The sequence below is a fragment of the Belnapia moabensis DSM 16746 genome (assembly GCF_000745835.1).
Taxonomy (GTDB): Bacteria; Pseudomonadota; Alphaproteobacteria; order Acetobacterales; family Acetobacteraceae; genus Belnapia; species Belnapia moabensis.
In genome coordinates, this window is record NZ_JQKB01000007.1 from 1 (window position 1) to 53,268 (window position 53,268).

Annotated in this window: 62 protein-coding genes (1 of these 62 only partly in view); 37 read left to right on the forward strand and 25 right to left on the reverse strand. The window is 70.8% G+C overall.

Going from position 1 to position 53,268, the window contains the following annotated elements:
• The 4 genes from EP26_RS06015 to EP26_RS06030 all read left to right on the forward strand — a co-directional run.
• Positions 1–358: DUF4214 domain-containing protein (locus EP26_RS06015; protein ID WP_043336987.1), on the forward strand; the 358-nt coding region annotated here is incomplete at its 5' end.
• Between the two features lie 99 nt (positions 359–457).
• A complete protein-coding gene (locus EP26_RS06020; RefSeq protein ID WP_043336988.1) occupies positions 458–670 on the forward strand; it encodes a hypothetical protein in 213 nt (70 codons plus the stop codon).
• Positions 671–731: 61 nt separating this feature from the next.
• Positions 732–1,475 (forward strand): trehalose-phosphatase, encoded by a 744-nt coding sequence (otsB, locus tag EP26_RS06025; RefSeq protein ID WP_043336990.1) that lies wholly within the window; start codon positions 732–734, stop codon positions 1,473–1,475.
• On the forward strand, positions 1,472–2,809 hold the full coding sequence (locus tag EP26_RS06030) for an alpha,alpha-trehalose-phosphate synthase (UDP-forming) (RefSeq protein ID WP_043336993.1): 1,338 nt from the start codon (positions 1,472–1,474) through the stop codon (positions 2,807–2,809). The genes otsB and EP26_RS06030 overlap by 4 nt, the downstream gene beginning before the upstream one ends.
• Here EP26_RS06030 and EP26_RS06035 read toward each other — a convergent pair.
• Together EP26_RS06035 and EP26_RS06040 are read right to left on the reverse strand one after the other, a co-directional pair.
• On the reverse strand, positions 2,806–3,441 hold the full coding sequence (locus EP26_RS06035) for a glutathione S-transferase family protein (protein WP_043336996.1): 636 nt from the start codon (positions 3,439–3,441) through the stop codon (positions 2,806–2,808). The two genes, EP26_RS06030 and EP26_RS06035, sit on opposite strands and share 4 nt — an antisense overlap.
• 3 nt (positions 3,442–3,444) lie before the next feature.
• Entirely contained in the window at positions 3,445–4,071 is a 627-nt protein-coding gene (locus EP26_RS06040; protein WP_043336999.1) for a glutathione S-transferase family protein, read from the reverse strand.
• Between the two features lie 92 nt (positions 4,072–4,163).
• On the opposite strand from EP26_RS06040, the gene EP26_RS06045 reads away from it, so the two are divergent.
• From EP26_RS06045 to EP26_RS06075, 7 genes are read left to right on the forward strand one after another with little or no spacing between them, the layout of a single operon-like run.
• A complete protein-coding gene (locus EP26_RS06045) occupies positions 4,164–4,640 on the forward strand; it encodes a disulfide bond formation protein B (protein WP_043337000.1) in 477 nt (158 codons plus the stop codon).
• Positions 4,637–5,161 carry a demethoxyubiquinone hydroxylase family protein gene (locus EP26_RS06050; RefSeq protein WP_043337002.1) on the forward strand — a complete coding sequence of 175 codons (525 nt, stop codon included), beginning with the start codon at positions 4,637–4,639 and terminating at the stop codon, positions 5,159–5,161. The genes EP26_RS06045 and EP26_RS06050 overlap by 4 nt, the downstream gene beginning before the upstream one ends.
• Positions 5,161–5,628 (forward strand): YybH family protein, encoded by a 468-nt coding sequence (locus EP26_RS06055; RefSeq protein WP_043337005.1) that lies wholly within the window; start codon positions 5,161–5,163, stop codon positions 5,626–5,628. Before EP26_RS06050 ends, EP26_RS06055 begins: the two co-directional genes overlap by 1 nt.
• Before the next feature lie 6 nt (positions 5,629–5,634).
• The gene (locus tag EP26_RS06060) at positions 5,635–6,099 is read left to right on the forward strand and encodes a GNAT family N-acetyltransferase (protein WP_043337007.1); all 465 of its coding nucleotides are present in this window, start codon (positions 5,635–5,637) and stop codon (positions 6,097–6,099) included.
• A 42-nt stretch (positions 6,100–6,141) separates the two neighbouring features.
• Positions 6,142–6,726 (forward strand): chromate transporter, encoded by a 585-nt coding sequence (locus EP26_RS06065; RefSeq protein ID WP_052388858.1) that lies wholly within the window; start codon positions 6,142–6,144, stop codon positions 6,724–6,726.
• Positions 6,723–7,241, forward strand: coding sequence for a chromate transporter (locus tag EP26_RS36185; protein WP_043337010.1), 519 nt, complete (start codon positions 6,723–6,725; stop codon positions 7,239–7,241). The genes EP26_RS06065 and EP26_RS36185 overlap by 4 nt, the downstream gene beginning before the upstream one ends.
• Positions 7,242–7,273: 32 nt before the next feature.
• Positions 7,274–8,920, forward strand: coding sequence for a flavin-containing monooxygenase (locus tag EP26_RS06075; protein WP_043337012.1), 1,647 nt, complete (start codon positions 7,274–7,276; stop codon positions 8,918–8,920).
• 64 nt (positions 8,921–8,984) lie between these two features.
• On the opposite strand, the gene dnaN is transcribed toward EP26_RS06075, so the two are convergent.
• From dnaN to mutM, 5 genes are all read right to left on the reverse strand, one after another.
• Positions 8,985–10,112: a DNA polymerase III subunit beta gene (gene dnaN, locus EP26_RS06080; RefSeq protein WP_043337014.1), complete on the reverse strand. Its 1,128-nt coding sequence runs from the start codon at positions 10,110–10,112 to the stop codon at positions 8,985–8,987.
• Positions 10,113–10,197: 85 nt separating this feature from the next.
• Positions 10,198–11,610, reverse strand: a complete 1,413-nt coding sequence (dnaA, locus tag EP26_RS06085; protein ID WP_043337016.1) for a chromosomal replication initiator protein DnaA — start codon at positions 11,608–11,610, stop codon at positions 10,198–10,200.
• A 336-nt stretch (positions 11,611–11,946) separates the two neighbouring features.
• Positions 11,947–12,213 carry a 30S ribosomal protein S20 gene (gene rpsT / locus EP26_RS06090; protein WP_043337018.1) on the reverse strand — a complete coding sequence of 89 codons (267 nt, stop codon included), beginning with the start codon at positions 12,211–12,213 and terminating at the stop codon, positions 11,947–11,949.
• Positions 12,214–12,339: 126 nt separating this feature from the next.
• Entirely contained in the window at positions 12,340–13,119 is a 780-nt protein-coding gene (locus tag EP26_RS06095) for an enoyl-CoA hydratase (protein ID WP_043337020.1), read from the reverse strand.
• A 32-nt stretch (positions 13,120–13,151) separates the two neighbouring features.
• Complete coding sequence (gene mutM / locus EP26_RS06100) at positions 13,152–13,997, reverse strand: bifunctional DNA-formamidopyrimidine glycosylase/DNA-(apurinic or apyrimidinic site) lyase (RefSeq protein ID WP_043337022.1); 846 nt, start codon at positions 13,995–13,997, stop codon at positions 13,152–13,154.
• Between the two features lie 41 nt (positions 13,998–14,038).
• Here mutM and EP26_RS06105 point away from each other — a divergent pair, with 41 nt between their 5' ends.
• Both EP26_RS06105 and EP26_RS38055 read left to right on the forward strand, forming a co-directional pair.
• Entirely contained in the window at positions 14,039–14,812 is a 774-nt protein-coding gene (locus EP26_RS06105; protein WP_043337024.1) for a class I SAM-dependent methyltransferase, read from the forward strand.
• Between the two features lie 208 nt (positions 14,813–15,020).
• Positions 15,021–16,067 (forward strand): SH3 domain-containing protein, encoded by a 1,047-nt coding sequence (locus EP26_RS38055; RefSeq protein WP_052388859.1) that lies wholly within the window; start codon positions 15,021–15,023, stop codon positions 16,065–16,067.
• Here EP26_RS38055 and EP26_RS06120 read toward each other — a convergent pair whose 3' ends face one another.
• Complete coding sequence (locus EP26_RS06120) at positions 16,068–17,321, reverse strand: cation:proton antiporter (protein ID WP_043337030.1); 1,254 nt, start codon at positions 17,319–17,321, stop codon at positions 16,068–16,070.
• A gap of 83 nt (positions 17,322–17,404) precedes the next feature.
• On the opposite strand from EP26_RS06120, the gene EP26_RS06125 reads away from it, so the two are divergent.
• Positions 17,405–18,379, forward strand: coding sequence for a 2-dehydropantoate 2-reductase (locus EP26_RS06125; RefSeq protein ID WP_043337032.1), 975 nt, complete (start codon positions 17,405–17,407; stop codon positions 18,377–18,379).
• A 20-nt stretch (positions 18,380–18,399) separates the two neighbouring features.
• Here the strand turns inward: EP26_RS06125 and EP26_RS06130 are convergent, their stop codons facing one another.
• Positions 18,400–18,618 (reverse strand): hypothetical protein, encoded by a 219-nt coding sequence (locus EP26_RS06130; RefSeq protein WP_043337035.1) that lies wholly within the window; start codon positions 18,616–18,618, stop codon positions 18,400–18,402.
• A gap of 89 nt (positions 18,619–18,707) precedes the next feature.
• On the opposite strand from EP26_RS06130, the gene EP26_RS06135 reads away from it, so the two are divergent.
• From EP26_RS06135 to EP26_RS06145, 3 genes are read left to right on the forward strand one after another with little or no spacing between them, the layout of a single operon-like run.
• Positions 18,708–19,346, forward strand: a complete 639-nt coding sequence (locus tag EP26_RS06135) for a NeuD/PglB/VioB family sugar acetyltransferase (RefSeq protein WP_043337038.1) — start codon at positions 18,708–18,710, stop codon at positions 19,344–19,346.
• Entirely contained in the window at positions 19,343–20,068 is a 726-nt protein-coding gene (locus tag EP26_RS06140; protein ID WP_043337039.1) for an AzlC family ABC transporter permease, read from the forward strand. The genes EP26_RS06135 and EP26_RS06140 overlap by 4 nt, the downstream gene beginning before the upstream one ends.
• The gene (locus EP26_RS06145; protein ID WP_043337041.1) at positions 20,065–20,370 is read left to right on the forward strand and encodes an AzlD family protein; all 306 of its coding nucleotides are present in this window, start codon (positions 20,065–20,067) and stop codon (positions 20,368–20,370) included. Before EP26_RS06140 ends, EP26_RS06145 begins: the two co-directional genes overlap by 4 nt.
• Here the strand turns inward: EP26_RS06145 and EP26_RS06150 are convergent.
• From EP26_RS06150 to EP26_RS06165, 4 genes are all read right to left on the reverse strand, one after another.
• Positions 20,361–21,086 carry a DUF305 domain-containing protein gene (locus tag EP26_RS06150; protein WP_052388860.1) on the reverse strand — a complete coding sequence of 242 codons (726 nt, stop codon included), beginning with the start codon at positions 21,084–21,086 and terminating at the stop codon, positions 20,361–20,363. The genes EP26_RS06145 and EP26_RS06150 overlap by 10 nt on opposite strands.
• A 56-nt stretch (positions 21,087–21,142) precedes the next feature.
• Positions 21,143–21,508 (reverse strand): c-type cytochrome, encoded by a 366-nt coding sequence (locus tag EP26_RS06155; protein ID WP_043337050.1) that lies wholly within the window; start codon positions 21,506–21,508, stop codon positions 21,143–21,145.
• Positions 21,505–22,497 (reverse strand): Vgb family protein, encoded by a 993-nt coding sequence (locus tag EP26_RS06160; protein ID WP_043337051.1) that lies wholly within the window; start codon positions 22,495–22,497, stop codon positions 21,505–21,507. The genes EP26_RS06155 and EP26_RS06160 overlap by 4 nt, the downstream gene beginning before the upstream one ends.
• Before the next feature lie 62 nt (positions 22,498–22,559).
• The gene (locus EP26_RS06165; RefSeq protein ID WP_052388861.1) at positions 22,560–25,031 is read right to left on the reverse strand and encodes a mechanosensitive ion channel domain-containing protein; all 2,472 of its coding nucleotides are present in this window, start codon (positions 25,029–25,031) and stop codon (positions 22,560–22,562) included.
• 86 nt (positions 25,032–25,117) lie between these two features.
• Here EP26_RS06165 and EP26_RS06170 point away from each other — a divergent pair, with 86 nt between their 5' ends.
• The 4 genes from EP26_RS06170 to EP26_RS06185 all read left to right on the forward strand — a co-directional run bounded on the left by EP26_RS06170 (position 25,118) and on the right by EP26_RS06185 (position 28,063).
• On the forward strand, positions 25,118–25,312 hold the full coding sequence (locus EP26_RS06170) for a twin transmembrane helix small protein (protein WP_043337053.1): 195 nt from the start codon (positions 25,118–25,120) through the stop codon (positions 25,310–25,312).
• A 187-nt stretch (positions 25,313–25,499) separates the two neighbouring features.
• Positions 25,500–26,249: an electron transfer flavoprotein subunit beta/FixA family protein gene (locus EP26_RS06175; protein ID WP_043337055.1), complete on the forward strand. Its 750-nt coding sequence runs from the start codon at positions 25,500–25,502 to the stop codon at positions 26,247–26,249.
• A gap of 2 nt (positions 26,250–26,251) precedes the next feature.
• The gene (locus tag EP26_RS06180; RefSeq protein WP_043337057.1) at positions 26,252–27,181 is read left to right on the forward strand and encodes an electron transfer flavoprotein subunit alpha/FixB family protein; all 930 of its coding nucleotides are present in this window, start codon (positions 26,252–26,254) and stop codon (positions 27,179–27,181) included.
• A 3-nt stretch (positions 27,182–27,184) separates the two neighbouring features.
• Positions 27,185–28,063 (forward strand): 3-hydroxybutyryl-CoA dehydrogenase, encoded by an 879-nt coding sequence (locus EP26_RS06185; RefSeq protein WP_043337060.1) that lies wholly within the window; start codon positions 27,185–27,187, stop codon positions 28,061–28,063.
• A gap of 35 nt (positions 28,064–28,098) precedes the next feature.
• Here EP26_RS06185 and EP26_RS06190 read toward each other — a convergent pair whose 3' ends face one another.
• The gene (locus EP26_RS06190; protein ID WP_043337062.1) at positions 28,099–28,614 is read right to left on the reverse strand and encodes a pyridoxamine 5'-phosphate oxidase family protein; all 516 of its coding nucleotides are present in this window, start codon (positions 28,612–28,614) and stop codon (positions 28,099–28,101) included.
• A gap of 107 nt (positions 28,615–28,721) precedes the next feature.
• Here EP26_RS06190 and EP26_RS06195 point away from each other — a divergent pair, with 107 nt between their 5' ends.
• Complete coding sequence (locus EP26_RS06195) at positions 28,722–29,741, forward strand: enoyl-CoA hydratase/isomerase family protein (RefSeq protein WP_052388862.1); 1,020 nt, start codon at positions 28,722–28,724, stop codon at positions 29,739–29,741.
• On the opposite strand, the gene EP26_RS06200 is transcribed toward EP26_RS06195, so the two are convergent.
• The 5 genes from EP26_RS06200 to EP26_RS37285 form a co-directional block, all read right to left on the reverse strand.
• The gene (locus tag EP26_RS06200; RefSeq protein WP_043337064.1) at positions 29,738–30,652 is read right to left on the reverse strand and encodes an EamA family transporter; all 915 of its coding nucleotides are present in this window, start codon (positions 30,650–30,652) and stop codon (positions 29,738–29,740) included. The two genes, EP26_RS06195 and EP26_RS06200, sit on opposite strands and share 4 nt — an antisense overlap.
• Positions 30,653–30,675: 23 nt before the next feature.
• The gene (locus EP26_RS06205; RefSeq protein WP_043337067.1) at positions 30,676–31,653 is read right to left on the reverse strand and encodes a Bug family tripartite tricarboxylate transporter substrate binding protein; all 978 of its coding nucleotides are present in this window, start codon (positions 31,651–31,653) and stop codon (positions 30,676–30,678) included.
• A 55-nt stretch (positions 31,654–31,708) separates the two neighbouring features.
• Positions 31,709–32,428 carry a transposase gene (locus EP26_RS31715; protein ID WP_052388863.1) on the reverse strand — a complete coding sequence of 240 codons (720 nt, stop codon included), beginning with the start codon at positions 32,426–32,428 and terminating at the stop codon, positions 31,709–31,711.
• Between the two features lie 68 nt (positions 32,429–32,496).
• Complete coding sequence (locus tag EP26_RS06215) at positions 32,497–33,075, reverse strand: sugar O-acetyltransferase (RefSeq protein ID WP_043337069.1); 579 nt, start codon at positions 33,073–33,075, stop codon at positions 32,497–32,499.
• 26 nt (positions 33,076–33,101) lie between these two features.
• Positions 33,102–34,154 (reverse strand): DUF6817 domain-containing protein, encoded by a 1,053-nt coding sequence (locus tag EP26_RS37285; protein WP_043337072.1) that lies wholly within the window; start codon positions 34,152–34,154, stop codon positions 33,102–33,104.
• Positions 34,155–34,315: 161 nt separating this feature from the next.
• Here EP26_RS37285 and sppA point away from each other — a divergent pair, with 161 nt between their 5' ends.
• The 10 genes from sppA to EP26_RS06270 all read left to right on the forward strand — a co-directional run bounded on the left by sppA (position 34,316) and on the right by EP26_RS06270 (position 42,295).
• Entirely contained in the window at positions 34,316–35,230 is a 915-nt protein-coding gene (gene sppA, locus EP26_RS06225; protein WP_043337075.1) for a signal peptide peptidase SppA, read from the forward strand.
• Between the two features lie 19 nt (positions 35,231–35,249).
• Positions 35,250–35,576 carry an integration host factor subunit beta gene (ihfB, locus tag EP26_RS06230; protein WP_043337078.1) on the forward strand — a complete coding sequence of 109 codons (327 nt, stop codon included), beginning with the start codon at positions 35,250–35,252 and terminating at the stop codon, positions 35,574–35,576.
• Between the two features lie 13 nt (positions 35,577–35,589).
• Positions 35,590–35,934, forward strand: coding sequence for a lipopolysaccharide assembly protein LapA domain-containing protein (locus EP26_RS38060; protein ID WP_043337079.1), 345 nt, complete (start codon positions 35,590–35,592; stop codon positions 35,932–35,934).
• 5 nt (positions 35,935–35,939) lie between these two features.
• On the forward strand, positions 35,940–36,650 hold the full coding sequence (gene pyrF / locus EP26_RS06240) for an orotidine-5'-phosphate decarboxylase (RefSeq protein ID WP_043337082.1): 711 nt from the start codon (positions 35,940–35,942) through the stop codon (positions 36,648–36,650).
• Positions 36,647–37,288, forward strand: a complete 642-nt coding sequence (locus tag EP26_RS06245; RefSeq protein WP_043337084.1) for a phosphoribosylanthranilate isomerase — start codon at positions 36,647–36,649, stop codon at positions 37,286–37,288. Before pyrF ends, EP26_RS06245 begins: the two co-directional genes overlap by 4 nt.
• A gap of 152 nt (positions 37,289–37,440) precedes the next feature.
• Positions 37,441–37,929 (forward strand): response regulator, encoded by a 489-nt coding sequence (locus EP26_RS06250; protein WP_169747364.1) that lies wholly within the window; start codon positions 37,441–37,443, stop codon positions 37,927–37,929.
• 98 nt (positions 37,930–38,027) lie between these two features.
• On the forward strand, positions 38,028–39,269 hold the full coding sequence (gene trpB, locus EP26_RS06255; RefSeq protein ID WP_043337086.1) for a tryptophan synthase subunit beta: 1,242 nt from the start codon (positions 38,028–38,030) through the stop codon (positions 39,267–39,269).
• Positions 39,266–40,084, forward strand: a complete 819-nt coding sequence (trpA, locus tag EP26_RS06260) for a tryptophan synthase subunit alpha (RefSeq protein ID WP_043337088.1) — start codon at positions 39,266–39,268, stop codon at positions 40,082–40,084. The genes trpB and trpA overlap by 4 nt, the downstream gene beginning before the upstream one ends.
• Positions 40,081–41,007, forward strand: coding sequence for an acetyl-CoA carboxylase, carboxyltransferase subunit beta (gene accD, locus EP26_RS06265; RefSeq protein WP_043337090.1), 927 nt, complete (start codon positions 40,081–40,083; stop codon positions 41,005–41,007). The genes trpA and accD overlap by 4 nt, the downstream gene beginning before the upstream one ends.
• Positions 41,008–41,017: 10 nt before the next feature.
• The gene (locus tag EP26_RS06270) at positions 41,018–42,295 is read left to right on the forward strand and encodes a bifunctional folylpolyglutamate synthase/dihydrofolate synthase (RefSeq protein ID WP_043337092.1); all 1,278 of its coding nucleotides are present in this window, start codon (positions 41,018–41,020) and stop codon (positions 42,293–42,295) included.
• Positions 42,296–42,418: 123 nt separating this feature from the next.
• On the opposite strand, the gene hisA is transcribed toward EP26_RS06270, so the two are convergent.
• The 5 genes from hisA to hisB are packed head-to-tail and all read right to left on the reverse strand — an operon-like array spanning position 42,419 to position 45,365.
• Positions 42,419–43,168 (reverse strand): 1-(5-phosphoribosyl)-5-[(5-phosphoribosylamino)methylideneamino]imidazole-4-carboxamide isomerase, encoded by a 750-nt coding sequence (hisA, locus tag EP26_RS06275; RefSeq protein ID WP_043337095.1) that lies wholly within the window; start codon positions 43,166–43,168, stop codon positions 42,419–42,421.
• Positions 43,169–43,172: 4 nt separating this feature from the next.
• Positions 43,173–43,739, reverse strand: a complete 567-nt coding sequence (locus EP26_RS06280; protein WP_043337097.1) for a GNAT family N-acetyltransferase — start codon at positions 43,737–43,739, stop codon at positions 43,173–43,175.
• Entirely contained in the window at positions 43,736–44,389 is a 654-nt protein-coding gene (gene hisH / locus EP26_RS06285) for an imidazole glycerol phosphate synthase subunit HisH (protein WP_043337099.1), read from the reverse strand. Before hisH ends, EP26_RS06280 begins: the two co-directional genes overlap by 4 nt.
• On the reverse strand, positions 44,386–44,763 hold the full coding sequence (locus EP26_RS38065) for a DUF2628 domain-containing protein (protein WP_052388865.1): 378 nt from the start codon (positions 44,761–44,763) through the stop codon (positions 44,386–44,388). The genes hisH and EP26_RS38065 overlap by 4 nt, the downstream gene beginning before the upstream one ends.
• A complete protein-coding gene (gene hisB, locus EP26_RS06295; RefSeq protein ID WP_043337102.1) occupies positions 44,763–45,365 on the reverse strand; it encodes an imidazoleglycerol-phosphate dehydratase HisB in 603 nt (200 codons plus the stop codon). Before hisB ends, EP26_RS38065 begins: the two co-directional genes overlap by 1 nt.
• Positions 45,366–45,819: 454 nt before the next feature.
• Between hisB and EP26_RS31720 the strand changes: the two genes are divergently transcribed.
• The 5 genes from EP26_RS31720 (at position 45,820) to EP26_RS06325 (ending at position 52,148) form a co-directional block, all read left to right on the forward strand.
• Positions 45,820–46,575 carry a GGDEF domain-containing protein gene (locus tag EP26_RS31720; RefSeq protein WP_052388866.1) on the forward strand — a complete coding sequence of 252 codons (756 nt, stop codon included), beginning with the start codon at positions 45,820–45,822 and terminating at the stop codon, positions 46,573–46,575.
• A gap of 56 nt (positions 46,576–46,631) precedes the next feature.
• Complete coding sequence (hslV, locus tag EP26_RS06310) at positions 46,632–47,207, forward strand: ATP-dependent protease subunit HslV (RefSeq protein ID WP_043337105.1); 576 nt, start codon at positions 46,632–46,634, stop codon at positions 47,205–47,207.
• Positions 47,208–47,209: 2 nt separating this feature from the next.
• Positions 47,210–48,529 carry an ATP-dependent protease ATPase subunit HslU gene (hslU, locus tag EP26_RS06315; RefSeq protein ID WP_043337336.1) on the forward strand — a complete coding sequence of 440 codons (1,320 nt, stop codon included), beginning with the start codon at positions 47,210–47,212 and terminating at the stop codon, positions 48,527–48,529.
• A gap of 104 nt (positions 48,530–48,633) precedes the next feature.
• Complete coding sequence (locus EP26_RS06320) at positions 48,634–50,403, forward strand: ABC transporter transmembrane domain-containing protein (RefSeq protein WP_052388867.1); 1,770 nt, start codon at positions 48,634–48,636, stop codon at positions 50,401–50,403.
• 263 nt (positions 50,404–50,666) lie between these two features.
• Positions 50,667–52,148, forward strand: a complete 1,482-nt coding sequence (locus EP26_RS06325; protein WP_043337108.1) for a Dyp-type peroxidase — start codon at positions 50,667–50,669, stop codon at positions 52,146–52,148.
• Between the two features lie 5 nt (positions 52,149–52,153).
• Here the strand turns inward: EP26_RS06325 and EP26_RS06330 are convergent, their stop codons facing one another.
• On the reverse strand, positions 52,154–53,268 hold the 3' portion of the coding sequence (locus tag EP26_RS06330) for an NAD(P)-binding domain-containing protein (RefSeq protein WP_043337110.1). It continues 328 nt past the right edge of the window; 1,115 of the gene's 1,443 nt are visible here — the last part of the coding sequence; its start codon lies off the right edge, out of view — the gene reads right to left on this strand; its stop codon occupies positions 52,154–52,156.

Here is a 53,268-nt window from a genome sequence, read left to right on the forward strand (position 1 = left end):
CGGGGCGGGGGTGGCGCGCCTGTACTATGCCGCGCTCGGGCGGGCGCCGGATGCGGGTGGTTGGCAGGCCTGGACCAGCTACGTGAAGGCTGGCCACTCCGCCTCCGACCTGGCGGCGGCCTTCCCCGCCAGCGTCGAGTTCCAGGCCCGCTACCCGAGCGTCGACAATGCCGGCTATGTCAGGCTGCTCTACGAGAACACGCTCGGCCGCGAGCCGGACCAGGGCGGCTACGATGCCTGGCTCGGCTACATGAACGCGGGCCATAGCCGGGTCGAGTTGCTCCAGCTTTTCGCCGACAGCGGCGAGTTCATCAACAAAACCCTGCCCGTCATCGAAGGCGGCATCGCCTTCACCTGACGCGATCAATCACATTTTCAGGAGATTTCTGTCGCGATATCGTGTATCCCGTGGATAGGAGCCTCCCCGGGAGGCCGATCCTCTGGAAAGGCAGCACGCATGCGCGGCAGATCCCAAGGTGAATGGCGCGTCGAAACCTTCGCACTCGCCATCGCCGTCTTGTGGATGCTGGCTCTGCAACTGATTTGCGTGGTGCTCTGGGACAGCAATTGGCTGACGCGTCAGGGAGCACTGGTGCATTGGCTGATCATCGGCGTGATGCCGCCAGCGCTCGCTCTCTGGCAGCTGGAACGGCGCCAACCGGTGACTTGACAGGCTCAGCTCGCGCAGCCGTGACGCAACCGCCGTCGCGAACTCTGCTTGTTCCGGCGGCATGCCTGATCTTATCACCTTGCCGCCACCGCCCCGGGTTCCCGGTATCGGGCCCATCGCGGATGCGGCTCTTTTCCTCGATTTCGACGGGACCCTGGTGGAGATCGCCGCGCGTCCCGATGCGGTGGTGGTGCCGGAGCAGCTGCCGCCCCTGCTGCACCGCCTGACCGATGGGCTCGGCGGTGCGCTGGCCGTGGTGAGCGGCCGGGCCCTCGCCGCGCTCGACCATTTCCTGCCGGTGCCCATTCCGAAGGCGGGGGACCATGGCGCCTCGCTGCGCCCGGATCCCTTCGCCCCACCCCTCCTGCGGGATTTCGCCGATGTGCCGCCCGAGTGGCGGGCGGCCGCCGACGCCCTGGTCGCCCGCCATCCCGGCGCGCTGGTCGAAGACAAGGCGCATGGCTTCGTCATCCATTACCGACTGGCGCCTGAGCTGGAGGTGGCGGCGCGTGAGCTGCTCGCCGGCTTCGTCGCGCAGAACCTCGAGGCCTTCGACCTACTCGAGGCCCGCATGGCCTGGGAGCTGCGGCCCCGCGGCGCCTCCAAGGCAACGGCCGTGCATGCGCTGATGGCCCGCACCCCCTTCACCGGCCGCACGCCCATCTTCATCGGCGATGACGTGACCGACGAGCAGGGGATGGAGGCCGCCCGCAGCTATGGCGGCCATGGCTGGCGGCTCGACGACATGTTCGGCACCCCGCAGGTGCTGCGCGACTGGCTCGCCGAGGCTGCGTCCGGGCGATGAGCAGCCGCCTCGTCATCGTCGCCAACCGCGTTCCCAACCCCAAGGATCGCGGCGCCACGGCGGGCGGCCTGGCGGTCGCCCTGCAGGATGCCGTCGCCCAGCGCGAGGCGATGTGGTTCGGCTGGTCCGGCCAGACGGCCGATGCCACGGCGGAGCGGCCGGCCGAGGTCGTCCAGGGCAGGCTCACCTATGCGACGCTCGACCTGGGGCGGGAGGCCTATACCCGCTACTACCAGGGCTTCGCCAATGCCGTGCTCTGGCCGACGCTGCATTACCGGCTCGGCCTCGCCCGCTTCCAGCGCGAGGACTATATCGGCTACCGCGCGGTGAATGCCGCCTTCGCCGCCGCCCTCGCCCCGCTGCTGCGGCGGGACGACCTGGTCTGGACGCATGACTTCCACCTCTTCCCTTTCGGGCGGGAGCTGCGGCGGCTCGGCTGCACACAGCGGCAGGGCTTCTTCCTGCATGTCCCCTTTCCGCCCTACGGCCTGTTCTGCGCCTTGCCGCGGGCGGAGGAGCTGCTGGCCGACCTCGCCGCCTATGACGTGATCGGCGTGCAGACCGAGGACGACGCCGCCAACCTCCGCGCGGCGCTCGAGGCGGTGGGGCAGGGCGAGGCTGCCGGGCGCGTCGCCACCTTCCCCGTTGGCATCGATGCCGAGGCCTTCCGGCGCCTGGCAGAGCGCGCCCTGACCCGGGCCGAAACCCGCCGCTTCGAGCAGAGCCTGGTCGGCCGCGCGCTGGTGATGGGCGTCGACCGGCTGGACTACACCAAAGGCCTGCCGCAGCGCTTCGCCGGCTATGCCCAGCTGCTGGCCCGCTTCACCGCCAATCGCGGCCGGGCGACCTATCTGCAGGTGACACCGGTCTCGCGCGGCGACGTGGCGCAGTATCGCAACCTGCGGCGCGAGCTCGACGAATGGGCGGGCCGCATCAACGGGCAATACGCCGAGCCGGACTGGGTGCCGCTGCGCTACATGACGCGGCCGGTGCAGCGGCCGGTCCTCGCCGGCTTCATGCGCCTCGCCCGCGTCGGGCTGGTGACGCCGCTGCGGGACGGGATGAACCTCGTCGCCAAGGAATATGTCGCGGCCCAGGACCCGGCCGATCCCGGCGTGCTGGTGCTCTCCCGCTTCGCCGGCGCGGCACCCGCCATGCCGGGCGCGCTGATGGTCAATCCACTCGACCCTGACGAGATTGCCGAGAGCCTGGACGCGGCGCTCTCCATGTCGCGGGAAGAGCGGGTGGCGCGCTGGCAAGCCAACCGTCCCGCCGTCTGGGAGGCGAGCGCCAGGGCCTGGAGCCAATCCTTCCTGGCCGCCCTGGAAGGCTAGCTCAGCGGCACCGCCACATGGGTGCGGTAGGGCGTCCGCTCCCGCAGCCGGTCGTACCAGCCGCGCAGCCGCGGCAGCTCGGGTCGCTCGATCGGCAGCTGGAACCAGCGGTGCAGGAAGCCGCCGAGGGCGATGTCGCCCAAGCCGAAGCCGCCGGCGATGTAGTCCCGCCCTTCCAGCGCCGCATCGGCGATGCGCCAGAGCCGCTCCGCCGCTACCCGCGCCGCTTCCGCCGCGGCGAGGTCGCGCCGCTCCGCAGGCGTCCGCACCCAGGTCCAGAAGATCACCCGCATCGGCTCGTTCATCGAGGCGAGCGTCCAGTCCATCCAGCGCTCGGCATCGGCCCGCGCCTCCGGCGCCTCCGCATAGAAGGCATTGCCGCCCGGCTGGGTGCGGCAGAGGTAGCGGAGGATCGCGTGGCTCTCCCAGAGCGTGTAGCCATGCGGCATCACGAGGGTCGGCACCGTGGCGTTCGGGTTCATCGCCAGGTACCCGGCCTCGCGCGTGCGGCCGAACTCGCCCCCGGCATCGATGCGGTGGAAGGGGATGGCCAGCTCGTCGAGCAGCCAGAGCACCTTCATCACATTGACTGAAGTGGCCCGGCCCCAGACGGTAATCGATGAATGATCCATGGTTCAGCGCATCTCGACGGCGACATGGGTGGCGAAGCCGGGGTGCCGCTCGCGCAGCCGGGCATACCAGGCTTCAAGGCGGGGCATCGGCGCCCGCGCGATCGGCAGGGCGAACCAGCGGTGCAGATAGGGGCCGAGCGCGATATCGGCCAGCGAGAAGTCGCCCGCCACATAGTCTCGTCCGGCCAGCTGCCGGTCCACCATCGCCCAGAGCCGCTCGGCCGCGTCGCGTGCGCGGGCGGTGGCGGCGTGGTCGCGCTCGGCCTCAGGCGTGCGGACATAGGTGAAGAAGATCGTCACCATGGGCGCGTTCAGGCTGGCGAGTTGCCAGTCCATCCAGCGCTCGACATCGGCGCGGGCCCGCGGCTCGGCGGGGTGAAGCGAATTGCCGGGCGCATGGGTGGCGACCAGGTAGCGGAGGATCGAATTGCTCTCCCAGAGGGAGAAGCCGTCCGGCTCCTCGATGGTGGGCACCGTGCCGTTGGGGTTCATGGCGAGGTAGCCGGGCTCGGCGGTGCGGCCGTGTTCGCCGCCGGCCTCGATCCGCTCATAGGGCAGGCGAAGCTCCTCACAAAGCCAGAGCAGCTTCATCACATTGCTTGAGGTGGTGCGGCCCCAGAGCCTCAGCATCGCCGTGCCTCTCCCGATCCGGCGCGGACCCTATGCGCCCTTGGCCGCGCGGTCCAGTTGCGCCGGCGGCCGGGCGGCGCCACACAGGCGGCATGTTCGCCACGCTCGCCCTTGCCCTGGCCGCTGCCGCGGCGCCGCTCTTCGCCCGCGCCAGCGAGGACATCTGGAGCATCGCCCCCTGCGAGCTCTGCACCTGGCAGCGGGTGCCCTATTGGGTGGCGGCGGCGCTTGGCCTGGCTGCGGCGCTGCTGCCGCGGGCACGGCGGCCTCTCGTCCTGCTGGCGATCCTGGCGGTGCTCGCCTCGGGGGCCATCGCCGGCTTCCATGTCGGGGTGGAGCAGGGCTGGTGGCCCTCGCCGCTCGCCGGATGCCAGGCGCCGCGCTCCACCGGCGGGGCGAGCGTCGACGACCTCATGCGCTCGCTGGCCGCGGCTCCGTCCAAGCCCTGCGACGCGCCCACCTACCTGATCCCCGGCGTGCCGATCTCCATGGCCGGGATGAACCTGCTCTATGCGCTTGGCCTTTCGGCCCTGGCCGCCATCTGGATGCGGAGAGGAGTACGCCGATGACGAGAAAGACCGACCGACGGATGGTGGAGGAGACCATCCGCGTCGACCATGCCGGCGAGTACGGCGCCAAGCGCATCTACCAGGGCCAGCTCGCGGTGCTGCGCGGCACCAAGTGGGAAGGGCTGATCCGCCACATGCAGGAGCAGGAGCAGGTGCATCTCGATACCTTCTCCCGCCTGATCGGGGAGCGGCGGGTGCGCCCGACCGCGCTGCTGCCAGTCTGGCATGTCGCCGGCTTCGCCCTCGGCGCGGCGACCGCCCTGCTCGGCCACCGTGCCGCCATGGCCTGCACCGTTGCGGTGGAGGAGGCGATCGACGAACATTACCAAGCGCAGGAGGCGGCGCTCGGCGAGGACGAGGGGCCGCTCCGCGCCCATATCGCGCAATTCCGGGCCGAGGAGCTGGAGCATCGCGATATCGGCCTGGAGCACGAGGCGGAGCAGGCCCCCGCCTACAGGCTGCTGAGCGCCGCCATCAAGGCCGGCTGCAAGGTGGCGATCAAGGTGAGCGAGAAGATCTGATGGAGAACCTGCCCCTGCCGGAAGCCGATGCCGCCACCACCGAGGCGGTGAAGGACTGGCTGGGGCGCTTCGCCGCCTGCGTGCGGGAAGTCGACTACGCGGCTGCCTACCCCTTCTGGCACGACAACATCGTCATCTTCGGCACCTACCAGGAGTTGGTGCGCAGCCGCCAGGCCTGGACCGACACGCAATGGGACAATGTCTGGCCGCGGACCGAGGGCTTCGCCTTCGACCTCGGCAATACGCTGGTGCTGGCCTCGCCGGACGGGACGATGGCGGTGGCCATCACCCCCTGGGACAGCACCGGCTTCCACCCGGACGGCACGCCCTTCCCGCGGCCCGGCCGGGCGACCATCGTGCTGGCGCGGCAGCCGGACGGGCGCTGGGTCGGCGTCCACAGCCATATGTCGCTCCAGCGCGGGGTGCCGCAGGACAGCCATGGCAAGCGCCCGGTGAAGGCGCGCTGAGTGCCTATGAGCCCGCGCATCCTCGCCGTCTCCGACCGGCCGGACCTGGCGCCTCTTGTCGCGCGATGGCTGGTGGATGCCTTCCACCGGCCGCCCGCCGACATGACCACCGAGGCGATGACGGCGCTCATCCTGGCGCCGCCGCATGGCCCGGAAGAGAGCTTCGTTCTGTTCGAGGACGACAGGCCGGTCGGCACCGCGAGCCTTTCGCATGACGACCTGCCGTCCCGCCCGGACCTGACGCCCTGGCTCGCCGGGGTCTTCGTCCTGCCGGAGCATCGGGGGCGCGGCCATGCCTCGGCGCTGGTGCGTCATGTGGAGGGCTTCGCCCGCGCCGCCTCGGTCGCCGAGCTCTGGCTCTATACCCGTACGGCCGAGTCGCTCTATGCCCGCCTCGGCTGGCAGCGCGTCGGCCTCGAGCAGAGCAACGGCCACGAGGTCGCCCTGATGCGGCGGCGCCTGGACCCGTAGCCGGTTCGGCGCGAGCATGGCGCGGCCTCCCGGAGACTCGCCTTGCCCGAAGCCCCGCCGCCCGCCACCATTATCCCAGGCCCCGCCGAGCTCTTCGCCGGCTATCTGAAGATCGGCCTGTTCGGCTTCGGCGGCGTCGCCGCCTGGGCGCGTCGCGTCATCGTCGAGGAGCGGCACTGGCTGACCGAGCGCGACTATGCCGAGGTGCTGGGCCTCGGCCAGGTGCTGCCCGGCCCCAATGTCGGCAATGCGGCGGTGATGATCGGGCGGCGCTTCCACGGCCTCTCCGGCGCGCTGCTGGCGACGGCGGGTCTTTATTGCGCGCCCTTCGTCATCCTCGTGCTGCTCTGCCTCTTCTACGACCGCTACGGCCAGCTTCCGGCCGTCGCGCCGGTGATGGCGGGCATCGCGGCCGGGGCGGCGGGAATGGTGATCGGCACCGCCTTCAAGATGGCCGGCAAGCTGAAGCTGCGGGCGGAGGCCGTCACCATCCTGCTGCTGGCGACCCTCGGCGCCGCCTGGCTCGGCCTGCCGCTGCCGGTGATCGTGCTGGTGCTCGGGCCTGTCTCCATCGCCCTCTCGCTCTGGCGGGCAGGGCTGATCGGCGCGACGGGAGCGGCGCGGTGATTCTCCAGATCCTCCTTACCTTCTCCATCCTCTCCCTGGTGGCGATCGGCGGCGCCAATGCCGTGCTGCCGGAGATGCACCGCCAGCTCGTCGAGCTGCATGGCTGGCTGGACGATGCGACCTTCTCCCAGCTTTACGCCCTGGCCCAGGCCGCGCCGGGGCCGAACATCCTCGTCGCCAGCGTGATGGGCTGGCGCATCGCCGGCGCCGGCGGCATGGCGGCGGCGACCTTCGGCATGCTGGTCCCGGCCGCCATCCTCGCCTGGTACGTGGCTGGGCTGATGCACCGGCTGCGCGGCGCCCCCTGGCTGAAACCGGCCCAGGGCGGGCTGGTGCCGGTGGCGATCGGGCTGATCCTGGCCGCCGGCATCACCATGGCCGAGGCCTCGCACAGCCATGGGGTGATGCCGCTCGTCGTGGTGGCGGTCTCCACCCTCTTCGTCTGGCGGACCAATTACAGCCCGCTCTGGGTACTGGCAGGCGGCGGGGCGCTGGGGGCGATCTTCCTCGGCTGAAACCCTGCGGAACGCTTCATCAGGAGGAAACGATGTCCAACACGACGCTCGCCGAGACAGGCCATGCACTAGCGACCTCCGCCGGCTTCGACTATGATGCCCTCGTCATCGGCGCCGGCATGTCGGGCATGTACCAGCTGATCCGGCTCCGCCAGCTCGGGCTGCGGGCCAGGGTCTTCGAGGCCGGGACGGGTGTCGGCGGCACCTGGTACTGGAACCGCTATCCCGGCGCCCGCTTCGACTCCGAGAGCTATTCCTACGGCTATTCCTTTGACGAGGAATTGCTGCAAGAGTGGAACTGGTCGGAGCATTTCGCCCCGCAGCCGGAGACGCTGCGCTACCTGAACCGCGTCGCCGACAAGTACGACCTTCACCGCGACATCCAGTTCGAGGCCCGCGTCGCCAGCGCCTGGTATGACGACGCGACGCGCGGCTGGACCGTCACGCTGGAGGATGGCAGCCGGTACCGCTCGCGCTTCCTCATCACCGCCATCGGCGTGCTCTCGACACCGACCCTGCCGCGGATCGAGGGCATCGACAGCTTCCGGGGCCAATCCTGGCACACGGCGCGCTGGCCGAAGGAGCCGGTGGATTTCACCGGCAAGCGGGTCGCCGTGATCGGCACCGGCGCCACGGGCGTGCAGACCATCCAGGAGGTGGCGAAGACCGCGGCGCACCTCACTATCTTCCAGCGCACGCCCAACTGGTGCGCACCGCTGCACAACCGGCCGATCACCGAGGAGGAGCAGCAGCGCATCAAGGCCAGCTACCCGGAGATCTTCCGCCGCTGCCAGGAAACCTTCTCCTGCTTCCTCCATACCGCCGATCCGCGCGGCACCTTCGAGGTCACGCCCGAGGAGCGCGAGGCCTTCTACGAGGAGCTCTACGCCTCGCCCGGCTTCGGCATCTGGGTCGGCAATTTCCGCGACATGCTGACCGACCCGGCGGCCAACCGCGAGATTTCGGACTTCGTGGCGCGCAAGATCCGTCAAAGGGTGAAGGACCCGAAAGTGGCGGAGATGCTGATCCCGAAGAACCACGGCTTCGGCACCCGCCGCCTGCCGCTCGAGACGCGGTACTACGAGGTCTACAACCAGGACAACGTCACCCTGGTCGACAGCACGGCAACCCCGATCGAGCGCATTACGCCGGCTGGGATCAAGACCAGCGCCACCGAGTACGAGTTCGACATCATCGTCTACGCCACCGGCTTCGACGCGCTCACCGGCGCCTTCGACCGCATCGACATCCGTGGCCAGGACGGGCGACGGCTGAAGGAGGCCTGGGCGGGCGGGGCGCGGACCTTCATGGGCATGATGGTGGACGGCTTCCCCAACATGCTCATGCTGCTCGGGCCGCATACTGCGCTCGGCAATATTCCGCGCAGCATCGAGTACAATGTGGACTGGGTCACCGCCCTGCTGCGCCACATGCAGGAGCATGGCCTGACCCGCGCCGATGCACGGCCCGAGGCCGTGCAGGCCTGGGCCGAGCATGTGAAGTCCTGCGCCCAGGGGCTGCTGACCTTCGAGGTCGATTCCTGGATGACGGGCGTCAACCGCAATGTCGAAGGCAAGCAGACCCGCACCATTGCCCGCTATGCCGGCAGCGCCCCAGCCTATCGCGCGTGGTGCGACGAGGTAGCCGCCGGCGGCTACCGGGAGCTGCTGCTGGACTGATGGCTCATGGTCCGGCCCTTCCGTTCAGGAGCAAGGCCCATGGACGGAAGGAACCGGCGAGCCACTAGACCCGCATCGGCATCAGCACATAGAGCGCCTCGGGCTTCGCCGCATCCGTCACCACGGTCGGCGCGCTGCCGTCGGCGAAGCGGAACTCCACCATGTCGGCGATCTGGTCGGTGATGTCGTTCAGGTAGCGCGCCTGGAAGCCGATCTCGAGCGGCGAGCTGTCGTAGTTCACCACCTCGCCATCCAGCTCCTCCTGCGCCTGCCCCTGCTCGGCGGAGGAGGCGGAGAGCAGCAGGTGGTTGCGATCGAGCGAGAGCTTCACCGGCCGCGACCGCTCAGAACTGATCGCCGCCACGCGCCCTACTGCCTCGGCGAAGGCCGATTTCTGCACGCGCAGCACCTTGTCGTTCCCACGTGGGATCACCCGGTCGTATTCCGGGAAGGTGCCGTCGATCAGCTTGCTGGTCAGCTGCACGGCGCCGATGTCGAAGCGGATCTTAGTATCCGACAGGCGGATGGTGATCTCGTCCTGCGTCTCCTCGGCAAGCTTGCGCAGCTCGTTCACGGTCTTCCGCGGGATGATGACGCCGGGGATGCCCGCGGCCCCGTCCGGCAGCGGCTCCTCCACGCGGGCCAGCCGGTGGCCGTCCGTGGCGACCGCCCGCAGCACCGGCGAACCCTCGCTTTCCGTCGCATGCAGGTAGATGCCGTTGAGGTAGTAGCGCGTCTCCTCGGTGCTGATGGCGAAGCGGGTGCGGTCCACCAGCTCCCGCAGCTGGCCGGCGGAGAGGGCGAACTGGTGCGGCAGCTTGCCCTCGGTCATGGAGGGGAAGTCCTCCACCGGCAGCACCGAGAGGTCCGTGTTGAACCGCCCGGCGCGGAGCTTCAGCGCCGCATCGCCCCCGGCATGGTCGAGCTCGACCTTGGCGCCTTCGGGCAGCTTACGGACGATCTCGTAGAGGGTCGCCGCCGGCGCCGTGGTCCGACCGGGCCGGGCCACCTGCACCCCCGGCACCTCCTCGACGACGGCGATCTCCATGTCGGTCGCTGTCAGGCGCAGCAGCCCGTCCTCGGCGGAGAGCAGGACATTGGCGAGGATGGGGATGGTGTTGCGGCGCTCGACGACGCTCTGCACATGGGCAAGCGCCTTGATGAGGATCGCCCGTTCGACCGTGAACTTCATTTGACCCAGGCTCCCCCGACACCCGAAACGAACTCAGGCTATCATTCTAACAGCCTTGATTCGCAAGGGTAAGCAGGGGTTTCGCTCAGGTCTCCAGCATCTTCCGGAGCAGCGCCACATCCTCGGCGAAGCCGGCATCGGCCTCCATCAGCTCGGCGATGCGGGAGACGGCATGCATCACCGTCGTATGGTCCCGGTTGCCGAAGCGCCGGCCGATCTCCGGCAGGCTGCGCTGGGTGAGCTGCTTGGCCAGGTACATCGCCACCTGCCGCGGCCGCGCGACGTTCCGGGCCCGCCTGGCACTGCTCATGTCGGTCAGGCGGATGTTGTAGTGCTCGGCGACCTTCTTCTGGATCTCCTCGATCGAAACCCGCTTCTCATGCGCGCGAAGAACGTCGTGCAGCACCTCATGGGCGCTGTCGATGGTGATCGGCCGGCCGAAGAGGTTGGCATGCGCCACCAGCCGGTTCAGCGCCCCCTCTAGTTCGCGGACATTGGTGGTGATCTTGTTCGCCAGCAATTCCAGCACCTTGGGCGGCACCGCCACCTGCGCCGCCGCAGCCTTGGCCTGTAGGATGGAGAGGCGCAGCTCATAGGTCGTTGCATGGATGTCGGCGACCATGCCGCAGCCGAGCCGCGTCCGCAGCCGGTCCTCGATTCCCGCCAGGTCGGAGGGCGATTTGTCCGAGGAGACGATGATCTGCTTGCCCTGATCGACCAGGGCGTTGAAGGTGTGGAAGAATTCCTCCTGCGTATTGTCCTTGCCGATCAGGAATTGCAGGTCGTCGATCATCAGCACGTCGACGGCACGCAGCGTCTCCTTGAACTCCATGGTGTTCTGCGAGCGCAGCGCCGCGATGAAGCGGTACATGAATTTCTCGGCGGACATGTAGGCGACAGTCCGCTGCGGATCATGCGCGCGGATGGCCCAGGCCGTCGCATGCATCAGATGCGTCTTGCCCAGCCCGACCCCGCCATAGAGGAAAAGCGGATTGAAGCCGGGAGAGGCCGGCTTCTCCGAGACCCGCCGCGCGCAGGCATGGGCGAATTCGTTCGGCTTGCCGACCACGAAGGTGTCGAAGGTGAAGCGCGCCTCGAGTGGCACCACCCAATCCGACCGCGGCTCCGGCGCCATGCGCGGCTCCGACGCCCGCGGCGCCAGCGGCTCGGCGAGGCCCCGCCCATCGACGCCTGCGCGCTCTTCCGCCCCGGCCATCACCGCCTCGGGCGGCGGGCTGGCGGAGACGCGGACATCGATGCGGCGCACTTCCGGGTATTCCGCCTGCCAAAGTGCACGCAGCCGGTCGCCGTAATGGCTGTTCACCCAGTCACGCAGAAAGCGGGTGGGGAGGAGGATGACGGCATCCTCCCCTTCCAGCCCGGCGAGCGTCATCTGCCGCAGCCAGGTGCGGTATTCGACCTCGCCGACTTCTTCGCGCAGGCGGCCACGGATGCGGGCCCAGCCGGCAGCCAACTCTCCGGAAGATTGGGGGGGCAAGCGGGCCGGCCTCCTGTTCGATCCATGCGAAAGCCAGCAGTCGCCAGCCGATGGGTCGCGCAAGGGTGCAGAACCTGCGCGGCGGTTTCGGTTCGGCGCTGCCGGGAGTGTGGATGTCTGGGCCGCACGCCGATCCGACGGGCGGGATGATACAGCGGGCCTAAACGCCGCGACAATAGCAACTTTCGGTCAGGCGCGAGCGGCAGAATATCGGCTGAATACAAACGACAGCAAACGGGTTCCGGCAAAAATTCGTTATTTGCCGGAATCCGTCATCGATACTGCGTGAAAATGTCACGCGGATGGTGACGACGCGCCCGCCTCACCGGACCGAAGTCAGGCGCCGATCGACTTGATCCGCGCCGAGAGGCGGGAGAGCTTCCGCGCCACCGTGTTGCTGTGCAGCACGCCCTTGGTCGCCGCGCGCTGCAGCTCGGGCTGGGCCGACTTGAAGGCTTCCTGCGCCTGGGCCTTGTCGCCCGTCGCGATGGCCGTCTCCACCTTGCGCAGGAAGGTCCGCACCCGCGAACGCCGCGCACGGTTGCGGATGGTCCGCTTCTCGGTCTGACGGATGCGTTTGCGGGCGGAAGCCGTGTTCGCCATGGGGCTGTATCTTCAACTCAGGCAGGGGTGAAATCAGGTCCGCACGCCCTGGCCGATGGCCTGGGCTGCGCGAGGAAGGGGCTTCTAACCCCGCCCCGCGCGCCACGTCAAGCGACGCAAGCCCTTCTAGCGATTCTGGAAAGCCGGCTTCCGCTTCTCGGCGAAGGCGGCCATGCCCTCCTTCTGGTCCTCAGTGGCGAAGAGCGCCTGGAAGGCCCGGCGCTCGAACTTCACCCCTTCGGCCAGCGTCGTCTCGAAGGCGCGGTTGACGGCCTCCTTCGCCACCGCCACGGCAGGCGCCGAAAGCGTCGCGATCTTCTCGCCGACCTTCACTGCCTCAGCCACCACATCCGCCGTCGGCACGATCCGCGCGACGAGGCCGGAGCGCTCGGCCTCCTGCGCGTCCATCATCCGCGCGGTCAGCACCAGGTCCATCGCCTTCGCCTTGCCGATGGCCCGCGTCAGCCGCTGCGTGCCGCCCGCGCCGGGGATGACGCCCAGGTTGATCTCGGGCTGGCCGAATTTGGCATTCTCGGCGGCGATGATCATGTCGCACATCATCGCCAGCTCGCAGCCGCCGCCGAGCGCATAGCCCGCCACCGCCGCGATCACCGGCTTCTGCACATAGGTGACGGCCTCCCAGCGCTTGCCGATGAAGTCGTCGAGATAGACCGCCGGATAGGTGCGGGACTGCATCTCCTTGATGTCGGCGCCGGCCGCGAAGGCCTTCTCGCTGCCGGTGATGACGATCGCCGCCACGCCCGGGTCGGCGTCGAAGCCGCGCAGCGCCTGGCCAAGCTCGTCCATCAACTGGTCGCAGAGGGCGTTGAGCGCCTGCGGCCGGTTGAGGCGGATCAGCGCCACCCGGTCCTGCATCTCGGTCAGGATCATCTCGTACTCGGCCATCGGCGCACCCTCCGTCTTGGCGGCGGAGGATATCAGCGTTGCAGCCGCGGGCAATAAAAGCTGGCCCGGCCCGCCTGGACGATGCGCCGGATGCCCTCGCACTTCGGCCGGCCAGGGCAGGCCTCGCAGGGCATCCCCTCGCGGTCATAGACCTTGAAGCGCTCCTGGAAGAAGCCAATCCCCCCATCCGCCTGGACATAGTCCCGCAGCGAGGAGCCGCCGGCCGCGATGCTCTCGTCCAGCACCGCCTTGATCGCCGGCACCAGCCTGACGGTCCGCGCGCCCGCGACGCTCGCCGCCACCCGCCGCGGCGAGATCCGCGCCCGGTACAGCGCCTCCGACACATAGATATTGCCGAGCCCGGCCACGACCCTCTGGTCGAGCAGCGCCGCCTTGATCGGCGTCTGCTTCCCCGCCAGAGCGACGCTCAGCACGGCGGGCGAGAAGGCATCCTCCAGCGGCTCCGGCCCCAGCCCCGCCAGCAGCCTATGACTGTCCTCGCTTGCGGTCGGCACAAGGTCGACACTGCCGAAGCGCCTGGGGTCGACGAAGCCGACGCGGATGCCCTCTTCGGTTTCCATGGCGAAATGCTCGTGCAGGACGGGCTCGTTCGGCAGATCCGCGGCGGGCCGTGCCACCATCCGGCCCGACATGCCGAGATGGATCAGCACGGAATCCCCGCCCGAGATGCGCATCAGCATGTACTTCGCCCGCCGCCGGAACCCCTCCACCCGGCTGCCGGCGAGGCGTGCCGCCAACCCCTCGGGGAAGGGCCAACGCATGTCCGGCCGGCTGATCGAGGCCGCCCGGATCACCCGCCCCTCCAGCACCGCGGCCAGGCCGCGCATCACCGTCTCGACTTCGGGCAATTCAGGCATAGGTTCCGCATCGGCTCCGCTGCCCCTATGGTGCGCCCCGCATGACCGAACGCAACACCCCCCCAGGCGGGACCCCTTCCGACGACACCATCGACTTCGGCTTCCGCGAGGTCCGGCGCGAGGAGAAGGCGGGCATGGTCCGCCAGGTCTTCGACAGCGTGGCGCCCCGCTACGACCTGATGAACGACCTGATGTCGCTCGGCCTGCACCGGGCCTGGAAGTCGGCCTTCGTCGCCGCCATCGGCGCCTCGCCGCGCGAGGCGCTGCTCGACCTCGCGGGCGGCACCGGCGACATCTCCTTCCGTGCGCTGGAAGCGGGGGCGGGCCGCGTCATCCTTTCCGACATCAACCCCTCAATGCTCCAGGTGGCGCAGGGGAGGGCGCTGGAGCGCGGCATCGCCGCCAACCTCATGTTCCTTTGCGCCAATGCCGAGCACCTGCCGCTGCCGGACCGCAGCGTGGAGAAAGTCTCGATCGCCTTCGGCCTGCGCAACTGCACCGACAAGCTGGCCGTCCTCCGCGAGGCTCGCCGTGTCCTCCGCCCCGGCGGGCGCTTCCACTGCCTGGAATTCAGCCGGGTCGAGGTCGCGGCGCTGGCCCCGCTCTACGACGCCTGGTCCTTCCAGGTCCTCCCCCGCCTCGGCGCCCGCATCGCCCGCGATGCCGAGAGCTACCAGTATCTCGCCGAGAGCATCCGCATGTTCCCCGACCAGGAGAGCCTCGCCGCCATGATGCGCGAGGCGGGGCTGGAGCGCGTGGCGCACCGCAACCTCACGGGTGGCATCGTCGCCATCCATACCGGCTGGCGGCTGTAACTCAGACTGTTCCGTTCCTGCTATCTATTCTGTGAATGAGCGGATGAGCGGTCCCGGGAGTTTTCCACTCATCCGGGAACCGCGCCCAGCCAGCATGTTATCTCCCATGCTGCACTGCAAAAAAGAGTAGACGTATACTATACTACGAATGAGGGGGACCCGCCGCCCTCGGGATGCGGGACAGAGCTGTTAGGGGGCCACTGCACCCATGAATCATCACCCGGAGGCCACGCTGCGCCTCGATCCACCGACTGAACCCCACGCCATGCCGGCGGCCGCTACCTCCGCCCTGCCCGAAGGCTGGATCAGCCTGCCCGACTGCCTGCTCGAGCCTCGCCCGGTGGAGGGTATGCCCGCCAACACCATCCTGGTGCCGATGGCGCTGCTGCACCCGGAGTTCGGCGTCGCCCTGCTCGGCGTGCCCGGCGCCGTCGCCGAGGCGGCCGCCGCTGCCTTCCGCCAGAGACTGGAGGACGCCCGCTTCCCCGGCATCTTCCCCGGCCATCTGCCGGTGGTGACGCTTGCCATGCTGCCTGGCGAGCCGCTGAACCTCCGGCGCCGCCTCGCCGCCGCCTTCGCCGCCGTGCCACCACTGGAACTGGCCGGAGGCGATGGCTGGATCGCCCTGGTGAGCCGCCTGCTGCAGACCCGTCCCCTGGTCCGTCCGCCAAGCCCGGGCCCGCGCCGTCAGCGCCCCACCTCGCAGCACTACGCTCCCGCCGACCGTCGCAAGGCGGAGCCTGCCCAATCCACCTCGCCGAACCTGCCTTGGCGGAATTTCGCCCCCTTGCTCGGCCTCGCGGGCGGCGGGCTGTTGATCGGCCTGCTGCTCGGCCTCAACCACACGCCCTCCGCCCCGCCGCAGAGCGGCACCGATGCGCCGGCGCGCCCAGCCAGCAGCGCCTCGCCGCCGCCTTCTCCCCGGGCCGAGGCTCCGGCGGCGCCGCAGCCGCAGCAGCCGGCCCAGCGGCAGGTCTCGCTTCCGCCACCAGCGGCACCTGTCCCGGCGCCCGTACCCGCGCCGGCCGCCGCCATCGCCCCATCGCCCGCCGACCCGGCACACAGCCTGCCGCGGGTGCTGGTCCGCACCCCCGCCAATCTTCGGGCAGGACCGGACAGCAGCGCGCCCGTCCTGCGCACCGCCGCCCGCGGCGAGGCCTTCCGCGTCCATGGCGAGGCCCGCGGTGGCTGGATCCAGGTCGGTGCCAGCGCGCCCGAGGGTTGGATCCACTCCAGCCTGCTGACCGAACCCTGATCAGGCGACTTCCAGCGGCAGCACCCCCTGCCGCCGGCGGCGCCGGTCCAGCCACCGCATCGCCGGCGTCACCGTCACCCCGTGCAGCCCGACCGAGATCAGCACGGTCAGACTGATCACCGCCCAGAGCCGGTCCATCTCCGGAAAGGCCGCCGCATTGGCCGCGAAGGCCAGGTAGTAGAAGCTGCCCAGCCCTCGGATGCCGAAGAAGGCGATCGCCGCCCGCTCCGCCATCGGCTGCGGCGTGCCGATCAGCGAGAGCATCCCCGCCGCCGGCCGTACCAGGAAAATGAAGCCGAGCGCCGCTGCCACTCCCGCCCAGTCGAGCGGCTCCAGCACGCCTCCCGCAACCGCCCCGCCGAACAGCACCAGCAGCACCATCATCAGCAGCCGCTCGGTCTGCTCGGCGAAGTCGTGCAGCCGGTCGTGGTAGTCGTGCTGCCGCTCCGCCGAGCGCATGGCGAGCGCCGCCACGAAGACGGCGACGAAGCCATAGCCATGCGCCATCTCCGTCAGCCCATAGGCGAGGAAGGTCGCGCCCAAGGCGACGAAACCATCCCCCGTGCGCGAGAGCTTCGCCCGGTTCGGCATGCGGAAGGTGAGCCAGCCCAGCAGCCGCCCGATGCCCCAGCCCGCGCCGAGCCCGGCGCCGAGCTTCCACAGCACGTCCACCCCGAGCCAGTGCCCCAGCCAGTCCTCCGGCGCTAGGCCGACCGTGGCCAGGGCTACGGCGAGATTGACGAAGGGAAAGGCCAGCCCGTCATTCAGCCCCGCCTCGGCGGTGAGGGTGAAGCGCACCTCATCCTCCTCCCCCGAGCGCGGCGGCCCTACCTGCACGTCGGAGGCGAGCACCGGGTCGGTCGGCGCCAGCGCCGCCCCCAGCAGCACCGCCGCCGGCAGGCCGAGCCCGAGCCCCCAATAGCCGATAATCCCGATGCCGAGGATGGAAAGCGGCATCGCCACCCCCAGCAGCCGCCAGGTCAGCCGCCAACTCTGCCAAGCGAGCGGCCGGTCGAGCTTCAGCCCCGCCCCGGTGAGGGCAACGATCACCACCAGCTCGGTCAGCCGCTCGGCGGCATGGGGATAGTCGGACGGCACCGGCCGGTCCCCGTTCGAAAGGGCGAAGGCAGCGAAGCCGAAGGCAATGCAGAACATGGGCAGCGAGAGCGGCAGCTCACGCAGCGCCATCGGCAGCCAGGCGACGAGGAGGATGAGCGCGCCTGCGCCGACCAGTAACACGATGTACGGATCCATTGCTCTTCAACGCCTGGGCTCACGCTGGTTGCCCTGGCCGTCGATGCGCCATAAGCCTCGGCACGGGCAGGGGAGGCTATGCCATGCGGGTCACGGTCCTGGGTGCCGGCGCGGTGGGCGGCTGGCTGGCAGCCGGCCTGGCGCGGGCCGGCTGGCCGGTCTCGGTCCTCGCCCGCGGCGCCAGCCTCGCGGCGCTTCGCGCCCATGGCCTCGTCTTCCTCGAGGGCGACCGACGCGAGGCATTCCCCGTCACCGCCGCCGCCGACCCGGCCGAGCTGCCGCCCGCCGACCTGCTGCTCCTCGGCCTGAAGAGCCACGACCTTCCCGGCGCCCTGCCGCTGATCGAACGCCTGATCGGCCCTGACACCCTGGTCGCCACCGCGCAAAACGGCCTGCCCTGGTGGTTCCTCCAAGGCTTCGGCGGCCCCGCGAACGGCCTCATCCTGGGGAGCGTCGACCCCGGCGGCGCCCTGGCCCGCGCCATCCCGGTCGGGCGTGTGCTCGGCGGTGTCGCCCATGTCGGCAGCCGCGTCGAGGCGCCGGGCACCATCCGCCTGATGAAGCAGGACCGGATGCTCTATGGCGACCCCTCTGGCAGCAATCCCGATGCCCTTGCCGCCCTGGTCGAGACGCTCCGTAGCGGCGGCATTCCCGCCGAGGCCACCACCAACCTCCGCCGCGAGGTCTGGCTGAAGCTCTGGGGCAACTCCAACATGAATCCGCTGAGCGCCCTCTGCCGCGCCGACATGCAGGCGATGCTGGACGATGACGGCGTCCGCGGCCTGGTCGAGGCGATGATGGCGGAGATGGCCGCGCTCGGTGACCGAATCGGCCTGCCGACCGGTCAGAGCATCGACGAGCGCATGACCGTTACCCGCCGCCTCGGACCCTTCCGCACCTCCATGCTGCAGGACTTGGAGGCCGGGCGCCCCTTGGAACTCGGCCCGGTGCTCGGCGCGCTGGTGGAACTCGCTGGCCATCTCGGCCAGCCGGCACCGATGCTGGCCGCCATCAATGGCCTGACCCGCCTGCTTGCCCGGAACTCCGGGCAGGGCTGAAGCGGGTCGGCCGGGTGGCGCTACTGCTTGGGCGTTTCGTCCGGCGCGTCCGTCGAGCGCCAGTCCTCGAGTCCGGTCCGGTCTCGTCGGTTGGGGAAGACGTCGATCGGCCCACCCAGCTGGGAGGCCCGCTCGTTGAAGTCGCCTGGCTGCGCATCGCCGGGCCCGATCGGCCGGTCGATGGTGCCGCTGGCCCGCTCGGTGGCGTCGTCGTCCTGGGTCTTGCGTTCATCTGTCATGCGAGGCCAACGCGGCTGCGCCGGGGCCGGTTCGCTGGCCTGCTTCCCCTTCCGGTGGGACAATGCCCGCGCAACAGGGGAGGGCAGGGATGCAGGGCAGGCTGGTGATCCTCGGCGCGGGGGGGCATGGCCGGGCGCTGATCGAGCTGGCCCGTGACCTGCCCGGTATCGAGCTGGCCGGCCTGGTCGATGCCGCGCCCCGCACCCGGGAGATGCTCGGCCTCCCCATCCTCGGCGACGAATCGGCGCTGCCCGGCCTGCTGGCGGGCGGCACCCGCCTGGCCTGCGTGGCGATCGGCGACGCCGCCGCCCGCCTCGCCGCCGCCGCCCGGCTGGAGGCGCTGGGCTTCGTCCTGCCGCCGCTGGTCCACCCCTCGGCCATCCTCGCCCGCAGCGCCCGCATCGGCCCGGGCGCGGTGGTGCTGCCGCGCGCCGTGCTCGGTGCGCTCGCCGAGGTCGGTCGCCTCGCCATCGTCAATACCGGCGCCATCCTCGAGCATGACACGGCGGTAGGCGAGGCAGCGCATATCGGCCCCGGCGCGGTGCTGGCCGGGGGCGTCCGGGTCGGGGCCCGCAGCCTGGTCGGCGCCGGCGCCGCCTGCCGGCCTTACGTCGCCATCGGCGCCGATGCGGTGATCGGCACCGGTGCCGCCGTCATCGCCGACATCCCCGACGGCGCCCGGGTCGGCGGCGTGCCTGCCCGTTCCCTGGTGGAACCCCTCGCATGACGCCTGCCCCGGCCCCCGCGGGCAGCTTCACCCGCACTGGCTTCCGCCGCGGCGCCCGGACCGCGCTTGGCCTGACCCTCGGCCTCGCCCCTTTCGGCCTGGTCGTCGGCATGGCGGCGGATGCCAAGGGCCTTTCCATGCTGGAGACGCTGCTGATGAGCGCCCTTGTCTTCGCTGGCACCTCGCAGCTCGTCGCCCTGCAGCTCTGGTCCGACCCGGCGCCGGTCCTCGCCGCGACGCTCGCCTGCCTCGTCATCAACCTTCGCCTGGCGCCGATGGGCGCCGCCCTCGCCCCGGCGCTCGACCGGCTGAGCGGCCTCCGCCTCTGGGGCACGCTCGCGGTGCTGGTCGACAATTCCTTCGCTCTGATGGTGACCGAGATCCGGTCCGGTCGGCGTGACGCCGCCTTCCTGCTCGGCGCCAGCCTTGCCATGTGGGTGGTCTGGATGGTGACGACCCTCCTCGGCCATGCCTTCGGCGCCGCGGTGCGGCTGCCGCCCGGCCATCCGATCTTCTTCGCCTCGGTTGCCGCGCTGATGTCGATCCTGGTGCCGCTCTGGCGTGGCCGGTCGGATGTCTTCCCCTGGTGCGTCGCCGGGCTCCTGGCGCTCGGCGCCCAGGGGCTCGGCCTCGGCGCGCCCTGGCCGGTGTTGGCCGGTGCGCTCGGTGGCGCTGCGACGGGCGCGGCGCTGGACCGGCATCGGGACCGAGGCCGCGCATGACCCTCCGCTGGGACGTGCTGGCCGCAATTCTCGGCATGGTGGCGGCAACCTTCCTCTGCCGCGCCGGGGGCTACGCCATCCTCCGGGTGACGCGGCCGCCGCCCTTCATCCAGGCGATGCTGCAACACCTGCCGGGCGCCATCTTCGTCGCCTTCCTCGCCCCGGCGCTGGCTCAGGGTGGCTGGCCCGCCTGGGTCGCCGGCGGGTCGGCGCTACTGGTCCAGGCGCGGCTCGGCCGGATGGTGCTGTCGATCCTCACCGGCGTCGGCGTGCTCTGGGCGATCCAGGCCCTTCAATGGTGATGGTGGTGCGCCATGCCCTCCATCCCGTGGATCATGCCGGGCTCCACCGCGACCGCCGCCGCATCGCCCTGATAGGCCGCCGTCACCGCCCGCATCAGCGCGATCTCCTGGCTCTGGTCGGTGACGATGTCGACGTTCATCAGGGCTAGAAACCCGTTCCGCGCCGCCGGATTGGCCTGGTAGGCCCGCGCCATGTCGAGCGCCGCCTGGTGATGCACCGTCATCGCCTTGGCGAACTGCACGTCGCGTGCCGAGACCGGCGCCGCCGTATCGAGCACGCCCGGGATCGGCGAGCGCATGAAGCCCTGCCGTTGCGCCATCCCCTCGGTCGCCATCGGCTGCAGGGCGAAGCTGAACGGCCCCACCCCCAGCCGCATCGGCGGCCGGTCGAGGTTGCGCGCCACGTCGTCGAGCAGCCCGATCTCGAAGCTCTGGTTGCGCATGATCGCCTCCGCCAGCCGCCGCAGCGCCGGGCTCCGCGCCTCGGGGTCGGCGAGGTAGTCCCGCGCCATGGTCAGGGCCCCGGCATGATGGGGCCGCATGCCGCGGATGTAGTCCCGGTCGGCCTGGACTGCCGCGGCATCGGCGGAGCCGTACCAGGTGCTCGGTACTGGCGCGCCGCCCGGAACATAGCCCTCCTCGATCGCCGCCCGGGCCGGCAGGGCGGCGAACAGGGCAAGGCTGGCCCCAGCCAAAATCACGCACAGGGAACGCATGATGGTCCTCCTCTTCCCGAAGGACCATGCAGATAGGTCTTCCTATAATGGGAAGGTCAAGGGCTGCGCTGCTCCGTCAGGTAGCGCGCCACCGCCACCCGGTCGGCCGCCTCGCGTAGCCCGTTGGCGCCCATCCAGAGGCCAGGGAACATCGCCTCCGGATCGACGAGGAAGCGCTCCAGCATCATCGTATCCCAGCGCTGCCCGGCCTCGCCCGCCGCTTGTAGCACAGGGGAATAGTCGAAGCCCGGATCGCCGCCGACCTTTCGCCCCACCACCCCGCCGAGATTGGGGCCTGGCCCGGCCGGCGCCCCCGCCGCGACGGCATGGCAATTGGCGCAGTGGCGCCGAAACACCGCCTCGCCCTCCGCCGCCGCGGCCGGCAGGGCGAGCAACAGGAAGGCGGGGAGCAGCCGCCTCACAACCCGTACTGGATGCAGAGAATCCGGTCGGTGCCGCTCTCGCCGCCCCAGGCCTCGCCCGGTAAGCCGTCCATCTGGCGGATATTCGCGCCCGCCCGATCCGAGGGGAAGGACAGGAAGCTCTCATCCGCAGGATCGAAGCGCACCACCGCATTGGCGGCGAAATCCGTCAGCCAGACCTTGTCCGACGGATCGACCCAGACCGAATAGGCTCGCGGCCGCTGCCCCGGCAAGCGCCAGACCTTCCAGGACCCGTCACGCGGATCGTGCATGGAGACGTTGCCGCTGTTCCATTCGCTGATCCAGAGCCGCCCGGCGCTGTCGGACCAGACGCGGCGCGCGCCCTGGCCCGGCGTCGGCGGCTCGACGATCCGCACCCGCCCGCTCTCCGGGTCCTCGATCTGCGCCAAGTGGTTGCCGGCCAGCGAAACATACCAGAGCCCGCCCTGCGGCGTGCGGGTGATGCCATAGGCGCCCGGGCCGCGCGGCGCCTCCCAGACCTGCATCGCCTCCCGCTTCGGGTCGAGGCGCCCATAGATGCCGTTCTGCCCGGTGAACCAATAGAGTCCCTGCCGGTCGAAGACGCCGGTATTGAGGTTGGCATTAGCGAAGCGTTCCGGCAGCCGCCAGAGCTGCACCCGGTGGTCGGCGGGATCGACCCGGGCGATGGCATTCTGCCCGCCCTCGGTCACCCAGGCCGCCCCGTCCGGCCCGCGGATGACGCCATGCGGCGCCGCCCCTTCGCCGAGCTTCACCACGCGGATCGAGCCGTCGCGTGGGTCGAGCCGGTTCAACGTGCCGTTGCGCTGGCCGCAGAACCACATCGTTCCGTCCCCCGCCGCCGTGATGTCGCGGGAGCCGACCCGGCCGCTGCCCGGCGTCGTCGCATCGAACCAGGTGAGGCGATAGCCGGGCGGCACGGCGGCCGCGGCACGGCCCGCCGGCAGGGCGAGGGCAGCGCCCAGGGCAAGGAGTTCACGACGTTGCATCGTTCCAACCTCCGGATTGCGCGGAGGCAACCCTAGCACCCGGCGGCGGCCATGCCGAACCTCTATTCCGCCGCCTTCGCCTCGCCCTTCTTCGCCGGCGCCTTCGACGGAGCCTCGTCCTCCATCCCCTCCGGTGGCTTGGCCGAACGCTCCAGCGGCCCCAGCGGCTGGTGTGGGATGTTGATGCCCATCTCATAGAAGCGCCGCTTCACCCGCCGCATCATCTCGCGCTGCACCGGCCAGCGCTGCGTCGGCTCGGTGCGGACGCGCCCGCGGATCTGCACGCCGACCTGGCCCAGGCTGTCGACGCCCCAGAAGTCGAACTCATCGCGGATCGCCGTCTTGAACCGCGCCTCGCCCCGCATCTCGGCGACAATCTCTTTGATCGCCGCCCCAGCTCGGTCGGTATCTGTCTCGTAGGCGACGAGGATATCCACCATGGCGAAGGCGAAGTCGCGCGTGCTGTTGGTCACCGTCGTGACCGTCGAGAAGGGCACAATGTGGATCGATCCGTCACCGTCCCGCAGCTTGATCGAGCGGATGGAGAGGTGCTCGACGACGCCACCCTTGCCGCCGACATTCACCACGTCGCCGACCGCGACCGCGTCCTCCAGCAGCAGGAAGACGCCGGTGATGACATCCTTCACCAGCGTCTGCGAGCCGAAGCCGATGGCCAGGCCGACGACGCCGGCGCCGGCCAGCAGCGGCGCCACGTTGAGCCCGAGCTGCGACAGCGCGTTCAGCACGACGAAGACGAGGATGAAGACGCCGAGCACCGTCCGCAGCATCGGCAGCAGCGTCCGCACTCGCGCGCTGCGGGCGGCATGGCTGTCACGGGCGAGGCGCGTCAGCCGCCGCTGGATGGAGGAGTTGGTCACCTCCCACACCACCAGCGCCAGCGCCAGCGTGCAGGCGATGTTGAACAGCGTCTGCACCAGCCGGTTGCCAAGCGTCCCGTCGCGGAACCAGGCCAGTGCGCCGAGGCCCCAGGTCTCGAGCAGCAGCACCGTCGCCGTCGCGCCGATCACCACCGAGACGGCGACCCGCAAGGGCGGCACATAGGTCGCCGCCCGCGCCGGCAGGCCCGGCCAGCGCTTCGCCAGGTCATGGGTCGGGTCGAGCAGCCGCTCGGTGAGGCGGATGAAGCCCTCGTCCAGCGCCTTGGCGACGCCGACGACCAGCAGCGTCAGCGCCGTGCCCCAGGCCAGCCGCTGGAAGCCGTTCTCCAGCGCCAGCGCCCAGACCGCCCAGCCGGCCACCAGCCAGAGGATGACCATGACGTGCCAGATCTCGGCCAGTCGGTCGCGCAGGCCGCGCAGCACCAGCCGCGTGCGGTCCGGCACCTCGCCTGGCTCCAGCGGCTTGGCCCGCAGCACGGAGGCTACCGCCTCGCGCTGCTGCAGCACCAGCCGCACCAGCAGCATCGAGTTGACCAGCAGGGTGACGTTGATGATGGCATCATAGGCCGCCCAGGGCAGGCCCAGGAACAGCCCCGCCTCGGCCACCACATAGCCGCCGACGCCGACCAGCATCAACCGCCGCAGCCAGCCGATGCTGGCCGCCGCCGCCTGCTGCGAGCAGGGGATCAGCCGCAGGTGGTTGGAGGCGGGCGAGAGCAGCGCCCGCGCCAGGGCATAGGCCGTGCGCGAGCCCATATAGACATGGGCGATCATCAGCCCGACCAGCCGCGTGGTCGGCAGCGGCTTCACCAGCCCGAACAGCCCGTAGACCGTGAGCCCGAAGGCAGCGATCGGTAGTAGGTCGAGCAGCAGGCGAAGCAGCACCAGCGGCATGCGCTTCAGCCAGGTCCATTTCTCGTGCTCGCGCGGCGCCGCCGCGTCCAGCCAGCGCCGCAGCCGGCCGAAGGCGCGGGTGACCATCGCCTCCGCCGCCAGACCGAGCCCGATCAGCAGCAGCAGCTTCCAGGCCGCGTCCAACATGCGGGTCTGCGCCACCGGGTCGCGCGCGAGCTGCACCGTCGCCTCCCACAACGCCGGCAGATCCGCCATGGAGCGGACCGCATCGAGCAGGCTGTCGGCCATGGTGCCGAGTCGGCCGGAGAGGCCCGTCAGCAACTGCGCGCCGACAGTGTTGGGCGCGATGAGCGGCTCGGCCGGCGCGGCATCGGCCGCCGGGGCAGGGGCCGGCGCGGCCGGTGGAGCAGCGGGCTTCGCCGCCTGGGGCGGGCTCGCCTCCGCGCCGTCCGCCTCAGCCGGCGCGGCTTCGCTGGCGGGGGCAGGGGCGGCGGCGGGCGGCGCCGGGTCGGCCGGCACTGCGGCGCGCCCGACCGGCGGCAGGGACCCTTCGCCGGCCGTGCCGCCATGGGCCCGGCTGGCCGCCGCCAGCGCCTCCAGCGTGCGCAGGAACTCCGCCCGGCGGCCCGGGTCCTGCAACAGCGAGGTCAGCCGGTCGATGTCCTCGGCATTGAGGCTGGCCGGGGCCGCGGCCGGCCGTGCCTGAGGCGCCGGCGCCTGGGCCAGGGCAGGGCCCGCGAGCAGGAGCAGCAGCACAGGGATGATGCGGAACAAGCTCATGGGGCCGGCAGCAACCCTATCCCTTGGGCCGGGTCAAGCGCCGAGCGCGGCATTGTAACCCGCTGCAAAGCGTCTACCTGGGAAGGATGAAGACCATACTGATCATCCTGGTCGCCATCGGGATGCTGGCAACCCTCGGCACGCTCTTCGCCGGCATGTTCGGCCTGGCGCGGGGCGACGGCAGTGGGGAACGGTCCAACCTGCTGATGCGCTGGCGCGTGGTGATCCAGGGCATCACGCTGCTGCTATTCGCCCTGTTGCTGGCGGTTTCCCGCGGTTAGCGGTGGACCGGGCCGCTTTGACAGGGCGTGCCGGGCCGACCTATTTTGCCGCGGAATTTCCGGGGGTGTACCCCCGCTGACGTATCGGTCCGGGGGATAGGGTCGTGCCACGCCCCCGCGATCGGCTCCGCCGCCCGTACGGGGCGCTGGGGGAATCATCAACAGCACGCAGGAAACGGCAGAGGCGATGAAGCTCCTCGTCCCCGTCAAGCGGGTCGTCGACTACAACGTGAAGGTCCGCGTCAAGGCGGATCATACCGGCGTCGAGACCGCGAACGTCAAGATGTCGATGAACCCCTTCGACGAGATCGCCGTCGAGGAAGCGGTGCGCCTGAAGGAAAAGGGCGCCGCGACCGAGATCATCGCCGTCTCCGCCGGCCCCACGGCCTGCCAGGAGCAGATCCGCACCGCCCTCGCCATGGGTGCCGATCGCGGCATCCTGATCGAGCATGACGGCGTGCTCGAGCCGCTGGCCGTCGCCAAGCTGCTCAAGGCCGTCATCGCCAAGGAGAGCCCGGACCTAGTCATTCTCGGCAAGCAGGCGATCGACGACGACATGAACGCCACCGGCCAGATGCTGGCGGCGCTGCTCGGCTGGCCGCAGGGCACCTATGCCTCGAAGGTCGAGCCCGCCGATGGCGGCATCAAGGTGACGCGCGAGGTTGATGGCGGCCTCGAGCGCCTGCAGCTCAAGCTGCCGGCTATCGTGACAACGGATCTCCGCCTGAACGAGCCGCGCTACGCCTCGCTGCCCAACATCATGAAGGCCCGCAAGAAGCCGATCGAGACGCTGAAGCCGGCCGATCTCGGCGTCGATGTCTCGCCGCGCCTGACGGTCCTCAAGGTGGAGGAGCCGCCGAAGCGCCAGGCCGGCAAGAAGGTCGGCTCGGTGCAGGAACTCGTCGACAAGCTCCGCAACGAAGCGAAGGTGATCTGACCATGGCAGTCCTGGTTCTGGCCGACCATGACGGGTCGGCGGTGACGCAGCCCACGCGCAGCGCGGTCGCGGCCGCGAGCAAGCTCGGCGACGTGACGGTGCTGGTCCTCGGCCCGCGCGCCGCGGCGGACAGCGCCGCCAAGGTCGCTGGCGTTGCGAAGGTCCTCCATACGGAGGACGCGCTCTATGCCAACGGCCTTGCCGAGCCGCTGGCCGCCCTGCTGGTGTCGATGGCGCCCGAGTACTCGCACCTGCTGGCGCCCGCCTCGGCCGCCGGCAAGAACGTGATGCCGCGGGTCGCCGCCCTGCTCGACGTGCAGGTCATCTCCGACATCGCCGGCGTGGTCGATGCCGACACCTTCGTCCGCCCGATCTATGCCGGCAATGCGCTGGCCACGGTGAAGTCGGCCGACCCGAAGAAGGTTATCACCGTCCGCGCCGCGAGCTTCGACCCGGCCGCCGCCGAGGGTGGCAATGCCGCCGTCGAGGCCGCGCCGAAGGGCGAGGATCCGGGCCTTTCCAACTTCCTCGGCGCCGAGATCGCCAAGTCCGAGCGGCCGGAGCTGACGGCGGCGAAGGTCGTCGTCTCCGGCGGCCGCGCCATGGGCTCGGCGGAGAACTTCCACATCATCGAGAGCGTCGCCGACAAGCTCGGCGCCGCCGTCGGCGCCTCCCGCGCCGCGGTCGACGCCGGCTATGCGCCGAATGACCATCAGGTCGGCCAGACCGGCAAGATCGTGGCTCCCGACCTCTACATCGCCGTCGGCATCTCGGGCGCCATCCAGCACCTGGCAGGCATGAAGGACAGCAAGGTCATCGTCGCCATCAACAAGGACGAGGAGGCGCCGATCTTCTCGGTGGCCGATTACGGCCTGGTCGGCGACCTGTTCAAGGTCATGCCGGAATTCGAGTCCGAACTGGCGAAGAAGTAGGCCATGGCGGAGGTCAAGAAGCTCGGCGTCATCGGCGCCGGGCTGATGGGCAACGGCATCGCGCATGTCGCGGCCCTCTCCGGCGTGCCGGTGGCGCTGGTCGATGTGAACCCGGCGGCGCTCGAGAAGGCGCTGGCGACCATCGGCAAGAACCTCGACCGCCAGGCGGCGAAGGGCGGCATCCCGGCCGGTGCGAAGGAGGAGGCGCTGGGGCGCATCTCCTCCGGCACCGACTACGCCGCCTTCGCCGATTGCGACCTCGTCATCGAAGCGGCGACCGAGAACGAGGAGATCAAGAAGAAGATTTTCTCGAGTGTCTGCCCGATCCTCAGGGCCGATGCGATCCTGGCGACGAACACCTCGTCCATTCCGATCACGCGCCTCGGTGCGGCGACGGACCGGCCGGGCCGTTTCGTCGGCATGCACTTCTTTAACCCGGTGCCGATGATGAAGCTGGTCGAGGTCATCCGTGGCCTCGCCACGGAAGATTCGACGGTCGCCGCCGTCACGGCGCTCGCCGAGCGGATGGGCAAGACAGTGGTCGCCGCGGCCGATTATCCGGCCTTCGTCGTCAACCGCATCCTCTGCCCGATGCTGAACGAGGCCATCTTCGCTCTCATGGAGGGCGTCGGCGATGTGGCGGCGATTGATGCCGGCATGAAGCTCGGCGCCAACCATCCGATGGGGCCGCTGGAGCTCAGCGACTTCGTCGGCCTCGACACGCTCTACAGCGTGCTCAAGGTGCTGCACGAGGGCTTGGGCGATCCGAAGTACCGCCCGTGCCCGCTGCTAGCCAAATATGTCGAGGCGGGCTGGCTCGGCCGGAAGTCAGGTAAGGGCTTCTACGACTATTCGACCAACCCGCCGACGCCGACGCGGTGAGATCGAGGCCGGGCGTTGCGCCCGGCCCCTGCGCCTCAACCAGCCTGCTTGGTGAAATCCACCTTGTCGTTCGCGCCGGGATGCGGCGGCTCGCCGGTCGTGACGGCCTTGATGTAGCCATAGGCGTGGACGAGCGTGCTGCTCGGGCTGTCCCAATACTCGGCGCCCTCGCACTCGACGCGGATCAGCTCGATCTTCGGGTCCTCGGCGCCGGCCGGGAACCAGACGCGCAGCGGCTCGCTCCAGAGCGCCTTCTGCTTCGACACATCCTTCACCACCTCGGCCATGCCGTAGATGGAAACGTAGTTCTGGCTGCTGGGATCGGAGAAGGCGAGGAGGACGCGGCCGTCATCCTTGGCCTCGTCGGTCACCGGGCTGCCGGCGCTGGCGAAAAACCAGAGCACGCCGTCGAACTCCTTGTTGACCGCGCGCATCGGCCGGCCGCGGAAGCGGCCCTCGCCGTCCTGCGTGACCATCATGGTCACGTCGATGTCCTTGATCATCTCCCAGACCTTGCGCTTGGCCTCGGCATCGCTGCGGGTTTCCGGCATGGTGGCCTCCGTTTCGGGGTGTCGGGGGACCAACGATCAGGGCGGCGGCCGGTTGCAGGAGGCGGGGCCGCGGCATAGCTTCGGCCGGTATAACCGAGGAAACCCGCGTGAGCGACGCCACCGAGCCTACCATCATCGCCCGCCGCGAAGGCGCCGCCGCGACCCTGCTGATGAACCGGCCGAAGACGCTGAACGCGCTCGACCTCGCCATGATCCGTGGCTTCCAGTCGGCGCTCGATACCTGGGGCACGGACCCGGAGGTCAGGCTCTTCATCGTCGAGGGTGCGGGCGGCAGGGCGTTCTGCGCCGGTGGCGACGTGCGGCGGGTGCGGGAGCAGGCGATCGCGGGCGATGCGGCGGCCATCGAGTCCTTCTTCGCCGAGGAATATGCGGTGAACCGCGGCATCGCCACAGTGGCGAAGCCCTGGGTCTCGCTGATCGATGGCGTCTGCATGGGGGGCGGCATCGGCGTCTCGGTGCATGGAAAGCCGGTGGTCGTCACTGAGGCGGCGCTGCTGGCGATGCCTGAGACGGCCATCGCGCTCTTCCCCGATGTCGGCACCAGCCACATCCTGCCGAAGCTGCCGGGGGCCGTCGGCACCTGGCTGGCGCTGACCGGCGCGCGGTTGCGCGGGGGCGATGCGGTGGCGGCGGGCCTCGCCAGCCATTTCGTGCCGAAGGCCAAGCTGCCGGCGCTGCGCGAGGCGCTGCTCGGCGGCGATGCGTCGGTGGTCGAGCGCTTCGCCGAGGCGCCGCCGGAGGCCGGCTTCGCGCCGCATCGCGCCGCCATCGATCGCTGCTTCGGGCAGGACAGCATGCCCGCGATCCTGGCGGCGCTGGAGGCCGAGGGGACCGATTGGGCGGCGGAGCAGGTGAAGATCCTGCGGCGGATGTCGCCGACCAGCCTCTGCGTCTCGCTCGAGCTGCTGCGGCGCGGGGCCGGCGCCACGCTCGACGAGTGCCTGGCGATGGAGCTGGCGCTCACCCGCAGCGTGGTCAACCGGCACCCGGATTTCCGCGAAGGGGTGCGCAGCGTGCTCGTCGACAAGGACGGCAAGCCGCAGTGGCAGCCGGCCACCATCGAGGAGGTCGACCGGGGTGCGATCGCTGCGCTGTTCGAGGGCTAGCGCCCGACCAGCACCAGCACCACGCCGGCGACGACGGTGAGCGCGCCCAGCACCTCGGCGCGCGTCGGCTGCTCGCGCAGGTAGAAGCGGCTGAAGAGCAGGGTCATCAGGATCTCCACCTGGCCGACGGCGCGCACCAGCGCCACCGGGGCCAGGGCGAAGGCGGTGAACCAGCAGGCCGAGCCGCAGGCGGAGAGGGCGCCGACCTGGGCACTGGTCCGCCAGGTGGCGAAGACCGCGCGGAACTGCGCCGGCTCCCGCGCCAGCAGCCAGCTGCCCTGCATGATCGTCTGCAGGATATTGGCCGCCACCAGCGTCGCCAGGGCGCGCAGCACAGGGTCGTCGCCGGGCAGCGCCAGGTTCGCGCTCTTGATGAGGACGCTGGTGAGCGCGAAGAAGAAGCCCGAGGCGAGGCCGCAGACGGCGGCCGGCTGCACGGTGGCGCGGGCGAGCTCCCGCCAGGAGGCGGCGCGTCCAGCGAGCGACAGCCAGAGCACGCCGGCCACCCCGATGGCGATGCCGCACCAGGCGAGGGCCGAGATGCGCTCGCCGAGCAGGATGAGGGCGAGGACGGCACCCTGCACCGCCTCGGTCTTCGCGTAGGCGGTGCCGACGGCGAAGCCGCGATGGCCGAAGGACATGATCAGCAGGTTGGTGCCGAGGATCTGGCCGAGCCCGCCGGCAGCGGCGAAGGCGAGGAAGGCGAGGGTCGGCGACGGCAGGCTGCCGCCGAAGAGCAGCAGGTAAAGGCCGAGCAGAAGGGCCCCGACCGGCACGCCGTATAGGTAGCGCACCACCGCCGCCGCGTTGACGGAGAGCTGGCCGCGCAGCTTCTGCTGCATGGCCGTGCGCCAGGTCTGGAACAGCGCGGCGGCCAGGGTGACAGGCAGCCAGAGCGGCGAGAGAATCATTGCATCAGAGGCTGCGGGGTGCCTCAGCTGACGTCAAGCTGCAGCCCCTCCTTGCGGATCACCTGCCCCCACTTCTCGATCTCGCCGTTGACGAAGGCCGCGAACTGCTCGAGCGAGCCGTAGAGCGAGACGCCGCCCATCTCGCGCCAGCGGGCCTTCACCTCCTCCGTCTCGTGCCAGGCCTTCATGGCGCGGTTGAGCGATTCGGCGATGGGGCGTGGCGTGGCGGCGGGGACGAAGATGCCGAACCAGGTGTTGACGTCGAACTGCGCCAGCTCGGGCATCGTCTCGCGCGCGGCGGGGATGTCGGGGAGGGAGAAGTTGCGGTCGGCGCTGCTGACGGCGAGCGCCCGCACGCGGCCGGCCCTGATCTGCTGGATGCCGCTGGTGAGGTTGTCCCACATGTACTGGATGTTGCCGGCGACCAGCTCCACCGCCGCGGGGCCTGCGCCGCGGAAGGGTACGTGGATGGCTTCCGTTCCCGTCGCCTGGTTGAACCAGACGCCGGTGAGGTGCGGCGACTGGCCGACGCCGGGGGAGCCGAAGGAGAGCTTGCCGGGATTGGCCTTCAGATGGGCGACCAGCTCGGGCAGTGAGTTCGCCGGCACGGAAGGGTGGACGACCAGTACGTTGGGTCCGCGGATGGTGCCGGCGATGGGAAGCAGGCTGTTCCGGTCATAGGGCAGGCTGCGGTAGAGCGAGAGGCCGATGGCCTGCGGGCCGATATTGCCGAGCAGCAGGTTCAGCCCGTCCGGCGCGGCGCGCACGATCTCCGCCGTGCCGATGACGCCGCCGGCGCCGGAGCGGTTCTCGACCACGCAATTCTGGCCGAAATGGCTTTGCAGGTAAGGGGCGAGCAGGCGGGCGCTGATGTCGGCCGTGCCGCCAGGCGCGGCGGGGACGACGATGCGAATGGGCTGGCTCGGGCGCCACTCGGCCTGGGCCAGGGCGGGCGTGGCGAGCAGGCTGGCGAGCGCCGTGCGGCGGGTGATGCGCATCATGGAGTTTCTCCCGAGATTTGCCGGGAGAATGACTCGAAACGATCGGCCGGGCCAGTCATGCCGGCTCCATCCATCTGGGGATGCGGGCGCGGCCTGCGACGAAGCGGTGCATGGCGTGGAGGGTGCGCCAGAGCTGCTTCGGCGGGTGCCAGGGGCGCTCCTGCATCGACTGGGCGAAGCGGTCGAAGACGGGTTGGTAGGTTTCGGACAAATCCGGGTCGGGGAGGAACTGGGAGGGCGCGGGGAGCGCGGAGAAGAGCTTGAGGCGGCGGGCGAGGACGATGGCGTGGAGGCTGCCGCAGAGGCGGATGGCGCGGCGGAAGGCGCAGCAGATGCGGTGTGCGAGGGTGGCGAGGCGCTCCGGGTGGGCGGCGAGGGCGACGAGGAGGCGGGGCCAGAGGCCGGCGCGGGCCCAGCGTCGGTAGGAGCGGGAGACGGTGTCGGGCTTGCCGTGCTCGGGGGGCAGCAGGCGCCAGGGCGCGCGGCCGCCGCGGTGCTTGGTGGTGGCCCAGCGGAAGATGGCGTCGAGCCGCTCGCGCGGGGAGCAGTCGAGGGGTCGGCCGCGCTCGGCCATGCCGCAGCCCATGGCGGCGAGGATGGGGGCGAGGGCGGCCCATTCGGCATCGGTCATGGCCGCCCAGGGCCGGGGCGGGGTGAGGCAGGTGAGCGGGTCGAGGTAGATGCGGCGGAGGATGTCGTGGCGGGTGAGGAAGTCGGCGGGGAAGAGGCCGGCGGGGATGGGGTCGGGGCGGCGGGGCTTGCGGCGGAGAGGCATGGGGGGGTGAGCTCCGCGGTGGAGCCGTGAACATAACAAAAACGATACGAGAATGCAAGGTCGCATCGTCAGGGCGCGGCCGGGCGATCCTCCTCCGTAATCGAGCGGATGACGCGGCAGGGGTTGCCCGCCGCGAAGACCCCGGGCGGGATGTCGCGCGTCACGACGCTGCCGGCGCCGATCACGCTGCCCGAGCCGATGCTGACGCCGGGCAGGATGAAGGCCCCGGCGCCGACCCAGACATCGGCGCCGATCTCGACCGGCTTGCCGTATTCCTGCTGACGCCGGAGCGCGGCATCGAGCGGATGCATCGGCGTCAGGATCTGCACGCCGGGCCCGAACAGTGTGTAGTCGCCGATGCGGACCCGGCAGACATCGAGCACGATGCAGTTGAAGTTGAAGAAGACGCGCTCACCGAGCTCGATGTTGGTGCCGTAGTCGCAGAAGAAGGGCGGCTGCATCCAGACCGTGTCGCCCCCCTGGCCGAAGAGCTGGCGGCAGAGGTCGCGGCGGAGCGCCTCATCGGCCTCGCTGGCGGCGTTGAGCCTCTGGCACAGCTCGCGGGCCCGGATGCGGTCGGCGACGAGGCCGGGATCGAGGGCGTCGTAAAGCTCGCCGGCCAGCATCTTCTCGCGTTCGGTGGGCATGGGCAGGTCCTGTCCCGGTTGGTGGGTCAAGCCTCGACCAGCCCGAGGCCGTTGAGGCCGGGCAGCATCTCCGGCCAGCGGCGGGCCTCGGCAGATTGCAGGAGGATGCGGGCCCAGGCGACCCAGCCGGACCAGGCGATGCGCTTGTCCCAGGCGGTGCCCCAATCCGTCAGCAGGGCGAGGCCGGCGGTGGCGTGTTGGGCGGCGCCCTCCCAATCGGCGGCGGCCAGGGCGAGCTGGGCCAGGAGAAGGCGGGGCTCGGCGACATGGGGGTTGTGGGCGGCGGCGGCCTCCAGGGCGCGGCGGGTCGGGTCGGGGCTGGCGATGGGGAGGGCGCGGGTCACGGCCTGCCAGTAAAGCGTGGCGGCGGCGAGCTCGTCGGCGGGGTCGAGACGCGCGGTGCAGCGGGCGAAGACGGGGGGTGTGGGGATGCCCCATTCGGGGGGCATCTCCGAGAGGGGCTGGGCGAGGCGGGAGAGGGTGCTGAGGGCGGTCGAGGTCGGCTTCAACGGGCCGGGCCAGAGGGCGGCGGCCCAATGGTCCTGCACGCGGCGGGGCTTGGAAGGGCCGGGGAAGCCGGGGAAAAGCTCATCCTGCCAGGAGTGCCACTGCTCGGCGATGTCGGCGATGGTGGCGATGGCGAAGACCGCGACATCCTTGGTGCTGAGCAGGATGGCGGGGGCGCCTTCGCGCTCGAGGACCATGCCTTCCTCGGGGAGGTCGCCCTCCTCGATCAGGCGGCGGGTGAAGAGGGTGCGGGGCATGGTGCAGAAGAGGTGGACCAGGCGCTCGGCCTCCTCGCCCAGGGCCTGGCGGAGGGGAGCGCGGTCGGCGAAGAGCTTCAGGTCCACGTATTCGTTCGAGTAGACGCTGTGGAAGAGGCCGAGCAGGCGGATCTCGCGCGGCATGTCCCAGAGCGCCAGCGTGCGGTAGAGGCCGAGCAGGTGGTCCTTGAAGGTGCCGGCCTTGTGCCAGTCCTCGCCGGCGGCGCGGGAGAAGAGCAGCTCCAGCAGGTGGGGAAGCTCAGGGTCGATGGCGGCCCAGTCCTCGGCCAGCAATGGCTTGATGAGGGGGTGCATCAGGGCGCGGCCCGGTCGCGGCGGCGCTGGTCGAGGATGCCGGTGTCCATGGGGCGTCTCCCTTGCGGTCGGGCCGACGGTAGAGGGGCGGGGGCTGGACCGGAAGGCCCAGAGGGGCCAGATGCCGAGGCCAGGTGAGCGGCGACGGGAGCGGGACCTGCATGGCACTGGATGCCGATCTGCTGATCGACCGGAGGCGGCTGAAGCGGCGGCTGGCGCTGTGGCGGGGCTTCGCCCTGCTGCTGGTGCTGGGGGCGGTGCTGGCCTGGCTGGGGCGTGGGGCCGAGTTGCCAGGGATCGGGGCGGGGCGGGTCGAGCGGCTGACCGTCTCGGGCTTCATCGGCGATGACCGGAAGCTGCAGGAGGCGCTCGACAAGCTCGCCAAGGATGCGGGGGTGCGGGCGGTGATCGTCGCCATCGACAGCCCGGGCGGGACGGTCGGCGGCGGGGAGGCGCTGCATGCTGCGCTCGGGCGGCTCAGGGCGGCGAAGCCTGTCGTCGCGGTGATGCGAGGGACGGCGGCGTCGGCGGGCTATATGACGGCCGTCGCGGCGGAGCGGATCTTCGCGCGGGAATCGACGCTGACGGGGTCGATCGGTGTCATCCTGCAGACCTTCGATACCTCCGAATTGCTGGCGAGGCTGGGGGTGCGGGGGGAGGCGCTGGTCTCGGGGCCGTTGAAGGATCAGCCGAACCCCTTCCATCCGCTCTCGCCCGAAGGGCGCGAGGCGTTGCAGGGCGTCGTCGGCGACATGTATGCGCAGTTCGTCGAGAAGGTGGCGGCGGGGCGGCAGATGCCCGTCGAGCGCGTCAGGGCGCTGGCGGATGGGCGCGTCCTCACCGGGCGGCAGGCGCTGGCGGCGGGGCTAGTCGATGCGATCGGCGGCGAGGCGGAGGCACGGGCCTGGCTGGCGGCCGAGAAGGGGGTGCCGGCCGATCTGCCGGTGCGTGACATCGAGACCCGGAGCATGGCCGAGAGGGTGGTGGGCGCGGCCTTCGGGGGTGTGGTAAAAAGCCTGATTTCAGAATGGGTTGGCGTTGACGGGATCGGCCCGCTCTGGCAGCTTCCACGGTGAGGGGCAAGGTGGGGCGGCGATGACGAAGAGCGAGCTGATCGCGCATCTGGCGGCGGAGAACCCGCATCTGCGCCAGCCGGATATCGAGCTGATCGTGGCGACCGTCTTCGAGGAGATCACCGCGGCGCTGACCCGGGGCGACCGGGTGGAGCTGCGCGGCTTCGGGGCCTTCTCGGCCAAAAAGCGGGACCCGCGGACCGGGCGGAACCCGCGTACCGGGGCGGCGGTTCCGGTGGAAGGCAAGGCCGTTCCCTATTTCAAGCCGGGCAAGGAGCTGCGCGAGCGGGTGAATGACGGGTCGGCCCCGGCTGCGCCTCGCCCGGCCCGCGCCGCGGCCAGTTCGTGAAGGACCCCTGTTGATGCTGCGACTGATCCTGCTGCTGCCGGTGCTGGTGCTGCTGGTGCTCTTCGGCCTGTCGAACCGGGAGGAGGTACTGCTGCATCTCTGGCCCTTCGACCTGGCCTGGGCGGTGCCGCTCTCGACGGCGATGCTGGTGTTTGCCGCCGTGTTCTTCCTGTGCGGCGCGCTGGTGGCCTGGGTGGCGGGGCTGCCCGTCCGGGCGCGGGCGCGGCGGGCGGAGCGGGCGGCGCAGGTGCTGGAGGCGGAGCTGAACGAGCATCGCGCGGCGGCGGCGCGGCAGGTCGGGCCGGTGCCACAGCGGGCGGGGACCAGCCTCGTGACCTTGCAGCGGCCGGCGGCCTGACGAGCATGTTGGCGCGTCCCCGAGGGGGGGCCGGGCGGGTCATTCCGGCAATCGATACGCCGGATATTGGGCGGGCCGAGGCGTTGGCGCGGGCGCTGGCGCCGGGATGCGGGGCGGTGAAGCTCGGGCTCGAGCTGTTCACCGCCTGCGGGCCGGAGGCGGTGCGGCGGGTGGCGCCGGTGGCGCCGGTCTTCCTCGACCTCAAGCTGCATGACATCCCGAATACCGTGGCCGGTGCGGTGCGGTCGCTGCTGCCCTTGCGGCCGGCGATGCTGACGCTGCATGGCGCGGGCGGGGCGGCGATGATCGCGGCCGCGCGGGAGGCCGCCGAGGCGGCGGGGGAGGCGAGGCCGATCCTGCTGGCCGTCACCGTGCTGACCAGCCTGGATGCGGGGGCGCTGGCGGAGACGGGCGTCGCCGGTGGGCCGGTGCAGCAGGTGCTGCGGCTGGCGCGGCTGGCGCTCGGGGCCGGGGCGGATGGGCTGGTCTGCTCGCCGCGCGAGGTGGGGCCGATCCGCGATGCCTTCGGCGAGGGGCCGATGCTGGTGGTGCCGGGGGTCAGGCCGGCCGGGAGTGCAGTGGGCGATCAGGCCAGGGTGGCGACGCCGGCGGAGGCTGTCGCCGCCGGGGCGGATTGGATCGTGGTCGGACGGCCGATTACCGGCGCTGCCGATCCGGTGGCGGCGCTTCGGGCGATCGCCGGGGAGATTGCGTGACAGAGGTGAAGATCTGCGGGGTCCGCGATGCGGCGGGCTTCGATGCGGCGGCGGAGGCTGGAGCGGCGATGGTCGGCTTCGTCTTCTACCCGCCCTCGCCGCGCGCGGTGACGCCCGCGGAGGCGGCGGCGCTGTCGGCGCGGATGGAGGGGGGGCCGGTGCGGGTCGGGCTCTTCGTCGATCCGACGGATGAGGAGATCGCGGCGGTGCTGGCCGTGGTGCCGCTCGGGCTGATCCAATTGCATGGGGCGGAGAGCCCGGAGCGGTGTGCGGCGATCCGGGCGCGGTTCGGGGTGCCGGTGATGAAGGCGGTGGGTATCGGGGGCGAGGCGGATTTTGCGGCGCTCGAGGCCTATGCGCCGGTGGTGGACCGCTTCCTGCTCGATGCCAAGCCGCCGGCGGGGGCGAGCCTGCCGGGCGGGAATGCGGCGGCCTTCGACTGGGGGCTGACGGCGGGGCGGGTGATCCCGCGGCCCTGGCTGCTGGCGGGGGGGCTGACGCCGGAGACGGTGGCGGAGGCGATCCGGCAGAGCGGGGCGGCGGGGGTGGACGTGTCCTCGGGTGTCGAGCGGGCGCGGGGGGTGAAGGATCCGGGACGGATCAGGGATTTTGTCGGGGCGGCCAAGCAGACGGGATGATGCGCCGGGCCGCCTGGAGCTGAAAGTTCTATGTACTTCTGGTTGAGTTGGTGCATGATCCTTGCGTTGGCCATGCCGGTTCATCGGCGGATTAGCCCAAGGCACCAGGAACAATGTCAGCCGAGCTGCCCGCGGCACACGCGGCCCATCCCATGCCGGAGGTTTCGCCTCTCCGGATTCTGGTCGTCGAAGACCAGGTGCTCATCGCCATGCTGATCGAGGCGGTCCTGCAGGAGCACGGCTACGAGGTCATCCTCGCCGGCAATGGCGAGGAGGCGCTGGCCCGGGCGGAGCCTGTGGAGCGGCTGGCGGCCGTCGTCGCGGATATCCATCTGCTGGGCCGGATGGATGGGAAGGCGGTGATCCGCAGCCTTCGCCGCAGCCGCCCCGGACTGCCGGTGGTGGTGGTGACCGGCTTCTATCCGGAAGCGCCGGAAGCCGATCTGCGAGGGCTCGGCGGGCCGACCATCCGGCTGCGCAAGCCCTTCGTTACCGAGGACCTGGTGGCCAGCCTCGCCGATGTGCTGGCGAGCCGGACCGGGCACGCGGGCGAGCCGTCGGCGGCGACGCCGGGGCGGCGGGGGCGCGTGGCGCAGGATGCGGGGGCCCCGGCCATGGAAGTCGCCTTGCCGCACCGGTAAGGCGCCGGCCGGGGCGGGGTGGCGCGAAGCCCGGCCATGCTCGACTTTCCCCTCCGCGCGGGCTGCTCTATGACGGCGGCCAGCCAAGGGGAAAGCACGTGAACAAGCCGCTGCCCAATACCTATCGCCAGGGCCCGGACAGCCAGGGCCGCTTCGGCCAGTTCGGCGGGCGCTTCGTCGCCGAGACGCTGATGCCGCTGATCCTCGAGGTCGAGCAGGCCTATGAGGCGGCGAAGCGCGATCCCTCCTTCGACGCCGAGTGGCGGCGGCTGCTGACGCATTATGTCGGGCGGCCGAGCCCGCTCTGGTTCGCGGAGCGGCTGACCGAGCACCTTCGCGCGAACAGCGCGAGGGAAGGCTTTGGGGCGAAGGTCTACTTCAAGCGCGACGAGCTGAACCATACCGGCGCGCACAAGATCAACGCGGTGCTCGGGCAGATCCTGCTGGCCAAGCGCATGGGCAAGACGCGCATCATCGCCGAGACCGGGGCGGGGCAGCATGGCGTGGCGACGGCGACCGTCTGCGCGCTGTTCGACCTGCCCTGCACCGTCTTCATGGGCGCGACGGATGTGGAGCGGCAGCAGCCCAACGTCTTCCGCATGAAGCTGCTCGGCGCCGAGGTGATGCCTGTGACCTCCGGCGCGGCGACGCTGAAGGATGCGATGAACGAGGCGCTGCGCTACTGGGTCGCCAATGTCGAGGACACCTATTACTGCATCGGCACCGTCGCGGGGCCGCACCCCTACCCGGTGATGGTGCGCGACTTCCAGAGCGTCATCGGCGAGGAGGCGAAGCAGCAGATGATGGCGGCCGAGGGGCGGCTGCCGGATGCGCTGGTGGCGGCGATCGGCGGCGGGTCGAACGCGATGGGGCTGTTCTATCCCTTCCTCGACGATGCCGATGTCCGCATGTATGGCGTGGAGGCGGCGGGGCATGGCGTGGAGACGGAGCAGCATGCCGCCTCGCTGACCAAGGGGCGGCCGGGCGTGCTGCACGGCAACCGCACCTACCTGCTGCAGGATGCGCATGGGCAGATCACCGAGGCGCATTCGATCAGCGCGGGGCTCGACTATCCGGGCGTCGGGCCGGAGCATTCCTGGCTGCACGAGCTTGGCCGCGTGCAGTATGTGAGCGCGACGGATGACGAGGCGCTGGCCGCCTTCCAGCTCTGCTCGAAGCTCGAGGGCATCATCCCGGCGCTGGAGCCGGCGCATGCGCTGGCGCATGTGATCCGGATGGCGCCGACGCTGCCGAAGGACGAGATCGTGCTGATGAATCTCTGCGGGCGCGGGGACAAGGACATCTTCACCGTGGCGCGGCACTTGGGAGTCGAGATGTGAGCCGGATTGCTGCCAAGTTTGCGGCGCTGAAGGCGGAGGGGCGCAAGGCGCTCGTCACCTATCTGCAGGGCTTCGACCCGGACCGGGAAACCTCGCTGGCGCTGCTGCGCGGGTTGCCGGGGGCGGGGGCCGACCTGCTGGAAGTGGGCGTGCCTTTCACCGACCCGATGGCGGACGGGCCTTCCATCCAGCGGGCGGCGCAGCGGGCGCTGAAGGTGGGGGCGACGCTGCCGGGCGTGCTCGACCTGGTGCGGGAATTCCGCCGCGGCGACGACACGACGCCCATCATCCTCATGGGCTACTACAACCCGATCCTCGCCTATGGCGTCGACCGCTTCTGCGGGGACGCGGCCGCGGCGGGGGTCGATGGGCTGATCGTCGTCGACGTGCCGCCGGAGGAGGCGGGCGAGATCGAGCCGCAGGCCAGGGCCGCGGGGCTCGACCTGATCCGTCTGGTGGCGCCGACCACGGATGACGCGCGGCTGCCGCGCGTGCTCGCGGCGACGAGCGGCTTCGTCTACTACGTCTCGATCACCGGCATCACCGGCACGCGGAGCGCGACGGCGGCCTCGCTGGAGCAGGCGATCCCGCGCATCCACAAGCATACCGATCTGCCGATCGCCATCGGCTTCGGCATCCGCACGCCGCAGCAGGCGGGGGAGGCGGCGCGGCTGGCCGATGGCGCGGTCGTCGGGACGGCGCTGGTGGATACGCTGGCGGCCTCGCTCGATGAGAATGGCAAGGCACGGCCGGAGACCGTCGGGCTGGTGCTGGAGCAGGTGCGGGCGCTGGCGGGGGCGGTGCGCGGGGGATGAACTGGATCAGCGAGTGGGCGCTGCCCAAGATCAAGACGCTGTTCGGCGCGCCGCGGGAGGTGCCGGACAATCTCTGGCACAAATGCCCGGCTTGCGAGCAGATGATCTTCCACCGCGACCTGGAGCGGAACCTGCATGTCTGCACGCATTGCGGGCACCATATGCGGGTCGGCGCGCGGACGCGCATGGACTACACGCTGGACGAGGGCTGGCAGCGGATCGAGCTGCCGAAGGCGCCGCAGGACCCGCTGCGGTTCCGTGACCAGCGGCGCTATGTCGAGCGGCTGCGTGAGGCGCAGGCGAAGATGGGGCAGGAGGATGCGGTCGTCGTCGCGCATGGGACGATCGAGGGCAGCCGCGTCGTCGTGGCGGCTTTCGAGTTCAGCTTCCTCGGCGGGTCGATGGGGGCGGGGGTCGGCGAGGCGCTGGTCACCGCGGCGCGGCTGGCGGTGCTGCAGGATGCGCCGCTGATCGTCTTCACCGCCTCGGGGGGCGCGCGGATGCAGGAGGGCGCGATCAGCCTGATGCAGATGCCGCGCACCGTCATCGCCACGCGGATGGTGAAGGAGGCGGGGCTGCCCTTCATCGTCGTGCTCTGCGACCCGACCACCGGCGGCGTGACGGCGAGCTTCGCCATGCTGGGCGACGTGCAGATCGCCGAGCCGGGGGCGATGATCGGCTTCGCGGGGGCGCGGGTGATCGAGCAGACGGTGCGGGAGAAGCTGCCGGAGGGGTTCCAGAGGGCGGAATACCTGTTGCAGCACGGCATCCTCGACATGGTGGTGAAGCGGGGCGAGATGCGGGCGACGCTGGCGCGGCTCATCGGCCTGCTGCGGCTGCCGGAGCGGGTGGTGGCGCCCGTCGCCGCGACGGGGGAGGTCGAGGCGCTGCCGGCGCCGGAAGGGCCGGCAGTTCCCGCGTGAGCCAAGGGGCATGAGCCGGAGCGAGGCCATCCTGGAGCGGCTGCATGCGCTGCATCCGGTGGCGATCGACCTGAGCCTGGGGCGGCTGGAGGCGCTGCTGGCGAAGCTTGGGCACCCTGAGCGGCGGCTGCCGCCGGTGGTGCATGTCGCCGGGACCAATGGGAAGGGCTCGACCTGCGCCTTCCTGCGCGCCATCGGCGAGGCGGCGGGGCAGCGGGTGCATGTCTTCACCTCGCCGCATCTGGTGCGGTTCCATGAGCGCATCCGCCTCGCCGGCGAGCTGGTGGGGGAGGATGCGCTGGGCGCGGCGCTGGAGGAGGTCGAGGTGGTGAATGCGGGGGCGGCGATCACCGTCTTCGAGGTCATCACCGCCGTCGCCTTCCTGCTGTTCAGCCGGGTGCCGGCCGATCTGCTGGTGCTGGAGGTGGGGCTCGGGGGGCGGTTCGACGCGACCAATGTGATCCCGCCGCCGCGGGTGGCGGCGATCACCTCGATCTCGATGGACCACATGGAGTTCCTCGGCGACCGGCTGGAGAAGATCGCCTTCGAGAAGGCGGGGATCATCAAGCCGGGCGTGCCCTGCGTGACGGGGGCGCAGGAGCCGGTGGCGCTCGGCGTGCTGGAGCGGGTGGCGGCCGATGTGGGGGCGCCGCTGCTGGCGCGCGGGCGGGCATGGGGCATCGAGCGGCGCGAGGGCGGGCTGCGCTTCGCCGATGCGGCGGGGGTGGTCGATCTGCCGCCGCCGGGGCTGCTCGGGGCGCATCAGGCGGATAACGCCGGGATCGCCGTCGCGGCGCTCAGGGCCTGGGGGCCGGGGTGGCTCAGCGAGGCGGCGCTGGCGGCGGGGGTCGCCGGGGCGGAGTGGCCGGGACGGATGCAGAGGCTCACCGGGCGGCTGGCGGGGATGCTGCCGGATGGCTGGGAGCTTTGGTTGGATGGCGGACACAATGCGGGGGGCGGGCTGGCCATCGCCGAGCAGGCCAAGGCCTGGGGGGAGCGGCCGCTGCATCTCCTGGTCGGGATGAAGGGGACGAAGGTGGTGGAGGACTTCCTTCGCCCCTTGCTGCCGCTGGCGGGGAGCCTCTGGGCGGTGGCGGAGCCGGGACAGCATCTGGCGACGCCCGTCGAGCGGATCGTGGCAGCGAGCGGGGGCGTGGCGCGGCCGGGGCCGACGGTGGAGGCGGCGCTGGCCGCCCTGCCGAAGGAGGGGCCGCCGGCGCGGGTGCTGGTCTGCGGCAGCCTCTATCTGGCCGGGGAAATCCTCAAGCTGGATGGGCCGGGCCGGTAGGCGGAGACCGGCGGGGTTACCGTGGCCCCTGCCGGCATCGCGCTCCGCGAGCGCTGGCGCCAGCGGAAGGCTTCGGTCGCGCGTGAGCTGTCGCTGCCAAGGACCATGTCCCTGGCACGATGGCTAGCCCTTGCTCGGGGCGCCCGAGACCAGGGCCAGGGCCTTGGCCGGGTCGATGCGGCCGTCATAGAGGGCGCGGCCGATGATGACGCCCTCGATGCCCTCGGCGGCGACGGCGGTGAGCGAGGCGAGGTCGTTCAGCGAGGCGACGCCGCCGGAGGCGATGACCGGGACGCGGACGGCCCGCGCCAGGGCGAGCGTCGCCTCGAGGTTGACGCCGCCGAGCATGCCGTCACGGTCGATATCGGTGTAGATGATGGCCGCGGCGCCGGCATCCTCGAAGCGGAGCGCCAGTTCCTGCGCCGGCATGGTGCTGATATCGGCCCAGCCTTCGGTCGCCACCATGCCGCCGCGCGCGTCGATGCCGACGGCGATCTGGCCGGGCCAAGCGCGGCAGGCGGCGAGGGCGAAATGCGGGTCCTTCAGCGCCGCCGAGCCGAGGATGATGCGCTTCACCCCCTGGTCCAGCCAGGCCTCGACCGTGTTCATGCTGCGAATGCCGCCGCCGAGTTGCACCGGCAGGCCGGGCGAGGCGGCGAGGATGGCCTGCACCGCCGCGGCATTGGCCGGGCGGCCGGCGAAGGCGCCGTCGAGGTCGACCACATGCAGCCAGCGGAAGCCGGCGGCGGCGAAAAGCCGGGCCTGGGCAGCCGGGTCGGCGGAATAGACCGTCGCCTCGCGCATGTCGCCGCGCTTGAGGCGGACGACCTGGCCGCCCTTGAGGTCGATGGCGGGGTAGAGGGTGAGACCCATCGCGTTATGGCACCATGTGTTCCGTCCGGCGGCCGCGGCCGGGCTCCAGCAACTTGTAATAGTATTGCCCTGCGACCGTCTGGCCACGCACCCTCGCATAGACCGGGTGGCTGCCCCAAAGCACGTAGCCGAGTGCCTGGAACAGCGAGATGGCGGTCAGCTGCGTCTCTCTCACGTCAAGGTTGAGGACGCGGTGGCCCAATGCCGCGGCGTGCTCCTCCACCTTGCGGATCATCAGGCGCGCCAAGCCGTGGCCGCGGCCATAGGGCGCGATATAGGCGTGGGTGAGTTGGGCGGCGAAGGCCTGCGCCTCGTTGTTGCGGTGCGGGCGGACGAGCTGGGCGCTGCCGACCACCATGCCGTCGAGGCGGGCGACGAACAACTCGCGCTCGGGCACGAGGAGGACGCCGCGGAAGTGGCGCTCCAGCGCGGCACGGCCCTGCGGCTCGACCCAGCCGAAGCCGCCGCCCTCGATGATGGCGGCGTCCGTCGCCTCGCAGAGTTCGGCGATGTCGTGGTCGTCGAGCTCGGTGACCCGGTCCACGCGCAAGTCGGCGATGGTCCCGCTCATGGTTTCCACCGGAGGAAGTTGGCGAGGATGCGCAGGCCCACGGTCGCGCTCTTCTCCACGTGGAATTGCGTGCCGGCGACATTGCCGCGAGCGACGATGGCGACGACCGGGCCGCCATACTCCGTGGTGGCCGCGACCTCATCCGCCTCCGCGCCGCGCAGCGCGTAGGAGTGGACGAAATAGGCGTGCTCGCCGGGGCGGATGCCGTCCAGCAGCGGGTGCCCGCCGGGGGCGAAGTCGAGGGTGTTCCAGCCCATCTGCGGCAGGGGAAGGGTGGTGCCGTCGGGACCCTTGGGCTCCATCGGCGCCATCTCGCCGGCGATCCAGCCGAGGCCGGGCGTCACGCCATGCTCGAGGCCGCGCTCGACCATGATCTGCATGCCGACGCAGATGCCGAGCAGGGGCACGCCCTGGCCGCGGACGCGATCCTCCAGCGTCTCGACCATGCCGGGGAGGGATTGCAGCCCGCGCATGCAGGCGGCGAAGGCGCCCTGGCCGGGGAGGATGAGGCGGTCGGCCGTGGCGGCCTCGGCGGCGTCGCGGGTGATGGAGGCTTCGACCGTCACATCCGCCATCTCCGCCGCGCGGTCGAGGGCGCGGAGCACGGAGGCGAGGTTGCCGGAGCCGGGGTCGATGACGGCGACCTTCATGCCCGGGCCTCCAGCGCGCGGAGCAGGGCGAGGTCGGGATCGCTCTCGGCGACCGGGCCGGCCTGGCGCCAGCCGCGGCGGGCCAGCGCCGCGCGGCGAAGGTCCTCCGCATGGAAGCCGAGCAGCAGGTGGAGGGCGAGGCCGAGCGGCACCCGGGCCCAGTCCGGGGCGAGGGCGAGAAGAAAGGCCATGGCGGCGAGGTAGATCACCGATTCCAGCCAGAGGCGGTAGGCCAGCAGCCAGGGCAGGCCGAGGAGGAAGGCGAGCCAGGCGAAGCGCTCCGGCACCAGGACGGGGAGGCGGGCCTCCGGCGTCGCGGCCCGGCCTTCGGGGGCCAAGCCTTCCGGGGGGAGGTGGACGGTCCAGATGCGCATCAGGCCTCCAGCACCCCCTTGGTGGAGGGGATGGCGTCCGGCGAGCGCGGGTCGGTCTCGACGGCCATCCGCAGCGACCGGGCCAGCGCCTTGAAGCAGGCCTCAGCGACATGGTGCGCGTTGGTGCCGGCCTTCAAGGTGACATGCAGGGTGATGCCGGCGTTGAAGGCCAGGGCGAGGAAGAATTCCTCGAACAATTCCGTGTCCATCTCTCCGATCTTGTCGCGGGCGAAGGGCACGCTCCAGGCGAGGAAGGGGCGGCCGGAGATGTCCACCGCGGCCTCGGCCAGGGCCTCGTCCATCGGCAGCAGGGCTTGGCCGTAGCGGCGGATGCCGCGCTTGTCGCCGAGCGCCTGGCGGAGCGCCTGGCCGATGACGATGCCGACATCCTCGGTCGTGTGGTGGAAGTCGATATGCAGGTCGCCCTTGGCCTCCACCTCGAGGTCGAACAGCGCATGCCGGCCGAGCGCGGTCAGCATGTGGTCTAGGAAGCCGATGCCCGTTTCGGCCCGGACCTGGCCGGTGCCGTCCAGCGCGAGGCGGACGGTGATGGCGGTCTCGGCCGTGCTGCGGGTGATGACGGCGGTGCGGGGGGCGGTCATGGGCGACGGTCTAGCCTCAGGGCGCGGGGCCGGCAACGGCGGAGCGCCGTGCCGGCGAGTATAGTGCCAATGCACCCCGTGGTTGATAAATGCCGTCGATTTGCGTGCGCAAGGCATTGTATCCTCGGGCTCGGCGAGGGCGGCAACCCGAAGGCGAGCGCGAGGACAGGACAGATCATGCCGGCGACCGCGCCCATGCCGCCCGACGAGGCTGGCCGCCTGCCAGCCCTGCGCAGCTACGAGATCGTGGGCAGGCTACCCGAGCCGCGATTCGACCTCTTCACCCGGTTGGCCGCCCGGCTTCTCGCCGCGCCGGTGGCGGCGATCAACCTCGTCGAGAGCGAGCACACCTTCTACAAATCGGTGGTCGGCTTCGATCCCTATGTGCCGCGGCGCGCCACCTCGCTCTGCGCCCATGCGGTCGGGCTGGGCGAGCCGGTGATGACGGTCGAGGATGCCGCGGCCGACAGCCGCTTCGCCGACCACCCCAATCATCACCGGGCCGATCGGGCTGCGCTTCTATGCCGGGGCACTGCTGCGCTGCCCGGAAGGCCATGCGCTCGGCACCCTCTGCGTCGGCGACACCGTGCTGCGGCGACTGGAGGAGGCGGAGCGGCGGCAACTGCTGGAGCTGGCGGATGGCGTCGGCGGGGTGCTGGACCTGCATCGCACCGCGCTGCGGCTGCACCGGGCGGCGAGGACCGATCACCTCACCGGCCTCGCCAACCGGGCGGGATTCGGCGAGGCGCTGGAGCGGGCGGTCGCGGCGGCGGCCGGCGGCCAGGGATGCGCGGTGCTCTACATGGACCTCGACCGCTTCAAGCCGGTGAACAACCTGCACGGGCATGCCGCGGGGGATGCGCTGCTGCAGGAAGTGGCGCGGCGCATCGGCGCGAGCCTGCGGGAGGGCGACCTGGCGGCGCGGTTGGGCGGGGATGAATTCGCCGTGCTCCTGCCGGCGCCGATTGACCGGGCGGGAGCCGAGGCGGCGGCCGGGCGGCTGCTGGACGCCTTAGCCCCGCCTTTTGTCTTCCGTGGCGTTCCCCTGCCGTTGTGTGGCTCCATCGGGGTCGCCCTGTGCCCGGAGCATGGGCGCGAGGTGGACGCGTTGCTGCGGGTGGCCGACCGGGGGCTCTATTCAGCCAAGGCGGCGGGGCGCGGCTGCTGGCGGTGGGATCCCGCGGCCTTGCCGGTTCCGGCGCTGCCCTGACCGCCGGATGGCGGGGGTAGTTGCCCTGAAGGCTGCCAGGGCCCACATCGGCGCCCATGTCGAATCAATCTCCCCATGCCGCGCCCGACCTCGTCGGCTGGCACGGCACCACCATCCTCTCGGTCCGCAAGGGCGGGCTCGTCGCCATGGCGGGCGACGGGCAGGTCTCGCTTGGCCAGACCGTCGTCAAGGGCAATGCGCGGAAGGTCCGGCGGATCGCCGGCGGGCGCGTGCTGGCGGGCTTCGCCGGCGCCACGGCGGACGCTTTCACCCTGCTGGAGCGGCTGGAGGCGAAGCTGGAGCGCTTCCCCGACCAGCTGGAGCGCGCCTGCGTGGAACTCGCCAAGGACTGGCGGAGCGACCGCTACCTGCGCCGGCTGGAGGCGTTGCTCTCCGTGGCGGATGCGAAGCGGAGCCTGCTGCTGACCGGGCAGGGCGACGTGCTGGAGCCGGAGGATGCCGTCATCGGCATCGGCTCCGGCGGCAATTTCGCGCTGGCCGCGGCGCGCGCCCTGCTGCCGGTCGAGGGGCTCTCGGCCGAGGACATCGTGCGCCGGGCGATGACGATCGCCGGCGATATCTGCGTCTACACCAACGGCAACGTCGTCGTTGAAACCCTGGAGGCGGCGTGACCGTGGAAGCCGTCAATCTCTCGCCGCGCGAGATCGTCTCGGAGCTCGACCGCTACATCATCGGGCAGAACGACGCCAAGCGCGCGGTCGCCATCGCGCTGCGCAACCGCTGGCGGCGGCAGCAGCTTCCCGATGCCATGCGGGAAGAGGTGGTGCCGAAGAACATCCTGATGATCGGGCCGACCGGCTGCGGCAAGACGGAGATCGCGCGGCGCCTGGCCAAGCTCGCCAACGCGCCCTTCCTCAAGGTCGAGGCGACCAAGTTCACCGAGGTGGGCTATGTCGGCCGCGACGTGGACAGCATCATCCGCGACCTCATCGAGGTTTCCATCACCCAGACGCGGGAGGCCTCGCGCAAGGGGGTGCAGGCCAAGGCCGAGCTGGCGGCGGAGGAGCGGCTGGTGACAGCGCTCGTCGGCGAGGGGGCCTCGGGCGAGACGCGGATGAAGTTCCGCCGCATGCTGCGCGAGGGCCAGCTCGAGACGCGCGAGGTGGAGGTGCAGGTCGCCGACCAGGGCAACGGCATGCCGATCGGCATGATCGACCTGCCGGGCGCGCAGGGCATGCAGATGCAGAACATGCAGGACATGCTCGGCAAGATGTTCGGCGGCAGGACTAAGCCGCGCAAGATGACGGTGGCCGAGGCCCGCGCCGCGCTCATCAAGGACGAGGCCGACAAGCTCGTCGACCAGGAGGCGCTGACTCGCGAGGCCATCGCCAATGCCGAGAACAACGGCATCGTCTTCCTCGACGAGATCGACAAGGTGGCCCGCGCCAGCGAGGGCGGGGTGCGCGGCGGCGATGTCTCGCGCGAGGGCGTGCAGCGCGACCTGCTGCCGCTGATCGAGGGGACGACCGTCACGACGAAGCATGGGCCGGTGAAAACGGACCACATCCTCTTCATCGCCTCGGGCGCCTTCCACCTGGCGAAGCCCTCCGACCTGCTGCCGGAGCTGCAGGGGCGGCTGCCGATCCGCGTCGAGCTCGGCGCGCTGACGCGGGAGGACATGCGGCGCATCCTGACCGAGCCGGAGCATTCGCTCATCAAGCAGTACACCGCGCTGCTCGGGACGGAGGGTGTCGTACTCGACATCCATGCGGATGCGGTGGAGGCGATCGCCGACCTCGCCACCGACATCAACGCCCGGGTCGAGAATATCGGCGCGCGGCGGCTGGCGACGGTGATGGAGCGGCTGCTGGAGGAGATCTCCTTCACCGCCAGCGACCGGCCCGGGGAGCAGGTGCCGGTGACGGCGGAGTATGTGCGGGAGAAGGTGGCGCCGCTCGCGGGCAGCGCCGATCTCAGCCGCTACATCCTCTAGGCGCGGGTTCCGTTCGCATGGCTCCTGGAACCCGCTCCGGATTGCAGTCCGGTCGGGCAGATTGCTCCGCTCGGGTGGAAGCGCCCGGGCGGAGTTTGCCCTAGGTGCTCGACCGGCTCGCCTCGCTCGGCCTGCTGCTGCCTTATCTGCGGCCCTATCGCGGGCGGGTGGCGCTGGCCGGGCTGGCGCTGGTGGCTGCGGCGGGGCTGACCCTCGGGCTGGGGCAGGGGTTGCGGCATCTCGTCGATGAGGGATTTGCCGCCGGCAGCGGGGCGGCGCTCGATCGGACGGCGCTGGTGCTGTTCGGCGTGGTGGCGGCGCTGGCCACCGCCACCTGCGGGCGGTTCTTCCTCATGTCCTGGCTGGGGGAGCGGGTTGCGGCCGATCTCAGGCGGCGCGTCTTCGAGCACCTGCTGACGCTCACTCCGGCCTATTACGAGCGGGCGCGGACGGGCGACCTGCTGTCGCGGCTGACGGCGGATATCGCCCTGCTGCAATCGCTGACGGGCTCGGCGATCTCGCTGGGCATCCGCAACATCCTTACCGGCACGGGCGCCTTCGCCATGCTGCTGGTGACGAGCCCGAAGCTCGCCGGGATCGTCGCCATCGTCGTGCCGATGGTGGTGCTGCCGATGATCGGCTTCGGGCGGCGGGAGCGGCGGCTGTCGCGCGTGGCGCAGGAGCGCGTGGCCGATCTCGGCCATACCGCGGAGGAGGTGCTGAACGGGCTGCGGACCGTGCAGGCCTTCACCCATGAGCTGGTGGACCGGGCGCGCTATGCGGGGCAGGTCGAGGAGTCGGTCGGGGCGGCGCTCAGGCGGATCGGGACGCGGGCGCTGCTGATCCTCGTCGTCATCCTGCTGGGCTTCGGGGCCGTCACCTTCGCGCTCTGGGTCGGCGGGCAGGATGTGATCGCGGGGCGGATGACGGGGGGCGAGCTGTCGGCCTTCATCCTCTATGCCGTGCTGCTGGCGAATTCCGGGGCGAGCCTCAGCGAGGTCTGGGGCGAGATCCAGCGGGCGGCGGGGGCGGCGGAGCGGCTGCTGGAGGTGCTGGCGGAGCGGCCCGCCGTTACCGCGCCGGCGGCGCCGCTGGTTCTGCCGCCGGCGCGCGGGCGGATCGGCTACGAGGAGGTGGTGTTCCACTATCCGACGCGGCCGGACCGGGCGGCGCTCGACGGCTTCTCGCTCGATGTGGCGCCGGGGGAGACGGTGGCGCTGGTCGGGCCTTCGGGGGCGGGGAAGACGACGGTGCTGCAATTGCTGCTGCGCTTCTACGACCCGCAATCGGGGCGCATCCGGCTGGATGGCGTGGATATCGCGCAACTCGACCCGGCGGCGCTGCGCGGGCGGCTCGGCCTGGTGCCGCAGGACCCGGTGATCTTCAGCACGACAGCGCGGGAGAATATCCGCTTCGGGCGGCCGGAGGCCACGGAGGCGGAGATCGCGGCGGCGATGCGGGCGGCGGCTGCGGACTTCCTCGATGCGTTGCCGGAGGGGCTGGATACGCATCTCGGCACGCGGGGGGTGATGCTCTCCGGTGGGCAGCGGCAGCGGGTGGCGATCGCGCGGGCCATCCTCCGCGATCCTGCGGTGCTGCTGCTGGACGAGGCGACGAGCGCGCTGGATGCGGAATCCGAGCGCGCGGTGCAGGGGGCGCTGGAGCGGCTGGCCCGGGGGCGGACGACGCTGGTCGTCGCGCACCGGCTGGCGACGGTGCGGCAGGCGGACCGGATCGTCGTGCTGGAGGGCGGGCGGATCGTCGCCAGCGGGACCCATGCGGCGCTGGTGCGCGAGGGCGGGCTCTATGCGCGTTTGGCGGCGCTGCAATTCGGTGAGGCGGGGCAGCCGGGCGGGATTCGTCTCGGCGGTTGAGTTGGGTTGGCAGGACGTGAGGCGTCCTGCGTCGATCCCCGTTGCATGCAGCGCAATGTTTGTCACGGCTGCGTTGCCGTGAAGTATTCGATGTACAAACCCTCTCCATGCCGCTGCAAATCGCAATAGCCGCCGGCCTGGGCCGGTGGCGCGGCGGGCGCCGAAGTGCCTTGGCCTATCTCGATGATCGATGACGGACACCGGCCTGCGTGGCCGGATGGGGCGTGCTGCCTGCCTTGTTGTCAGGGAAGGAAGGACTTGCCATGGCCGATCTCAACACTCTGCTGCAATCGCCGATCCGCTGGATGACGCAGGCGACGGACCCGGATATGCGGCATTTCCTGCGTGACCTTCAGGCGAATATTCTGAAGGGGCATGGCCGGCACTTCACCGGCAACATCTTCGTCAGCTTCGAGGGCATGGGGGCGCAGGCGGTGGCGCGGCTGCTGCGCGACCTGTCGGGCTATGTCACTTCCGCCCTGCAGCAGCTCTGCACGGCGCGGTCCAGCGCCGGGCCGGGCTTCGATGGCGGGCCGGTGCGGTGCCTGCTGCTCGGCGCCGGGGCTTATCGGGCGCTCGGCAACCTGGCGACGATGCCGGGGGATGCGGCTTTCCAGGCGGGGATGCGCGCGCGGCAGGCGACCCTTGCGGACCCGCCGGCGGAGGAGTGGGGCGAGGGCGCCTGGCGGCCCGGCAACCCGGCGCCTGATGCGATGATCCTGCTGGCGAATTCCAGTTTCGACGCGGTGACGCGCGACCTGGAGGCGGCCGAGGGCTGGCTGAATGGCAGCGGGGCGAGGGTGCTCGGGGTGGAGCGGGGGCGGGCGCAGTTCCGCACCTTCCGGCCCGGCGGCCCGGCCGAGGGCGTCGAGCATTTCGGCTATGTCGATGGCCGCAGCCAGCCGCTTTTCCTCGCCGAGGATCTGGAGCGGGAGGCGGCGGCCTATGCGGAGGAGCCTGCGCCGGTTGAGGCCGATACCGGCTTCGACCCGGCCTTCCCGCCCTCGCAATTCATCCTGGCGGACCCGAACGCCAGGACTCCGCTGGGGGCGGGCAGCTACTTCGTCTTCCGCAAGCTGGAGCAGCGGGTACGGGCCTTCAAGCGGCGGGAGGAGGCGCTGGCCGAGGCGCTCCAGCTACCTGAGGAGGATGCGGAACTGGCCGGCGCCATGGTTGTCGGGCGGTTCGAGGATGGGACGCCGGTGGTGCTGTCCAACAATGCGACGCAGGCGCCGCCCCCGAATAATTTCAGTTATGCGAACGACCCGGAGGGGATGCGCTGCCCCTTCCAGGCGCATATCCGCAAGACCAATCCGCGAGGCGAGAGCACGGCGAAGCTGCCGCCCGGGGCGCCGGCGGAGCGAAGCCACATCATGGCGCGGCGGGGCATTCCCTTCGGCGATACGGTGCGCGACTTCGAGGGGGATGCGGGGCAGGAGCCGGAGGGCGAGGTCGGCCTGCTCTTCATGGCCTATATGGCGAGCATCGAGGGGCAGTTCGAGTTCACCCAGCAGATCTGGGCCAACAACCCACGCTTCCTGCGCGGCCTGAAGGAGGGCGAGGAGCCGACCGGCATCGACCCGGTGATCGGCCAGGGCGGGGATGAAGCGGCGCGGACGCAGCTTTGGCCGGTGGGAGGGGGCAAGCCGATGGTGCCCTTCTCCTTCGCGGATTTCGTGCGCATGCAGGGCGGCGAGTACTTCTTCGCGCCGTCGCGGTCCTTCCTGCGGGAGGTTGGCTTGTAGCCCTGCTACTCGGCGGCGATGCGGCCGGGATCGAGCGTCACCTGCGGGATGTCGTAGGCGAGCAGGTCCTCGTAGAGCCGCGGCAGGTCCGCCTCGAACAGGCCGCGCGTCACCCCGGCGGCGACGCGCGGCGCGGCGATGCTCATCGCGTTGATCGAGGCGCCGGCCGGGCCAAAGGACATGGTCGTGCCGATGCCGAAGAGGTGGATGTCGCGGATCCATGGCGTCTCGCCGGCCTGCTTCTCGAGGAAGCTGCTGTCGGGGGCGAGGTAGGGGAAGCCGCCGAGGCGCTCGGCGAGTTCGGGCGGGGTCTCGCCGGGCGGGGGCGCGTAGCGGTCGCGCCACTGGGCGATGTTGCGGGCGCAGGCGGCGAGTTCCGGCACCAGGGCGGGGTCCATGCGGGTGCCGGTGCCGCAGATGAGGTAGTCGGCAGTGAAGGGGCCTCGCTCGGTCGAGAGGATGGCGCGGCCGTCCTCGGCGCGGGCATCGGTCCAGCTGCGGCCGACATGCATGGTGAAATTGGGGAAGGCGAGGACGCGGGCATAGGTGTCCTGCGGGAAGCCCTCGCGCAGGCCGAGGATGTAGCTCATGAAGCGCCAGCGCCACTCGTCGGTCATCTCGTGCATGTGGCGGAGGAAGCCGGCGAAGGTGAGCCAGCGATAGGGCTGGATGATCATCGGCTCTGCGCGGCGGCAGAAGAGGTGGACCTCGGCGGCGCCGGCCTCCAGCGCCGTCGCGGCATTGTCGAAGGCGGAGGCGCCGGCGCCGAGCACGGCGACGGTCTTGCCGCGCAGGGCGGCGAAGTCGATCGCCTCGCTGGCATGGGCGCGGAGCGGCTTCGGCAGGGCGCCGACGAAGCCGGGCATCCACCAGGCGCCGACGCCTTCCTGGCCAGTGGCGATGACGACCTTGCGGGCCAGCAGCGGGCCATCGCTGCTCTCGATGCGGAGGCAGGGGAGGCCGTCGTCGGTGCGGGCGGGGGTGATGGCGCCGGCCGAGACGCCGTTGCGGACGGGGATGCCGGTGACGCGGCGAAACCAGAGCAGGTAATCCTGCCAGAGCTCCTTCGGAATCCAGGTCATCGCCTCGAAATGCGCGGCGCCGAACTGCGCCTCGTGCC

Bases quoted from the DNA above. Each gene is read 5' to 3' on its own strand.
- EP26_RS06020 (WP_043336988.1), top strand. From the start codon at position 458: ATGCGCGGCAGATCCCAAGGTGAATGGCGCGTCGAAACCTTCGCACTC.
- otsB (WP_043336990.1), top strand. From the start codon at position 732: ATGCCTGATCTTATCACCTTGCCGCCACCGCCCCGGGTTCCCGGTATC.
- EP26_RS06030 (WP_043336993.1), top strand. From the start codon at position 1,472: ATGAGCAGCCGCCTCGTCATCGTCGCCAACCGCGTTCCCAACCCCAAG.
- EP26_RS06035 (WP_043336996.1), bottom strand. From the start codon at position 3,441: ATGGATCATTCATCGATTACCGTCTGGGGCCGGGCCACTTCAGTCAAT.
- EP26_RS06040 (WP_043336999.1), bottom strand. From the start codon at position 4,071: ATGCTGAGGCTCTGGGGCCGCACCACCTCAAGCAATGTGATGAAGCTG.
- EP26_RS06045 (WP_043337000.1), top strand. From the start codon at position 4,164: ATGTTCGCCACGCTCGCCCTTGCCCTGGCCGCTGCCGCGGCGCCGCTC.
- EP26_RS06050 (WP_043337002.1), top strand. From the start codon at position 4,637: ATGACGAGAAAGACCGACCGACGGATGGTGGAGGAGACCATCCGCGTC.
- EP26_RS06055 (WP_043337005.1), top strand. From the start codon at position 5,161: ATGGAGAACCTGCCCCTGCCGGAAGCCGATGCCGCCACCACCGAGGCG.
- EP26_RS06060 (WP_043337007.1), top strand. From the start codon at position 5,635: ATGAGCCCGCGCATCCTCGCCGTCTCCGACCGGCCGGACCTGGCGCCT.
- EP26_RS06075 (WP_043337012.1), top strand. From the start codon at position 7,274: ATGTCCAACACGACGCTCGCCGAGACAGGCCATGCACTAGCGACCTCC.
- dnaN (WP_043337014.1), bottom strand. From the start codon at position 10,112: ATGAAGTTCACGGTCGAACGGGCGATCCTCATCAAGGCGCTTGCCCAT.
- rpsT (WP_043337018.1), bottom strand. From the start codon at position 12,213: ATGGCGAACACGGCTTCCGCCCGCAAACGCATCCGTCAGACCGAGAAG.
- EP26_RS06095 (WP_043337020.1), bottom strand. From the start codon at position 13,119: ATGGCCGAGTACGAGATGATCCTGACCGAGATGCAGGACCGGGTGGCG.
- mutM (WP_043337022.1), bottom strand. From the start codon at position 13,997: ATGCCTGAATTGCCCGAAGTCGAGACGGTGATGCGCGGCCTGGCCGCG.
- EP26_RS06105 (WP_043337024.1), top strand. From the start codon at position 14,039: ATGACCGAACGCAACACCCCCCCAGGCGGGACCCCTTCCGACGACACC.
- EP26_RS38055 (WP_052388859.1), top strand. From the start codon at position 15,021: ATGAATCATCACCCGGAGGCCACGCTGCGCCTCGATCCACCGACTGAA.
- EP26_RS06120 (WP_043337030.1), bottom strand. From the start codon at position 17,321: ATGGATCCGTACATCGTGTTACTGGTCGGCGCAGGCGCGCTCATCCTC.
- EP26_RS06125 (WP_043337032.1), top strand. From the start codon at position 17,405: ATGCGGGTCACGGTCCTGGGTGCCGGCGCGGTGGGCGGCTGGCTGGCA.
- EP26_RS06130 (WP_043337035.1), bottom strand. From the start codon at position 18,618: ATGACAGATGAACGCAAGACCCAGGACGACGACGCCACCGAGCGGGCC.
- EP26_RS06135 (WP_043337038.1), top strand. From the start codon at position 18,708: ATGCAGGGCAGGCTGGTGATCCTCGGCGCGGGGGGGCATGGCCGGGCG.
- EP26_RS06140 (WP_043337039.1), top strand. From the start codon at position 19,343: ATGACGCCTGCCCCGGCCCCCGCGGGCAGCTTCACCCGCACTGGCTTC.
- EP26_RS06145 (WP_043337041.1), top strand. From the start codon at position 20,065: ATGACCCTCCGCTGGGACGTGCTGGCCGCAATTCTCGGCATGGTGGCG.
- EP26_RS06150 (WP_052388860.1), bottom strand. From the start codon at position 21,086: ATGCGTTCCCTGTGCGTGATTTTGGCTGGGGCCAGCCTTGCCCTGTTC.
- EP26_RS06160 (WP_043337051.1), bottom strand. From the start codon at position 22,497: ATGCAACGTCGTGAACTCCTTGCCCTGGGCGCTGCCCTCGCCCTGCCG.
- EP26_RS06165 (WP_052388861.1), bottom strand. From the start codon at position 25,031: ATGAGCTTGTTCCGCATCATCCCTGTGCTGCTGCTCCTGCTCGCGGGC.
- EP26_RS06170 (WP_043337053.1), top strand. From the start codon at position 25,118: ATGAAGACCATACTGATCATCCTGGTCGCCATCGGGATGCTGGCAACC.
- EP26_RS06175 (WP_043337055.1), top strand. From the start codon at position 25,500: ATGAAGCTCCTCGTCCCCGTCAAGCGGGTCGTCGACTACAACGTGAAG.
- EP26_RS06180 (WP_043337057.1), top strand. From the start codon at position 26,252: ATGGCAGTCCTGGTTCTGGCCGACCATGACGGGTCGGCGGTGACGCAG.
- EP26_RS06185 (WP_043337060.1), top strand. From the start codon at position 27,185: ATGGCGGAGGTCAAGAAGCTCGGCGTCATCGGCGCCGGGCTGATGGGC.
- EP26_RS06190 (WP_043337062.1), bottom strand. From the start codon at position 28,614: ATGCCGGAAACCCGCAGCGATGCCGAGGCCAAGCGCAAGGTCTGGGAG.
- EP26_RS06200 (WP_043337064.1), bottom strand. From the start codon at position 30,652: ATGATTCTCTCGCCGCTCTGGCTGCCTGTCACCCTGGCCGCCGCGCTG.
- EP26_RS06205 (WP_043337067.1), bottom strand. From the start codon at position 31,653: ATGATGCGCATCACCCGCCGCACGGCGCTCGCCAGCCTGCTCGCCACG.
- EP26_RS31715 (WP_052388863.1), bottom strand. From the start codon at position 32,428: ATGCCTCTCCGCCGCAAGCCCCGCCGCCCCGACCCCATCCCCGCCGGC.
- EP26_RS06215 (WP_043337069.1), bottom strand. From the start codon at position 33,075: ATGCCCACCGAACGCGAGAAGATGCTGGCCGGCGAGCTTTACGACGCC.
- EP26_RS37285 (WP_043337072.1), bottom strand. From the start codon at position 34,154: ATGCACCCCCTCATCAAGCCATTGCTGGCCGAGGACTGGGCCGCCATC.
- sppA (WP_043337075.1), top strand. From the start codon at position 34,316: ATGGCACTGGATGCCGATCTGCTGATCGACCGGAGGCGGCTGAAGCGG.
- ihfB (WP_043337078.1), top strand. From the start codon at position 35,250: ATGACGAAGAGCGAGCTGATCGCGCATCTGGCGGCGGAGAACCCGCAT.
- EP26_RS38060 (WP_043337079.1), top strand. From the start codon at position 35,590: ATGCTGCGACTGATCCTGCTGCTGCCGGTGCTGGTGCTGCTGGTGCTC.
- pyrF (WP_043337082.1), top strand. From the start codon at position 35,940: ATGTTGGCGCGTCCCCGAGGGGGGGCCGGGCGGGTCATTCCGGCAATC.
- EP26_RS06250 (WP_169747364.1), top strand. From the start codon at position 37,441: ATGCCGGAGGTTTCGCCTCTCCGGATTCTGGTCGTCGAAGACCAGGTG.
- accD (WP_043337090.1), top strand. From the start codon at position 40,081: ATGAACTGGATCAGCGAGTGGGCGCTGCCCAAGATCAAGACGCTGTTC.
- EP26_RS06270 (WP_043337092.1), top strand. From the start codon at position 41,018: ATGAGCCGGAGCGAGGCCATCCTGGAGCGGCTGCATGCGCTGCATCCG.
- hisA (WP_043337095.1), bottom strand. From the start codon at position 43,168: ATGGGTCTCACCCTCTACCCCGCCATCGACCTCAAGGGCGGCCAGGTC.
- EP26_RS06280 (WP_043337097.1), bottom strand. From the start codon at position 43,739: ATGAGCGGGACCATCGCCGACTTGCGCGTGGACCGGGTCACCGAGCTC.
- hisH (WP_043337099.1), bottom strand. From the start codon at position 44,389: ATGAAGGTCGCCGTCATCGACCCCGGCTCCGGCAACCTCGCCTCCGTG.
- EP26_RS38065 (WP_052388865.1), bottom strand. From the start codon at position 44,763: ATGCGCATCTGGACCGTCCACCTCCCCCCGGAAGGCTTGGCCCCCGAA.
- hisB (WP_043337102.1), bottom strand. From the start codon at position 45,365: ATGACCGCCCCCCGCACCGCCGTCATCACCCGCAGCACGGCCGAGACC.
- EP26_RS31720 (WP_052388866.1), top strand. From the start codon at position 45,820: ATGCCGCGGCCGACAGCCGCTTCGCCGACCACCCCAATCATCACCGGG.
- hslV (WP_043337105.1), top strand. From the start codon at position 46,632: ATGTCGAATCAATCTCCCCATGCCGCGCCCGACCTCGTCGGCTGGCAC.
- EP26_RS06325 (WP_043337108.1), top strand. From the start codon at position 50,667: ATGGCCGATCTCAACACTCTGCTGCAATCGCCGATCCGCTGGATGACG.